The following is a 57429-nucleotide window of genomic DNA, read 5'->3' as shown; positions in this document are numbered from 1 at the left end:
TTGCTGTTGGAGGTTTTCCAGGGCCTGTTGCTCTTCGGACTGCTGGTTTTCAAGCGCATTCATTTCCTCCTGCAGCGCCGACAGATCTGCTTCGGCATCGTCAACTTCGTTGAGCTGCTGAGTCAGCGATGTATTTTCTTCCTCAACGTTTGCCACCTGCTCTTCCAGCGCCGCAACGCGGTCCCGGCTGGTGCCGACATTTGACTGCGCCATGATGGCCCAGATCACTGCGATCGCGGCGATACCCGCAATTCCCTTCACGCGATTATCGCGGAACAGTGTCTTCATATCTGGCTTGCTATTGGTCGGCTTTTGATCGGTTTGCTGCTCGTCTGACATGTCGCCTCTCCCTTTGGTATTCGCTGCGCGTTACGCGTACCGGTGTTGGCTGCGCATTAGGCAGCAGACAGTGATAATTATCAGCCTGCTAGCTACCAGCATACACAGCTTAGAGTATCTATCCACTCTGACGATAAGACACTAGCGTTGATTGTTTAACGCTAGCCGCCTGAACCGGTGGGTGGCGTTGGATGCTTGCCGTGACGAAACCCCTTGGCATCGGTCTGATCCACGTCGAACCATGCCAGCTGTGCATTCAATGACACTACATGACCGACAATCAACAAGGTCGGAGGCTTTATATAGCCTGAATAGAAAGCATCAGGCAGCGCCTGCAAGGTGCCAATATGGGTTTGTTGCTGTTGAGTCGTACCTTGCTCAATCAGCGCCAGCGGCGTATCTCCCGCCATGCCGTGGGTGACCAGCGCTTCGCAGATGACATCCACACTGCCCAGCCCCATATAAAACACCAGTGTCTGGCCCGGGCGTGCCAATGTCTGCCAATCCAGATCACACTCACCGTTTTTGAGATGGCCGGTGACAAAGCGCACCGATTGCGCATGGTCGCGGTGGGTCAGCGGAATACCGGCATAGGCCGCACAACCCGACGCCGCCGTGATACCCGGTATCACCTCAACAGGGACGCCAGCAGCTATCAAGGTTTCAAGCTCTTCCCCTCCACGGCCAAAAATAAACGGGTCGCCTCCCTTGAGTCGAACCACGCGATTCCCTGCCCGGGCCCAGTCCACCAGCGCCTGGTTGATACCCTCCTGGGGAACACTGTGCGACGAGCGAGCCTTGCCCACATAAAACTGCCGAACCGTTGACGGCAGTAGCGCCAGGATCTCATCGCTAACCAGGCGGTCGTGCAACACCACATCGGCATTCTGCAAGCGCTTAAACGCCTTGAGCGTCAGTAACTCAGGATCCCCTGGCCCGGCCCCCACCAAACTGACGCGCCCCTTCATGCAAGCGCCATCCTGTATAGACGTGCTGTGCGACAAAACACACCTCATCGGAATAAAAAGAATATTTTATATGCACAAACGTAATGCTTTTTGCTCACATATGCCATCAGCAACGTTAAACCAACGTATTATATACCTTTTTAGTCTTAATATTTTTTTAGATATAGCAAAAAAATATGTAAATGTATCGAATTGTAGGAAATGGCTTACATTCTAATTACGTTTTTAAGGCTATCCTAGCCGATTGTTTTTGATGGCACCGCTTTCCAATGGTACAGCTTCGGAGATTCACGCATGTCCGTGAATGATATCCCCTTATCGCTCAACGCCGAGCAACTTATCAGTCAGATTCCAGGCGTCGTCTTCCAGTTCTTCCGCCACCACGACGGCCATATGTCCATGCCGTTCATGGAAGGTGCCGGAGTGACGTCAGCGCCGATTGATCGCGACCAACTGGCAGAGGATGCCAATACGGCGCTCGAGACGTTGACCGGCGCGGATTATCCGAAACTGATGTCAGCCATTGAACGCTCAGCCCGGGGAATGCTGCCATTAGCCACTCGGTTCCGCCTTGCGCCACCCGGACATAAAGCTAAGTGGATTGGCGTCAGCGCCACCCCTGAACCCATGCCAAATGGTGTTCGTTGGCATGGCATCATGATGGACATCAGTGACCAGGTCAGCGAAGAACAGCGGCTACGCAAGCTGTGCGACACCGACCCACTGACCAGCCTGCCTAACCGACGCAAACTAATGGTCCACTTGACTAACCTGGCATCGCTAAGCTCGCGGCACGGCACCCCGCTATCCATCATGATGCTCGACATCGACCACTTTAAATATATCAACGACCGTTGGGGGCATCTCCACGGCGATGAAGTCCTCAAACGACTGGCCACCCTGGCTCAATCACTGCTGCGCAGCGAAGACATGATAGCCCGACTGGGGGGGTGAAGAGTTCATGGCCCTCTTGCCGCTAACCCCGGTCAAACAATGCCATCAGTTGGCTGACCGGTTACGCCATCAAATTGCTGAACATGATTTCGGCATGGGCGTCGGGAAGGTCACGCTCAGCATCGGCGTTGCTGAGTATCGCTGTGGTGAACCCATAGCGAGCCTGATCGAGCGCGCGGATCAGGCACTTTATAGTGCCAAAGATGTTGGTCGTGACTGCGTCTGCCTTCTATCCTGAAAGAGCAAGCCATTCATCATCCTTATTTAGGAGGTAGCCAAATGACGTCACTGGCCCAACAACATTGTGAACCCTGCAGCGGCGACGCACGGCCCATGACGCGCAGCGAGTGCGAAAGCCAGCTAAAGACTCTCCCCGAGTGGCGAATTGTCGATCACGATGGCATTATGAAGCTGTCACGCAGCTTCACGTTTCGTGATTTTGTCAATGCGCTGGCGTTCACACAGCGCGTGGGCGAACTGGCCGAACAGGCAGGCCACCATCCTGTGATCACCACCGAGTACGGGAAAACCACGGTCACCTGGTGGAGCCACGCGATTGATGGTCTGCACCAAAATGATTTCATTCTTGCCGCTAGAACCGACGAGGTAGCCGAATAAATGTTTGAGCATATTGAGCGAGTCCCTGGAGACGCCATTCTTGGGCTAATCGAAGCTTTCAAAAAAGACACCAATCCTCAGAAAGTCGACTTAGGCGTTGGCGTTTACCGCGATGCGCACGGCAATACGCCGGTAATGCGTGCGGTTAAAGAGGCCGAGGCTCGCCTGCTCAGCAATGAAACCACCAAGACCTATATTGGTTCCCACGGCGCACCCGCTTACGGCGGTGTTGTGCTACCAATGGTACTGGGTGCCAGCTCGCCGGTGCTGGAAGCCAATCGTGCCAGTGCCACCCAGTCGCCTGGGGGTACTGGGGCACTGCGTTTAGCGGCCGACTTCATTGCCACTCAATTGCCCGACAGGGGCATTTGGGTGAGCGACCCCACCTGGCCCAACCACCACGGTATTTTTACCGCCGCGGGCATTGAGTTGCACAAGTATCCCTATGTCGACCCTGATAACCGTCTCGACTTTGACGGCATGCTGGGAGCGCTGAAGAAGATCCCTGAAGGCGATGTGGTCGTACTTCACGCCTGCTGCCATAACCCAACCGGGTTCGACCTTTCAAAGTCCCAGTGGCAACAAGTGCTCGAGGTGGTTAAAGAGCGCCAGTTACTGCCGCTCATCGACTTTGCCTATCAAGGGTTCGGGGAAGGCCTGGACGAAGATGCCTACGGCGTTCGGCTATTTGCCGAGCAGCTGGACGAGGTCATCATCACCAGCTCCTGCTCGAAAAACTTCGGCATTTACTGTGAGCGGACCGGCTGCTTGATCATGGTGGCTAAAGATGCCGAGCAGATGGAAAACATCCGCTCGCAGGTCGCCATTGTCGCGCGGGAAAACTACTCCAACCCGCCTGCACACGGCGGCGCCATTGTCAGCGAGATTCTTCATGACGCTGAACTTTCCGCCATGTGGCGCGAGGAACTGACCGAAATGCGCGACCGCATCAACACCCTGCGTCGCGATTTCGTCGAAGCCCTGAAACCCTACGGGCTGGATGAGAAGTATGCATGTGTTGCCGAGCAGCGCGGCATGTTCTCCTACACCGGCCTCACGCCGGAACAGGTCGACCGACTGCGCGACGAGTTTGGTATCTATATGGTGCGCTCGGGTCGCGCCAACGTGGCCGGCTTCTCCCAGGAAAACCTGCCCTACCTGGCGAAGGCGATCGCCGCGGTTAACGACTAGACACGCTGGCAAAGCGCGTTCCAATGCCCAGGCCTGCCTGGGCATTTTTGTTTAGCTCTACCATCCCATAAACCAGAGGCATTCATGGCAACGCAACATCACTACCCGTGGTACAAAAAAGAAGACACCGACGCATTCTTCGCTTTGTTCCAGAACAACATTGCGAACTTTGTCATCATTGCCATCACCATGCTTGGCATGGGTTTTCCTGCCTCCATCGTCTATGGACAAGTGCTGCCCGGCGCGGCGGTTGCCGTGATGGTCGGCAATTTCTATTACGCCTGGAGTGCCTCACGGTTAGCCCGCAAAGAGCAGCGCTCGGATGTTACCGCCTTGTCCTACGGCATCTCCACGCCGGTCATGTTTGTGTTTCTGTTCGGCGTTCTACTGCCCGCCAAGGAACTGACGGGAGATGTCACCCTCGCCTGGCAAGTGGCTGTGGCCGCGTGCTTTATCAGCGGAGCCATTGAAGCCGCCATCAGCCTGATCGGCCGCTGGGTGCAATATCATCTCCCACGAGCTGCCATGCTCGGTGCCGTTGCCGGTGTGGCGCTGACCTTTATTGCCGGTGAAATGTTGTTCAAAACGCTGGAAATGCCGGTGATTGGCTTGCTGGTGCTGGCCATCATTATTGTCGGCTTGCTTGCCCGGGTCAGCATGCCCCTGAAAATTCCCACTTCGCTATTCGCGATCATCCTGGGCACAGCGATGGCCTACTTGATTGGCGATGCGGGTGGTGAACGCTTCAGCGACGCCTTTACCCACCTTGGCTTTTACCCACTGCTGCCCAACCTGGCCTGGTGGGAGGGCCTGGGGCTGCTGGCAACCGGAATGCTCGCCATTCTGACCGTGGTGTTGCCGATTACGCTGTATAACGCCATTGAGACCATGAACAACGTCGAGGCCATGGAAGCCGCCGGTGACAAGTACGACGTACGTGAATGCCAGGCGGTCGATGGCGTGGGCACCATGCTGGGCGCACTGTTTGGCGGCGTCTTCCCCACCACGGTGTATATTGCCACCGTTGGGGCGAAGTGGATGGGGGCCGGACGTGGCTATAGCCTGTTAAACGGAGCTGTTTACGCCATCGCCACCATGTTTGGATTAATCGCCATGATTTCGGCGATCATCCCTGTCTCGGTGGTCGCCCCTATTCTGGTCTTTGTGGGCATTTCCATGATCGCCACGGCGTTTCAGTCCAACGACAGCCGTTACTATCCCGCGGTCGCGCTAGCCATGCTGCCCTACTTTGCCAACTACGTGATGACACGCTTTAACCGCGGTGCTGAAGACATCGTCAGCGATATTTCCACCGCCATTGTGGCCACCGGTCAGGGCGCCATGTTCATGGCCATTTTCCTGGGAGCCATGACGGTTTCCGTGATCGATCATCAGTTTCGGCGGGCAGCGATCTTTGCCCTGATCGCGGCAGCGTTCTCGTTTGTTGGTTTGATGCACGCAGCAGAGTTGGGCATCAATGCCGCGCCCAGTTTCAGCATGGGCTATCTGGCGATGGCGCTATTGTTCGGCTACTTTGCATTTCAAGAAAAGCCAACAACCTCTAACCCGCGTTAACCCCCGCCTGCCGATGAGGACGTGACAGAATACGTCTCAGCAGCAGCCAGGCGACTAATCCGGCGAACACATTACCCAAGGCCGCTCCGGCGGCCAATCCCCACCATCCGGCCAGCTGTTCACCCAACCACAGGCAGGGTAAGTAGCACACAAAAAGGCGCGCGGCAGACAGTAGCATCGCACGTAATGGCCACCCTAGCGCATTGCCCGCCGAGACCACCAACATGCAGACACCGAGTGCCGCGTAGCTGGGCAGCAGGAAACGAATCAACAGTACCAGTTCATCCTGTACGTCAGGGTTGCCTGCCAGCGCCATGCCAAGCCAGGGGGCACCCAGCGCCAGCAATATACCCAGGGTTAACTGCCAGACCACCGCAACACCCAGTGCCAGGCGCAGGAGACGATGGATCTGGTCCCAATCACCGGCCCCATAGCAACGCCCCAGCCAGGGCGGCAACGACATCGTCATGGCTAAAATCACCATTAACGACAGCGTTTCCAGCCGACTTGCCAACCCCCAGGCAGCGACTTGACTCTCGCCCAGGCCCGCCACCACCGAAATGGCCAACATGGCGGCCAGGGGGGGCATGAGCTGGCTCACCATGGCCGGTGCGGCGATACCCATGAAAGGTCGCCAAGACTGCCGTCCTTCTTGCCATAGACCTTCTCGCGCGGCCCAGCCGCGTTTCCACAAACGCCCCCCGGTGACCAGTAAACCAATGCCAAAGGCAATCGCCGTCGCCCAGGCGGCACCGGGCAGCCCCCAACCTGGCCACGGCCCCACGCCAAAGATCAGCACGGGATCCAGAGCCAGGTTGATCAGACTGGTGATCACCATCATTTTTCCTGGCAACCGGGTATCGCCATGGGCACGAAAAACGCTGTAAACAAAATAAAGCAGCGCCCCCAGCCAGGCTGCCAGAAGCTGCGGTGGCCAATAGCTGCGCAAATACCCAAAGGTGTTGCTTTCGGCACCTAACAAACTGAATATAGGTATCTGAAAGGCCCACAGCAACATGCCCAGACAAGCAATCACGGCGCCGCCCGCCATCAACACCAGACTGCTCAACCGCTTGGCACGGTCCTTCTCGCCAGCCCCCAGCGCACGAGAAATCAACGCCGCGATGGCGATCCCCATGCCCACCTGAATCCCGATGATCAGAAACGAAAGCGGAAAGGTGAACGATTGGGCCGCCAGCGGGACCGTGCCCAAGCGGGCAATAAAGGCACTATCAACCAGTTGGAACCCAAGTAGCGACAGTACCCCAATCGCCATCGGCCAGGTTTGCCGCCACAGGGTTTTGCCCAATCCTGCCGTTTGCTGAGTGCTAGCCGCCAACACCTATACTCCTGTTGAATAAACGCAAAAAACGCCACCACCCCCGAAGGCGTGGTGGCGCTTTTAGAAGCGCTGAATTACTGGCGAATACCTTCGAAGGTCACATAAAGCTCTAGCTCATGCATCGCTTCGGGGAAATCGCTCATATCAATACCAAAATCGCCCAACGTGATCATGGTGCTGCCTTCAAAGCCAGCACGATAGCCACCCCAGGGGTCCTCGCCTTCACCCATCAGCGTGACGGGCATTTCAATTTCCTGGGTTTGACCGTGAAGGGTCAGATCGCCGGTCACCACACCCTCATTGTCACCGGTCGACTCGAAGCCTGTCGAGGTGAAGGTGGCCGTGGGATACTCGTCTGCGTTGAGGAAATCGCTGCTCAAAATGTGACGGTCACGTTCCCCATGGTTAGTGTTCAGGCTGCTTACCTGGACTTCCATGTCGACGGATGATGCATCGAGATCATCGGCGTCGTAGCTGAACTCACCCGAAAAGTCTTCAAAGCTACCCAGGATGTAGGAATAGCCCAGGTGGCTGATCTTGAACTGTACAAAGGCATGCTGCCCTTCAGTGTCGATGGTGTAGTCAGCAGCCTGGGCCTGGCCAAGCGTGACAAGTCCTGCGGCGGCGACTGCCGTGGTCAGTAAGGTCTTCTTCAACATGCTGCAACTCCTTTCTCGATGAAAAGCACCGTTTTGAAAGGTGCTCCTTGAAGCTATCCCGACAGGGAAAGCCTGATGCGTCAACGCGATGCGGGTTTCAACATACGCCGTAAGGTGTCGTATCGGTCATGAAAGTGGTGCTTGAAGGCCGCCAGTGAATGCCCCGCGGCCAGCAACATCAACCCCCAAGCACTGTACCAATGCAGATCTCCGGCGATCAGCGACTGCTGTGGCAGCCCCTGCACCAACGCAGGCACGACAAACCAGCCAAATACACTGATACCACTCCCATCGGCGGTGGAGATCAAATACCCCGTGGTCATGACCACGAGCAGCGTTACATACAGCATGACGTGGCCCAGGTGCGCCAGCAGAATGGCAAGTCGGCTTCCATGGCCGCGGGGCGTAGGCTGCGACCACCGCCAGACGATACGCGCCAGGGTCGCGGCGAAAAGCAAAATGCCAATCGAGCGGTGTACCCAGGGGCCCAGATTATACCAAGGATCATAATACCCCAATCCGGTCATCCACCAGCCCAGGGCAAAGAGCCCGACAATCGTGATAGCGCTTAGCCAGTGCAGCATAATACTGATGACGCCCCAGCCAGCCTTCGTATTTCCCCACATCGAATAATCCTTTCTTGGACGCCCTCTTTGGGCGTGATGTGAAAGTGATGATAGCGGCAAAATGGATTGTAAACCGCTGAAAAAAGCAGAACACACCATTCGTAAAAAACGTTGGACAGCGCCTTTACACAATCAAGACGGGCTAAAAAAACCGGCCATGGGCCGGTTTCAGATCACTTTCTGGCAGACGACTACCCCGCCAGCAAGGCGTCTAACCCTCTGGCGAGGTCATTTTGAATATCTCGCTGGTTTTCCAGCCCTACGGCAACGCGCACCAGCCCCGGTGAAATACCGGCGGCCGCTCTTTGCTCATCGCTCAAGCGACCATGCGTGGTCGTGGCAGGATGCGTGATGGTCGTTTTGACATCTCCCAGGTTGCCGGTAATCGACAGCATGCGGGTCGCATCGATCACCTGCCAAGCGCCCTCCTGGCCGTAGAGGACCTCGAACCCAAGCACCGCGCCAAAGCCGTCCTGCTGCTGTTTGGCAAGCTCATGCTGCGGATGGTCGACCAAGCCGCTATAGAAGACCTTATTGACCGCTGGATGGGCATCAAGCCACTCGGCAAGGGCTTGTGCCTGTTCACAGTGAGCCTTCATACGCAGCGAGAGCGTTTCCAACCCTTTGGTAAATATCCAGGCGTTGAACGGACTCATGCACGGGCCACAGGTGCGTACGACCCCGAACACCTCTTCCAGCACGTCGTGCTTACCCACCACGGCACCGCCTACCGCACGCCCCTGCCCATCGAGGTACTTGGTTGCAGAGTGAATCACCAGGTCAGCCCCCAGTGCGATGGGCTGCTGAAGTGCCGGCGTTAAGAAGCAGTTATCAATCGCGAGCCAGACATCATGGCGTTTAGCCAACGCTGACAGCGCAGCGATATCGGCTACTTCAGACAGCGGGTTCGACGGCGTTTCAGCAAACAGCAAGCGCGTATTGGGGGTGATCGCCGCTTCCCACGCCGCCAAATCGGAGAGCTCCACATAGCGGGTGGTAATACCCAACTTGGCGAAATATTTATCGAACAGGCTCACCGTTGAACCAAACAATGACCGCGACGCGACGATTTCGTCGCCTGCCGACAGTAGCGCCAGCACCGTTGACAGGATAGCGGACATCCCCGAACTGGTGGCCACGCAGCGTTCGCCGCCCTCCAAGGCCGCTAACCGGCGTTCGAAGGTATGTACGGTCGGGTTGGTAAAGCGGGAATAAACGTTACCGGCCTCGTGACCGCCAAACTTGCGCGCTGCTTCAGCGGCGCTCTCATACACGAAGCTGGACGTGGGAAAAATCGGCTCCGCGTGTTCCTGCTCAAAGGTACGCTCGTGTCCCGCCCGAATCGCTAGCGTTTCCAGCGACCACGCGTCTTGCTGGCTGTCATCTTGCATGGGCTAGTCTCTTGTTCAAACACACCATTTAATCGTCCAGGTCGTCGTCATCCTGATTATGCATATCGACCAGGGCATGGTCACCGGCGCTCTGGTCTTTGGCCAGGTCGTTTCGGCTGGCCTCCAGCACCGCCAGGTAGGCATCGTCAATATCCCCCGTGACGTAGTTGCCGTCGAATACCGAACAGTCAAAGGCTTCCAGTTCGGGATTCACTTCACGGCAGGCATCTTTCAGGTCCTCGATATCCTGATAGAAAATCCGGTCGGCACCTATCAACTCGCCGACTTCTTCTTCCGTACGCCCATGTGCTATCAACTCAGAAGCCGCAGGCATGTCGATGCCGTAAACGTTGGGATAACGCACCGGCGGTGCCGCAGAGGCAAAGTAGACTTTCCGCGCTCCGGCGTCGCGGGCCATCTGGATGATCTGCTTGCAGGTGGTGCCGCGCACAATCGAGTCATCCACGAGCAGCACATTCTTATCTTTAAACTCGATGTCGATGGCATTCAGCTTCTGGCGGACTGATTTCTTGCGCTGGGTCTGCCCCGGCATGATGAAGGTTCGACCGATATAGCGGTTCTTCATGAACCCTTCGCGGTAGGTAACGCCAAGGTGCTGCGCCATTTCCAGCGCCGAGGTACGCGACGTATCGGGAATCGGAATCACCACGTCGATATCATGATCGGGCCATTCATTAAGCACACGGTCACCGAGCTTACGCCCCATCTGCATGCGGGTACCATAGACATAGGCGCCGTCGAGAATCGAATCGGGCCGTGCCAGGTAAACGTGTTCGAAAATACACGAGCGCAGCTGGGGACGGTCGGCACACACCTGGGTATGCACGTTGCCCTGCATATCGACAAAGACCGCTTCACCCGGCGACAGATCCCGCTCCAGCTCGAAGCCACCCACATCCAGGGCAACCGACTCGGAGGCGATCATGACATCCTGGCCGTTTTCTGCCTGGCGTGTACCAAACACCACCGGCCGAATGCCGTGAGGGTCACGAAACGCCACCATGCCAAACCCGTTGATAATCGCGACGGCTGCATAGCCCCCCTGGCAACGACGATGCACCCGACGCACGGCATCAAAGATATCCTCGGCTTCCAGATGCAGGCCCTGCTTGCCCAGTTCATGGGCAAATACATTGAGCAGCACCTCGGAATCCGAGCTGGTATTGATATGGCGAAGGTCCGTCGAAAACAGTTCCTGCTTGAGCTGTTCGGAATTGGTCAGGTTGCCGTTATGGGCAAGGGCGATACCATAAGGGGAATTGACATAAAAAGGCTGCGATTCGGCTTCGCTGGAGGAACCGGCGGTCGGATAACGGACGTGTCCGATACCCAGGTTGCCTTTCAAACGCGCCATGTGCCGCGTATGAAACACATCGCGCACCAGGCCGTTGCTCTTGCGCAGTAAAAAGCGTCCCTCGCTCCAAGTCATCATCCCGGCAGCGTCCTGGCCGCGATGCTGAAGAACGGTCAGGGCATCGTAAATACCCTGATTTACCGCTTGCTTGGCCAGAAGGCCGACGATACCGCACATTCCCGTTACCTCGCTTGATGCTGGCTTAACCTACGTAAGCCGGTACATGTCAGATAAAACTATCAAAGTTCACGCCCCTTGCGTAAATCCGGCAGCGTGATGTCGTTGAGCGTGGACGGCGCTTCGGGAAGTTCGCCGCCCCATTGATCCAGTCGGTTAATCGCGTAGTTGCGCAATTCAATAAACGTGGGGCGTAACGATGCCTGCTGCCACGCCTGAAGCTCTGAAAGTGGCGTCAGCATAATCAGCACGGTCACTACCAGCAGAATGACCCCGCCCCGCGCGATACCAAACGCCGCCCCGGCAAAGCGGTTAAGCAACCCCATGCCGACCCACTCGACCGCGGCATGCACCAACCGGATAACAATGCCACACAGCAGGATGACCGCAAAAATCACTAACGCAAAGGCCAGCACCAAGCGCGCGTCAAAGCTGTCGATGAAACCACTCATCAATTCAGCGACTGGCTCGGCCAGCACCCTGGCGACCATCAGGGCAATGACCCAGGCCGCCAGCCCCAGCGCTTCGCGGACAAAACCGCGCACGAACCCCGCCAGCATCGACAGCGCCAGCACTGCTAAAAAGGCGGCGTCTATCCAGGTAAGTGCCATGGTTAATCCCGCACTCGAACCAGCAGGCCTTGCACATTGGCTCGCTGTTTGACATCGCTCATTGCCGCTTCACCCTCTTCCGAGGTAGTAAAGGGGCCGACATAGACGGTTGTCATGTCATTGTCTCGGTCGCGCTGGTAGACAGCAAAACCTTCGCCGCTCAGCTGTTCACTCAAGCGTCGCGCATTATCAGGGTTGCCGAAGCTGCCAACCTGTACCGCCCATTCGCCGGCTGGATCGGACTGCGGAGCCGACCCTGACTGGTCGTCGGCGGGCCGCTCTTCAGACGTGTCACTCACTGACTGGCTATTTGACGCAATCAGGTCGGCTATCGGATCGCTCTGCTCACTCGCTGGTGACTCGTCAGCGCCACTGGCTGCCTGCGTTTCATCTCCGGCACTATCTTCGGCACTATCATCATTGCTGGTCAGTTGATCCGTATTCGGGCTGGCGGGATCCACGTCAAGCGGCTCGTCCGTTGCCTGAGCGGCCACATCCGGGTCTACCTGCTCGGCGGGGTCGCCTATCGACTCGGGACGCTGTGGGGGGGCCACATCACGGCGCTCGACTTCCACCGGTTGCTCGATGACAAAATTCGGTTGGGGACGCTCTTCACGCGGCGCTGGATCACTCATCAGCCACGGCACGATGATAGCCAACAGCGCAAGCAGGATGACGATACCGCTGATCCGTTCCGTTTTACCGTATTTCATATCCCTCTCCATCAAGCGATGCTACGCCTGTGGCAATGGCTGCGCCGATAGCGCCGCCACCGTGAAAAAAGAGCCAGTCGCCAGCACGCGATCAGCCGGGCCAAGCCGCGTCGCCAGCCATTCCACTCCCGCCATCGGGGATGCCGCGCAATGATGCACGCGTCCGCCCCGGGCTGCAATCCGCTCGGCGAGTTCCGTGGCTTCACGGCCACGCTCACCGTCAAGGCTCACGCACACCCAGTCATCGATACGTGATGATAGCGCGGCGATCACGCCATCGGCATCTTTATCACTTAACATCCCGATGAGCCCCCATTGTGTTGCGCCTGGCGCAACAGGGGGCAGGTGGCGCGCCAGATAATCCGCTGCGTGGGGATTATGGCCCACATCAAGGCACCATTGACCGCGCCACTGCATTCGCCCGGGCACCACCAGATGGGCCAGGGCCGTCTGGGTAGGATATGCCTTTAGCACAGTGCCAGACAGCACCAACGCTTGCAGTGCCGTCGCGGCGTTATCCATGGGTAGGCCTGGGTCGGGCAAGGCTTCCAGCGTCAGCACATCGCCTGCGGCAGTGTGGCCTTGCCAGCGCCAGCAGGCCGACGCTGGGTCAGTTGTATGCTCGAAGTGACGTCCGAGTTGATAAACGGGGGCTGACAGGGCGTCGGCGATGTCCGCCACACTCTCTGGGAGATCGCGACTGCCTAAGACGGCAGGTCGTTGCGAACGGAAGATACCGGCTTTCTCGCGCCCTATCTGGGCAATATCGGTGCCTAGAAATCCGGCGTGGTCCTGGGCAATGGTCGTGACGATCGCCACATCGGCATCGACAATATTGACGGCATCCAGGCGCCCACCAAGCCCTACTTCAAGTACGGCCAGATCAAGCGGCTGCTGGCAAAGGCACCAGAGGGCACACAGCGTCCCGGCTTCGAAGTAGGTCAGACTAACCGCCGGTGCGACTAGCCTTGCCTGCTCGACGGCTTCAAAGCCCGCGACCAGCTGTTCGTCGCTCGCCATGCCGCCATCAAGCTGAACGCGCTCGTTGTAGCGCAGCAGGTGGGGAGACGTATAGGTCCCCACTCGCAGACCATGAGCGCGCGCCACGCTATCGATGATTGCCAGGGTCGAGCCCTTGCCGTTAGTGCCCGCCACGCTTATGACCCGCTTGGCAATGGGGCGTTGCAACAGGCCCATTCGGTCAGCCACCTGACTGACCCGATCCAGACCCAGTTCTATCCCCACCGGGTGGAGGGTTTCCAGATGGTCAAGCCACTGCGCCAGCGTTTTAGGCATTGCGTGAGGAATCGTCGCGCTTGGCAGTGTCCGATTGGCTATTACCGTTAATCGCCTCGATCCACTCGGGGTCTTCCGCCTGCTCGGCCACCTGAGGCTCGTCGACCACCGGCTCAAACACCATGGGCTCTTCTTCGGGCTCAGGATCACTACCGGCCAGCGGCTGGTGGGTCAGCTTGCGAAGGACGCCACCAACGCGCTCGCGCATATCGTGGCGATGCACGATCATGTCTACCGTGCCGTGTTCAAGCAGGAACTCGCTGCGCTGGAAGCCTTCCGGGAGGGTTTCGCGCACGGTTTGCTCAATGACGCGCGGACCGGCAAAACCGATCAGCGCATTGGGTTCGGCAATATTCAGGTCACCAAGCATCGCCAGGGATGCAGAGACGCCCCCAAAGACCGGATCGGTCAGTACCGAGATATACGGAATGCCTTCCTGCTTGAGCTTTTCAAGCGCTGCCGAGGTTTTCGCCATCTGCATCAGCGAGAATAGCGCTTCCTGCATGCGCGCCCCGCCGGAAGCCGCAAAGCAAATCAACGGTACGCGAGATTCAAGTGCCAGCGTAGCGGCGCGCACGAACTTCTCGCCAACCACCGCGCCCATGGAGCCGCCCATAAAGGTAAACTCGAACGCCACGGCCACCACGGGCAAGCCATTCAACTCACCACGCATGGCAACCAGCGCGTCTTTTTCGGCGGTTTCTTTTTGCGCTGCGGTCAAGCGGTCCTTGTACTTCTTGGAATCGCGGAACTTGAGGCGGTCGACCGGCTCAATCTCGGCCGCAATCTCTTCGCGTCCCGTCTTGTCCAGGAACCAATCCAGCCGCTTGCGCGCCGTTAACCGCAGGTGGTGGTTGCACTTCGGGCAAACACTTTGATGCTTCTCTAACTCAGGAAGATAGAGAACGGCTTCGCACTTGGGGCATTTACGCCAGAGACCATCGGGAACGCTAGCGCGACGGTCCTTACGCTGGATACGCCCCATGGAGGGCACAATCTTATCTAACCAGCTCATATCAAAAAGACTTCCGTTGTACGTCAACGCTTGGCAGGACCAAGCTTGATGAATGGGGTCAAACTAATGTTCAGTTAGTGTAGACGATGAAATAACTTATCAGGCATCCATGGCCGAACGCATCTCGCCAAGCACCTGCTTTAACTGGGCGGCAATGGTATCCGGCGCATCGACACTCTCGGCGATGCGGTTGACCAAGGCGCTCCCCACAATCACACCGTCAGCCACCTTGGCGACTTCCGCGGCGGTTGCACCGTCACGAATACCGAAACCCACACACAGCGGCAGGTCGGTCATGCCGCGTAACGGCGTCAGGTGCTCTGCCACGTCGTCGGCATTGAGTGTCGCGGCACCGGTCACCCCCTTGAGTGACACATAGTACAGGTACCCTTCGCCGTGGGCGCATATTGTAGCGGCCCGGGCGTGGGAAGTGGTAGGTGCAACGAGAAAAATCGCCGCCAGGTCGCGCGCTTTCAGAAGCGGGCCAAACACGTCCGCTTCTTCCGGGGGCATATCCACGGTCAATACACCATCTACCCCGACCTCGGCTGCTTTATCGGCAAAGGTGTCGTAACCGATGCGCTCAATGGGGTTGAGATAGCCCATCAACACCACAGGCGTAGTGGTATCGGTCTCGCGGAACTCGGCGACCATGTCGAGCAGGTCGACCAGCCGGGTGCCCTGTTTGAGCGCGCGCTCGCAGGCCTTCTGGATGACCGGGCCGTCTGCCATGGGATCTGAGAAGGGTACGCCCAACTCGATGATATCCGCACCGGCTTCCACCAGGGCATGCATAAAGCCAACGGTGTACCGGGGTGCGGGGTCTCCGGCGGTAATGAAGGGAATCAGGGCCTTGCGGCCCTGCTGTTTTAGTTCACTGAAACGCTGATCAATACGGTTCATGCTTGCCCTTAGAAACTTATGACCTTAGATACTTGTGACCTTAGAACTTGTGACCCTGGAAGCTGCTGGCCCTAAATGTCGATGCCGTCAATCTTGGCCACTGTCATAATGTCTTTGTCACCACGGCCCGACAGGTTAATCACGATATGCTGATCAGGGCGCATGGTGGGCGCCAGCACCTTGGCGTAGGCCAGCGCGTGGGCCGTTTCGAGGGCAGGCATGATGCCTTCCATGTGTGTGAGTTCGCGAAACGCCTCAAGCACGTCATTGTCGTTGGCGGCCACGTAATTTACCCGACCGACGTCTTTCCAGAGGGCATGTTCGGGGCCAACGCCCGGATAATCCAGCCCGGCAGAAATCGAGTGGGTATCCGACACCTGCCCTGCCTCATCCGACATCAGGTAGGTACGGTTACCGTGCAGCACACCGCGCGGTGCGTTGGAAGACAGCGGCGCCGCGTGACGCCCCGTTTCCACCCCGTCACCACCGGCTTCAACGCCATACATGGCCACATCGTCGTCTTCCACGAAGGGATAGAACAGGCCAATGGCGTTGGAGCCACCGCCCACGCAGGCAACCAGCGCATCAGGCAGGCGGCCAATCTGCTCAAGTGACTGGCGGCGTGCCTCACGCCCCACCACGGCGTTGAAATCACGCACCAGTTGGGGATACGGGTGCGGCCCTGCCACGGTACCGATAATATAAAAAGTGTTATCGACGTTGGTGACCCAGTCGCGCAGCGCTTCGTTCATGGCGTCTTTCAGGGTACGGGTACCCGACTCGACCGGAATCACCCGAGCACCCAGCAAACGCATGCGATAGACGTTCAGTTTCTGGCGCTCGACATCTGCAGCCCCCATGTAAACATCGCACTCAAGCCCCAGACGCGCCGCCACCGTGGCGGTTGCCACGCCGTGCTGGCCCGCACCGGTTTCGGCAATGACACGGGGTTTGCCGGTCTTTTTGGCGAGCAGCGCCTGACCAATGGTGTTATTCACCTTGTGAGCGCCGGTGTGATTAAGGTCTTCGCGCTTGAGCCAGATTTGCGCCCCACCGAGGGCCTGTGACCATCGTTCAGCGTGATACAACGGCGATGGCCGCCCCACGAAGTGGGCAAGATCACGGTCAAACTCAGCCTGAAAGTCGGGGTCGTCACGCAGACTCAAGTAGGTCTGCTCCAACTCTTCCAGGGCAAAGCTCAGGGTTTCCGACACGAACCGGCCGCCGTAGGGGCCAAAATGGCCACGGGCATCCGGCATTTGAGTCAACTCACTGAAACGTGTCTTTGAAACGCTTTCAGAAGCACCAGTTGCTGAGACTGTCACAGGGATACCTCACAAGATCGCCAGAACAGGCAAACAATAAATGAATTCACTTTAAAACGCAGCCCGGGAAAAGCCGGGCGGACCCAGGAACTTAACGGGCGTCAGCCAACGCCACTTGACGGACAAAAGACGCCATCCTGGAAGCATCTTTACAGCCGCGCGAGGCTTCGATGCCGCCGGAAACATCCACCGCGTAAGGCCTCACCTGGTGGACGGCCTGCGAGACATTTTCCGGCGTCAATCCCCCTGCGAGGATAACAGGTTTTGCCAGCGTTGCGGGGATTCTCGACCAATCAAACGACTCACCGGTGCCGCCGGGCGTACCAGGTCGGTAGGCGTCAAGCAACAAGGCTTGTGACTGGGCATAACGCTCTGCTTCAAAGGCTAGATCGATCGTGTCGCGCATGCGCAGCGCCTTGATCCAGGGGCGGTCAAAGCCGGCACAGAATTCGGGCGTTTCATCACCGTGAAATTGCAGCAGGTCCAGGTGCGGCAGACATGCCTCGACCCACTCGGCAGACGGGTCGACGAATAGCCCCACACGGCTGACAAACGCCGGGACCTTCGCTGCCAGCCCTGCCAACTGCTCAATATCGACGCTGCGCGAACTCTTCGGCCACATCACAAAGCCCAGGGCATCCACGCCTAGCGCCACCGCCGTATCGATATCGGCCTGGCGGGTAAAGCCGCAGAACTTGATGCGTGTGCGTTGCATGGACTCAGTATTAATCACGGTGTCTCCTGGGGCTTCTTGGCAAAGGTCAGCTTTCGCCGTGCCGCCACGCGAGGGGTCTCGGGGAGTTCGCGCTCGCCGGTCCATTCGCCGGAAAAGGCCAGCAGGTTTGGCCCCAGCGGCTCTTTGGGCAACGCAAACCGCTCGTCATAGATCGAGTCGACAAAGTGCAGCCCACAGGCCGGCGCGGTGACATCGCCCATCTTGCGGTTCTTGAGCGCCAGAAGCCGTTCGATATAGTCCTCGTCCTGGGCGCCGCGACCCACGCTTGCCAGGGCACCGGCAATGTTGCGAATCATGTGGTGCAGGAAGGCATTGCCCTGGATATCGATCATGACAAGGGGGCCAAACCGTTTGACGTCGATAAAGTGCATTTGTCGCCACGGCGTTTTCGACTGACAGCCCGCCGCGCGAAAACTCGAGAAATCATGCTCCCCCACCAGCGCCTGCGCGGCTCTGTGCATGGCGTCGGCATCCAGGGGATCGCGGCACCAGGTGACGTTGTGTCGTTCCAGTACCGGGCGACTTATCTGATTCAGCAACAGGTAACGGTAACGGCGCCCCAGCGCACCCAGCCGCGAATGAAAATCGTCGGATACCGGCTTGACCCAGCGAACCGACACATCACGCGGCAGGTAGGTATTCGCACCAAACACCCAGGCCTTTTCCGAGCGCTGGGCAGGTGGATCCAGGTGGATGATCTGCCGGGTGGCATGCACGCCTGAGTCGGTTCGCCCGCTGGCATGGATCTGCACCGGCGCACCGGCCACTTTGCTCAGCGCGTCTTCCACCGATGCCTGCACCGAGGCGGCGTGCTTGAGTCGCTGAAAACCGCAAAAGCGCGTGCCATCGTATTCGATGCCCATCGCCAGGCGGCCGGTTAACGGTTGTGTCTCATCAAAATGGTAAAACAGCGTCATCGCCTCTTATCAACATTGCCGGGGGAGGAAGGCGCGCTATTATCGCGAGGAGTGGGCGCAAATGCCACCTCTTCAATCTCCCACTCCTGCTCTTGCTCTTGCTCCCGAGTAGCGGCAGACGCAGGCGCCGTCGATGGCGCCGCTGGCTTGCCTTCAAAATCCACGGTGGGCTGCATGGGCGTTTCTTCCCGGGCCGCGCTTTCCGAAGCCAGCGTAGGCGGCTCATAATCGATAATCCACGCCCCCTCATCGCCCGGGACCGTTGTCGACTGGCTGGGTTCAGACATCGGCTCGTTGTTCACCTTGCTAGCCCCCATTGACGAAAGCATGGCCGACACAGCCTCAGGATCGGCGGGCGGCGCCAGCCATAGCGACGGCTTATGCCCGCCAAAGGTGACCTTTAACGCCAAACGCCGCTCGCCCCCCATCTCGACCAGCCCGGCCGCCTGGGTACGGGCCATGGTCGAGCGATCAAAGGGCGTCTCGTCCTTGGTATATTCCCCGTCGGTAGGGTTGGTTGGCGCCTGGCTCGCCGCCTCGCTTGCCGCGGTTGGATCCATCGCTTCTGGCGTCACCGCTGGTGCATCGTCATAAGATGCTGCCGGTGCTACCGAGGGAGACACGCGAGGCTTGCCAGCGGTCGATGGTGCAGGCTCTTGGGGGGCCTTTGCGCCCGCCGTCGACATGGTCGGCGGCGCTTCCCACTGCTGGCGACGGCGACGCATCACCACCCACAATACCACCAGCAGAACCAGCGCGAGCAGCAGCAGCCACCTCTGATAGTCGCTGACACGTTCCATGAAAGACGGCCGTTCGGTTCCCGGCGCCGACGGCGTGGGCACCGCTTGCTGCGCTGCCAGGGTTTGATTCAGCCGATCCACCTCGTCGCGAAGCGCTGAGATTTCCTCGCGCATATCCTCAAGCGCCTGCTGGAACCGCGGGCTGGGCTCAGCTTCACCGGAAGGCGCCGATGATGACGAGGCGGACGGTGATGTCGCATTCGTCGCCGCATTCGTCGCCGCATTGGCTAGCACTCGCGCCGCACTGAGGGCAGTCGCCTCGACGGAGGGGGCTTGCTGCGAGACTGCCTGAACCTCTTGCGCAGGCTCGCTTGCGGCTGGACCGGCGTCAGCGGTCGTGGCGTTATCTGCATCGACCTCGGGCATCGCCACCGGCGCCGGGCCATTTTCATCGCGGCGCTGCCAGGCCGCGTTCATTGCCCGGATGGTTTCGGCGGCCTGATCCGCCGAACGCGCCATCACCCGCGACTCATCGGGTAACGTCAGCCGCTGAGCGGCACGCATTTCGTGGATATTACCCGAGGGAAAGGCGCTGGGGTTGGCTTCAAGCAGCGCCAGCATCATCTGCTGGACGCTGGCCTGTGCGGGCTTGGTGCGCGCCGCAACGCTCCATAGCGTATCGCCGCTGCGTACGTACGCGTCGCCCTGGGCGGTCTCAGGGGTTTGCGGCGCGGCGGGGGCATTGTTCTCGGCGGCAGGTTGAGGGGCTACTGATGCCGCCGGTTGATCGACAGCGCTGTAGTCAGGAGGATCAAACAGCAACGTAATGGCCTGGGACTGCCGGCCATCGGGGGATGCCACGGTCAGCAGCAGGTCCAGCCAAGGCGACGTAATGGGCTGGTTACTGGTCAACATCACCACGGGCTGCCCCTGGCGCTCCTGAATGCTGGCCTGGACGCCCCCCGCCATCGGTGTCCACTCAACCCCCGCGTCGGCAAAGGCATCCTGACCGGCGACGCTGACCTCAATCGCTGACGTCGAATACGCGTCGCCATCCACAAGCGGCAGCATGGCCTGCAACGGGGCCTCTAACCGGGACTGAACCTGGGCAGGCCCCAACTCAAGCGCCCAGCCAATTGACCCCACCATGCTTAGCCAAAGCCCTACGGCCAACGCGCCTAGCTGTTTCATGGATGCCCCTGTTACCAATTTAACTTTTTTATATAACTCACCACTTCATTTTGCGGCAGTTTCATGCTTTTTTACCACAGTGGCGTTTTTACCATAGTACCGTCTTTTTGGGACAAAATCCGCGCGCATAAAAAAACGGGAAGCGTTTGATTCGCTCCCCGTTTTCGTCCGCTTGGGAGGCGGCTTTGGCCTCGGCGGAAACTTACTGCTCGCGCAGGATCATCAACATGCGCTTGAGCGGTTCAGCCGCGCCCCACAGTAGTTGGTCACCAACGCTGAAGGCCGAGAGGTACTCACCGCCCATTTGCAGCTTGCGCAGACGGCCAACCGGCACTTGCAGCGTACCTGTCGCCGCCGCAGGCGTTAAGCCTTCGTTGGTGGCGTCTTTCTCGTTGGGAATCAGCTTGACCCACTCGTTGTGCTTGGCAATGCGGTCTTCGATCTCGTCCAGCGGCACGTCCTGCTTCAGCTTGATGGTGAACGCCTGGCTGTGCGAGCGCATGGCACCGATGCGTACGCAAAGGCCATCGATGGGGATCGGGTTGTTGTCGAGACCCAGAATCTTGTTGGTCTCAACGCTACCCTTCCACTCTTCGCGGCTTTGGCCGTTATCCAGTTTGCTGTCGATCCACGGCAACAGGCTACCGGCCAAGGGCGCACCGAAGTTCTCGGTGGGGAAGTTGCCGCTACGCATGGCCGCCGTCACTTTGCGATCGATATCAAGAATCGCGCTGGAGGTGTCTTTCAGTTCTTCGCCGACGCTATCGTGCAGCGTACCCATCTGGTTGAGCAGCTCGCGCATGTGCTTGGCACCTGAGCCAGACGCTGCCTGATAGGTCATGGACGTCATCCACTCGATCATATCGGCTTCAAACAGACCGCCCAGCCCCATCAGCATCAGGCTCACGGTGCAGTTGCCGCCGACGAAGGTCTTGGCGCCCTTGGCCAGCTGTGCGTCGATCACGCCACGGTTGACCGGGTCCAGCACGATGGTCGCTTCATCTTCCATGCGCAGCGTGCTGGCCGCATCGATCCAGTAGCCTTTCCAGCCTGCACTGCGCAGGTCCTTGTAGACCGGCTTGGTGTAGTCGCCCCCCTGACAGGTGACCACCACATCCAGCGCCTTGAGCGCCTCGATATCAAAGGCGTCTTTCAGCGGAGGGACGTCCACACCGATGTCGGGGCCGGGCTGGCCAACCTGGGAAGTGGTGAAGAACACCGGCTCAATGCCGTTGAAATCACCATCTTCCTGCATGCGCTGCATCAGCACCGAGCCGACCATGCCGCGCCATCCCACGAAACCGACTTTCAACATCTGAAGTCCTCCTGCAAAGAATGAGTACTTGCATTATACACGATTCTTCATGGTGATTTTATAAGCGCAAAACCGAGGGTTTCACTGCTTGGCAAACGCCGCCAGCACCGCATCACCCATGGCGTCGGTACCGATGGTCTGCATACCTTCGGAAGCGATATCCGCGGTGCGCAGGCCGTCATCCAGAACGCTGCCCACGGCGGCTTCGATACGCTCGGCCATGGCATTTTCGCCCAGCGAGTAGCGCAGCATCATGGCCACAGAGAGCATCATCGCCAGCGGGTTGGCAATGTTTTTACCGGCAATGTCCGGTGCACTGCCGTGGCAGGGCTCGTACATGCCCTGCCCGCTTTCATTGAGCGAAGCAGAAGGCAACATACCAATGGACCCCGTGAGCATGGCAGCAGCGTCGGAGAGAATATCGCCGAACATGTTGCCGGTCACCACCACGTCAAACTGCTTGGGCGCACGCACCAGCTGCATGGCGGCGTTATCCACGTACATGTGCGACAGCTCAACGTCCGGGTACTCCGGTGCCAGCCGCTCCATGACCTCACGCCACAGAATCGTCACTTCCAGCACGTTGGCTTTATCCACCGAGCAAAGCTTCTTGCCACGCTTCTGGGCCATTTCAAAGGCCACGCGACCGATACGCTCGATCTCGCTTTCGGAATATACGTAGGTATTAAAGCCTACCCGCTCGCCGTTGCGCTCTTCGATGCCGCGGGGCTGGCCGAAGTAGATGCCGCCGGTCAGCTCGCGGACAATCATGATATCAAGCCCAGCCACGAGTTCCGGTTTCAGGCTCGAGGCGCTGGCAAGCTGGGGGTACAGCATGGCCGGGCGCAGATTGCCGAACAGCCCCAGGTTTTTGCGCAGACCCAGCAGGCCTTTTTCGGGCCGCTTGGATAGATCTTCGATCTTGTCCCACTTGGGGCCACCCACTGCTCCAAGCAGGATGGCGCTTGCGGCCTTGGCTTTATCCAGCGTCTGCTCAGGCAATGGATCGCCGTGGGCATCGTAGGCGGCGCCGCCAACCAGCGCTTCATCTACCTCGATATCCAGCCCGGCGTCCTGGCAGGCTTTCAGCAGGCGCGATGCCTGGGCAGCAATTTCAGGGCCGATACCGTCACCCGGCAGTAATAGAACCTTATGTGTCATGCAACGTCCTTAGCATTTATTCAAGCGGTGACTTACGCAGGCTGGCGGAACAACCAAGGCCGTGCCTGGCGATGGCTTTCCTCAAAGCGTCGAATGGCGTCTTCGTCTTTCAAGGTCAGGCCAATATCATCCAGGCCTTCCAGCAGGCAGTGCTTGCGGAACTCATCGACCTCGAACTCAAGAATTTCGCCGCGATGGGTAATCACGCGCTGATTCTCCAGGTCCACGTCCATGCGGTAGCCTTCTTTCGCTTCCACTTCATCGAACAGGCGATCGATCGTGTCTTCGTCGAGCGTGATGAGCAGGATGCCGTTTTTGAAGGCGTTATTATAGAAAATATCGGCGAAGCTGGGCGCCACCACCACCTTGAAGCCAAAGTCTTCCAGCGCCCAGGGGGCATGCTCGCGGGAGCTGCCGCAACCGAAATTACGCCGCGTCAGCAGTATTTCGGCCCCCTGGTAACGTGGCTTGTTCAACACGAAATCGGGATTCAGCGGCCGCTGCGAGCAATCCTGCCCTGGCTCGCCTTCATCCAGGTAGCGTAGCTCGTCAAACAGATTGACCCCGAAACCGGTCCGCTTGATCGACTTCAAAAACTGCTTCGGGATGATCAGATCGGTGTCCACGTTGGCGCGATCAAGAGGCGCGACGACGCCTTCAAAACGTTCAAACTTTTTCATGACTTAGGCCTCCTGAGCGTGGGTTGCATCGTTCGCGGGCAAGGTGCGCACATCGACAAAGTGGCCGGCAATCGCCGCCGCTGCTGCCATGGCGGGGCTCACCAGGTGAGTGCGACCGCCGTAGCCCTGGCGCCCTTCAAAGTTGCGGTTGGAGGTCGAGGCACAGTGCTCGCCCGCCCCCAGTTTGTCGGCGTTCATCGCCAGGCACATCGAGCAGCCCGGCTCGCGCCATTCAAAGCCCGCCTCGATGAAGATCTTGTCCAGACCTTCCTCTTCCGCCTGGCGCTTCACCAAGCCGGAACCGGGCACCACCATGGCAAGCTTGATGGAGTCGGCGATTTTATTGCCCTTCGCCACCTTGGCGGCTTCGCGCAGATCTTCAATGCGCGCATTGGTGCAGGAGCCGATGAAAATCTTGTCCAGCTTGATATCGGTAATTTTCTGGTTGGCCTGCAGGCCCATGTACTCAAGCGCACGGGTGTGGCTGCGCTGCACGGTTTCATCCGGCGCGGCGTTGGGGTCGGGCACCTGGCCGGAAATACCGGTGACCATTTCAGGGCTGGTGCCCCAGCTCACCTGGGGTTCGATGTCTTCGGCTTTCAGGGTCACCACGTTGTCGAAGACGGCATCCGGGTCGGAAACCAGGTTGCGCCAGTCTGCCACGGCGGCTTCCCACTGCTCGCCGGTCGGCGAGTAGGGGCGGTTGCCGATGTAGTCAATCGTGGTGTCGTCCACGGCAATCATGCCGACTCGCGCACCCGCCTCAATGGCCATGTTGCACACGGTCATGCGGCCTTCCATGGACAGCGACTCGATGGCGCTACCGGCAAACTCGATGGCATAGCCGGTACCGCCCGCCGTGCCAATCTTGCCGATAATCGCCAGCACCACGTCTTTCGCGGTCACGCCCAGGCCCAGCTCGCCTTCAACCCGCACCTGCATATTCTTCATCTTCTGGGTCAGCAGGCACTGGGTCGCCAGTACGTGCTCGACTTCCGAGGTGCCGATGCCGTGGGCCAGCGCACCAAAAGCACCATGGGTGGCGGTGTGAGAATCGCCGCAGACGACGGTCATGCCTGGCAGGGTTGCGCCCTGCTCCGGCCCGACCACATGAACGATGCCCTGGCGCGGGTCGTTGATGCCGAACTCGGTGATGCCGTATTCGACACAGTTGTCGTCGAGGGTCTGCACCTGGATCAACGACACCGGGTCTTTAATGCCGCTATTGCCCTGGGAACGCTCGATCAAGGTGGTCGGCACGTTATGGTCAGTGGTCGCGAGGTTGGTATCCAGGCGCCATGGTTTGCGGTTCGCCAAACGCAGTCCTTCAAAGGCCTGGGGCGAGGTCACTTCGTGGAGCATATGGCGGTCGATATAGATCAACGCGGTGCCGTCATCGCGCTGCTTGACCAGATGCTGATTCCACAATTTGTCGTAAAGCGTTTGACCTGACATGTGCTTCTCCCGGGCTAGGCCCTGCTAGTTCATAGCGGCAGCTTTTTGGCGCTGCTTTTTTAACGTGTGGTAGGAGTGTCACGCGGCTCGAAGATAAAAGCAATTCATGTTATTCATAGTTTAGATTCCAAACTGGAATACAAGACACTTTGCCAAGTGGATACAAGACGCGATGGACACCCAAAGCCTTCAAGCCTTTTTGGCCGTAGCCGACACACAAAGTTTCTCCCGGGCGGCTGAACAGCTTCACCTGACCCAACCGGCGGTGAGCAAACGCATTGCCACCCTTGAGTCTCAGGTAGACGCACGGCTATTTGACCGCATTGGCCGACGCATCGCGTTAACCGAGGCGGGTAGCGTGCTTCTCCCCCAGGCCAGGCAAATTCTGTTCACGGTAGAAGACAGCCGCCGGGCGCTCGCCAACCTGTCCGGCCAGGTGGGTGGGCCGCTAACGCTCGCGACCAGCCATCATATTGGCCTGCACCGTTTGCCGCCGGTATTAAAGCAGTATACCCAGCGCCACCCGGCGGTGGCGCTGGACCTGCACTTTCTTGATTCGGAATTTGCCTATCAGGGCGTGCGCGATGGCTCGCTGGAAATGGGCGTGGTCACCCTGGCGCCCCACCCCGTGGAGCAACTGCATGTCGTGGAGCTCTGGCGTGACCGGCTGTGCTTTGTTTGCGCGACCGACCACCCGCTCGCCGCCCAGCAACGCGTGCTGTCACTCGCCGACCTGTGCCAACACAACTGCGTGATGCCAGGGGCCAGAACCTTTACCGGCTCGCTGATCGCCCAACGGTTTGAACAAGCGGGGCTTGAACTGCCGGTGAGCATGGCGACCAACTACCTGGAAACGCTCAAGATGATGTGCAGCGTCGGGCTCGGCTGGAGCCTGCTGCCCGAAAAGATGATCGACCACGATCTGGTGGAGCTCAAGGTTGCCACCGCCCCGCTCCACCGTCCGCTGGGTTATCTGGTTCACAACAACCGCACGCTCTCCAACGCCGCCAACATGATGATCGAGGCACTGGAAGAGAGCAGAAGCGAATAACCGACCTCAAGGTGCATCAAAGCGGCATTGCCAGACTTGGGTGCCAGGGTTAGGTATTTGCCGCGCAATCCCTCAGTTCAGGGCTAATCGCCAAAATAGGCCTGGTAGTTCACTTTCAGCAACGAACTGTCCTGCCCCATCGACATCAAAAAAATCCTCACCTTGCGGTTACCCTCGACCCAGGTCACGCTGGCTTTTTGCATGATACCTGCCTGGGTGGTTTCGGCATCCGCTTCTTCCCCATATTGCTCGCGCAGGTCGTTCGTCAGCGCCTCCACCAGCCCCAGATTGGTCTCGAAATCTCGCGCGTCGTCCAGCTTGAAGGTGACCTGGGTAAGTTGGCCGTTCATGAAGTAAAACTGCTGAGTGAATATCTCGCCGGCTAGCGCCACATCATCCTTGCGCACTTCTTCTATCGCCGTGGTGGCCAGGCGACCACCATCCTCTACCCGGTAGGCACCATCCACCGCGTGCAACACCTCCTTTACCGTCATCCCGGCGTTGGTCGGCCCCCAAAGCTGCCCTGCAAAAGCAAGGTTGGGCAACAGTAGCAAGAGCATGATGCCCGTGATTAATGTACGCATTAGTGATCCTCCATGAGTTTTGTTGTTGGTATTCTGACTAAACGCCTTTGCAGGCCCCATCGATTGACTGGGTAACAGGGAAGCGCCTCAGGCATCTTCCCGGCGGCAGGGTCAGCTATTGCCTGCTTGTTCACAGCGCTGATCCATGCAAATAGCCGGGTGCTCGTTGCCTGGCTTACCGACGACTCGCGCCGGGACGCCGACGACCGTTGTACGCGGCGGCACATCCTGAAGCACCACGCTGCCTGCTCCCACCTTGGAGCCAGCGCCTATGCGGATATTGCCAAGCACTTTGACCCCCGCCGACAGCAGGACGCCACTCTCAACCTTGGGGTGCCGATCCCCTTCTTCTTTCCCCGTGCCACCTAGCGTTACGCCCTGAAGCATGGACACGTTGTCGCCAACCACCGCCGTCTCACCGATGACGACGCCATTGCCATGGTCGATGAAGATGCCATCACCCAAGACGGCAGCAGGGTTGATATCCACCGCAAACACTTCGGAGACCCGGCTCTGCAGATAGAGCGCCAGAGACCGCCGCCCTTTCATCCAGAACCAGTGGGACACCCGATACGCCTGCAAGGAGTGAAACCCCTTGTGATTCAGAAAAGGATTCGCCAGGCCATGCGCCGCCGGGTCACGGTCAGCGGCCGCCGCCAGGTCATTGCGGATCGCCTTCCTGATGTCGGGGGAATCAGCGAAGGCTTGAGAAATCACCTCCCGGAGGCTCATGGCCGGGAGATCAGGCGAGGAAAGTTTGCCCGCAAGCAGGTAGGACAGCGAATCTTCCAGCTCGCAATGGTTGATCACCGTCGCATGCAGGTAGCTCGCCAGGATCGGCTCTGACCCTGCCAGAGCGCGTACCTCTTCACGCAATGTCTGCCAGGTAGCGTCTTCGATCTGCACGTGATTTAACCTCCTGATGCCTAAAACTGACGTATTTCGGATCCTCGATGGCCTGGCAAGGGCAATAGCGTCGGCCAGCCTTCAAGTTCTTCCCAATGTATCAAAGACGTATTCCTTCGAATGGCTAGGTGAGGCCGTCTTGAACGGCTCAACCATCTGAAAGCAGGCGTGAATGCCTTGCCTTTCGAATACGTACTTCTTATATTTCAGCGCCTAACTGAGCCAGATACTGTTTCATAAAGGCGGTTCTCTTTTCCGCCTCTTCCTTGGCAGATTTCGTGTTCATGGTTTCAGCAATTCTAAGTAGCTTTGTATAGAAGTGATCAACCGAATTAGCACGGTCATTGGGCGCACGAGCTTCACAGAACGGGTCCTCCGGGTCATACAGCCCCACCCCTAAACGGGTGCTCACCTGAAGGCACCTTGCAATCCCGATAGCCCCAAGCGCATCCAGCCTATCGGCGTCTTGTACAATCTGTGCTTCTATCGTTTGAGGATATACATTCGCACTGAAACTATGCGCGACGATCGCATGCCCTATGTCGTCGTGATATTCAGACGGATAATCGATGGCCGCCAGGAAATCCATCGCCTTCTCGGCGGCGATAAAAGAACTCCGCGCCCTGTCGGGGTGATTCTTGGGGAATGAAAAGCAATCATGTAAATACGCGGCCGGCAAAACCACTTCAAGTTTCGCCCCTTCTATTGCACATAACGATTTGGCGGTTTTAACGACTCTCAATACATGATTCACATCATGCGCCGGGTCTTGCTCCATTTCAGCGTTAATGAAGCTGATGAACTGGTGTTCATAATGCTCTACCACGCAACATCCTTATTCGTCATGTACCGTTAATGCCTGCACTTGTTAGGCACGTCGATTACCCGGTGAGAATCGCCGGCTCACATCCGACGTCAAAATTCACGGAATTGGCAATAAAGCAGAACGAATGCGCTTTATCGTGCAGGGATGTCGCAAGCTCCCTGTCGTCAGCCGCCCCGATTCGGATGCGTGGCTTCAGCGTTACGCTCTCGAAATAGCCACTGCCATTGGTCGTCTCGATCATTCGACCCGTGGCGTTGTCTACATACTCCGTTACCGTAATACCAGCGTTGGCGCACAGATGCAGGTACCAAAGCATATGGCATGCCGAGAGCGAGCTTAGCAATAGCTCTTCCGGGTTATAACGGGACGCGTCGCCCAGGAAGGCGGGATCTGCTGACCCGAATATCGTCGGTTTACTGTCGCACGTTATCTCGTGGTCACGCGAGAAGGCGCGATAATGTTTGGTACCTTCGCCTGAATTCCCCGTCCAGACAACGGTAGCGGCATAATCGTGCCGACCTTTTTCTGACATTGATGCTTCCCTCTTTAGAAATGACCCGCCTCGTCGCTTAAACGGAGACGCACCCGTCGATTAGCCTTTATCCACCATACTGGGCGAACACTTCTTTGCCGGTCAGCTGCTTGGTTTTTTCTGCCAACGAATAATAGCGCGGCTTTTGGTCGATGAATATTTGCTCGGTTATTTGCCAATCATCCGAGCCATCAAGCAGCCCCACGGGAAGCGCGTAATGACCATTCTGCTTTAAGCGATAGAAGAGATGAGTGCCACATTGCTGGCAGAAACCACGCTCGGCCCATTCTGAGGAACTAAAGATGGAAATATGCTCGGTACCTTGGAAGTCCACATCACCGGCAAACTCAACCGCAAACATCGGGCCACCACCCCACTTTCGACACATTGAGCAGTGACAAACGCCGACATGGTGGCTATTGGTGGTAACAGTGACGCTGACCAGACCGCACAGGCAGGCCCCCTGACGCTGTGTGTTAGATGCCATCTTGGTCTCCTTCAGTTGTGCTTCCATCAACTCTGATGCCCCCACTGTAGTCTCAATGAGGGAATAAACGCCGCTACTAGCCCGCTGGATCAATGGTCAAGCGTTGAGCCAATGCGTCGTGGAGTGTTTGCCGGGCCGCTTCATCGAATAAAACAAAGCGGATCAGGCGCACTTTGTGCAAGGTGGGCAGTATGGCTTCAAGGGTCGTCGCGCACACCTGTGCGGCTTGGTCCGCCGGATAGCCAAAGGCGCCGGTGGAGAGAGATGGAAAGGCCAGCCGCTCAATGCCGTGCTCGTCAGCAAGTGTCAGCGCATTGCGGTAGCAGTTTGCCAGCAGTTGATCCTCGGGCTTGTCCACGCCATACACCGGGCCCAGACAATGAATCACCCAAGCGTTAGGCAGATCATGACCGCCAGTAAGTACCGCCTGGCCCGGGGCGATAGGCGCCATAGGCCGCCCCTCTTCCGCCAAGCCTGGCCCGGCAGCGCGGTGAAGCGCCCCGGCGACGCCACCACCGGTTCTCAATTGCGCATTAGCCGCATTGACCACGGCATCAACATCGGGCTGTTGGGCAATATCGCCCACCACGCACTGCACGCTGATGCGGTTGTCGCTCATAGTCTCCTCCGTCTGTTGCCACGTATCAGGCAGACTCTAGTGGTGCTGAGCCTTGGTGAGTGCGGCAAATACTGAAAGTGTAGACTGAAAAAGCGCTTTGGTTCATGCATTGCCCTTTATGACCGCACTGGCTTCGCGCATCTCATTAATCGTGGCATCAGCAATATCTCTCCCCGGTATCGGGTGCTTTCATGCCGCGCTAAATGTCGATGACGATGAGAGCAATCGGTTCGTGGATCATATTTTTGTCCTCTAACGGCTGGGCTTTCTGCCGCAGGGGACGTCACCCCCAGGTTGTCGGAAGCCTAACGCCTGGCGTAACGGGCCGGTTTGGAGCGCCAGCGGAGAACCGGTCCCGTTGACGCGATTGTTAAGTGCAGCCGGGCCTCAGTATTACAATTTGAATTACAGCTTGACCCAGCCCATGACTGTATTACATTTTGTCTTACAGGATTAGGTGATACAAAATATAATACAGGAATTATGCTATGTCCCTAACTACGCACATAAAAAACATGATTAACACACCCTCAGATTCTCAATTGCTTTCCATTCGGCTGCCCACAACAACTGTAAACCAGCTCGAAGAGCTAGCCCAAGTTTTGGCCAAAACACGATCTGAACTTATCAGTACCTTTATCGAGGGTGGCTTAGTTGAATTGGAAAAACAGCTAACTGAACTACAAAACAAAACGATAGCTCCGGCAACCGAAGGAGTCGTATCTGATGGTCAACGGTACTTCCTGCTGAACACGAACTACAACAATTTGCCCGAAGACCATTACACGATGCTAGAAAACGGTGAGGCCTCTGCTTTTTACGGGGGTTGGAAGGAAAACATTGCTCATTTAAAAGGAGGTGACATCGTTTTTCTGTACCAAAGTGGAGTCGGAATCGTTGGCTATGGTACAGCAGACAAAGACCTATTGGTGCGCGATCATCAAGGCAATAAAGACGAATGGTATGCACGAAAGCTCAATGACTTTGTGCGCCTGACCCCCCCCCTTAACAGCGAAGGGCTGCAAAGATGCCACCAAGTCGAACTTTAATTTCAGGATGACAATGGTCACTCTCAGCTCAGCTCAAGGCGATGCACTTTTAAAGAAATTCAAGGAGGACTAGCTTCGAACTGCTGCGCTAGCTGTACACATACTTAACGCCAGCCAGCATGTGCGGCTACGGAATGGAGGCGAAGCCGCAATGCAGTAGCCGTCGCTGTGCCTGGCCTTGTTAAAATAATAGCTTTCAGGAATATTTGCTCATTCAGCTTTTTCTGGATCAGGCATCCACTTTTCAGACAATAGCTCAATAATACCCTCAACAAGATCGAGGCAGATATGGTCAGCCTTTGTCAGATAACTGAAATCAGGTCTCAATCGACTCCCAACACTCTCATTACATTTAATCTTAGCTTCAAACAGTTTTCGGTTATATATGTCGTTTACAACCCAATTATTGTGTATTCCAATATCTCTTCGAGCCTTCAGTTCAACGAATGGTATCCACAAATCCACCAGAGAGTCGTAATCAATAGATAGTATATCGCTGAATTTCTTAGCATAATCTAACGGCTTCTCATACATGAGCTTATTTAGAAAAATGTTAGCGGCATGATCAATCAATTCGTCGGTAGAGCCAGCGCTAATTATCTCAGATAACTGAAATGACTGTTTTCCCATTTTGTTAGGGTGAAGCCGCAAGGCCGCAGAAATTGCGCTACCAAAAAAATGCTCGACCTCGGAGATCAAATTAATTAATAGCTGACCTGCGAAATACGTTTCGTAGGAAACCTCAACTTGATTAGCAACGCGATCATCTTCAAAGTCCATGATCGCTTCGGATAGCTCTGGATGACCCATCGCACCCGAATACTGGGCGCTTCGGAGCACTACAACAGCCCGCCTCAGAAGTAAAAGCCCTTGCAAAAATCTTATGTAGGGTGGGACAACAACCGAGCCTGGAGTCCCTTCAAACTGCTCAACCCAGTAGTTCGGCGAGCCTACTTCCTCGTCATCATCTTTATCGTGGCTATTGGGGGTGCTCATGGGACTATTCTCAAGATTTTAACGCCTGCGTAAAGTGCGCGAGGTACGAGCGTCGCATTTGACGCGTTTGTTAAGCATTGCCTGTGACAAGCATCAAAAACCATGCTGCCTCTAAACCAAGAAGAGCTATATAAGGTAGAAACTGTCCTGCATAACGTATTCGTATGTAAGCTGGAAAGTACCAAGGATTAGTATAGCTACTCGTCAAGTGATTTTTCGCAAAAAGATAATCTAACGGCGAATGATTTTCAAATCTCTGCAAGACTGCATCATACTCCTTGACTAAGCCTTCATATGAGCCCTCGCTCTTATCTTCGTTTATGTGGCGATGAACTTTTCTAGCCAAAGAATTCAGTATCATTCCGCACTGGTGCATTCGATCAGCTCTTACCGAAAAGTTGGTCATATTGAGAAGAATAGAGATAACCAGAATTACAATTGCAAGAACTACCTGAATGAAGTTCGTATAGTTTTGGGTAAAACGCGTCTCTAGTCCAAAGGATTGCAAGAGAGGTATAAAAATCAATCCCATCGAGAAGAATGTAATGGTCCATAGCGAAGCATTGTGGTGAGCCCTTAATCGGTCATGAGCAAAAAATCTGCATGCGGCAGTTTTATGTATTCGGTCATACAATTCTTCGAAATGATTTTCCTTCTGCACAACTTCTCCTCGATGCTTAACGCCAGCGCACAACGGCGCCCTTGTAATGGAGGCGCAGCCGCAATGAAAAGGGCGTCCGGCGGCCACCGGCCGCGTATTGATGCGCCTTGTTATAAATTACTCAACGTACTTGTCGTACGCCCGCTCTTCGCAGAGTGCATGCCACACCGCTTGCGGAATTAGCTTGCTCGCCCAACCGTAGTAACCCCACGTTTTAGTGAGATCTTCCTGCCAACAATCGTCGCAAATCAACGAATGATAATGAACGTGGCCGACCATGATATCCAGATAGATCTCGTGGAGACTCTTCGGGTTGTTGCAATAGCATTTGAACTTCTTATCTCGAGTTCTATCGGTGAGAGGACCAACTAGCCTCTGGTAAATGAGGGGATAGTTTTTCTTCAACCGTTGATGAACCGCATCCAAGACATCAATCCTACCTTTCTCGAGGGCATTGTCACGAAGACGTAACAGCTCCTTTTCGGAGTCATATCGCCCTTGGTGGATTCTGGATACGAGGCCCGTCATTGGACTACCTCAATTTATAACAGGTATTAGACGGCGCGTCCTATGATTGGATAAACGCGCCTGCATGTTTACTTACCAAATGTAACCTAACTTTTCGCATGTAACCAATTGATTTTAATTAAATTAATATTAATCAGGCTAAATTTGCAGAATTCCCACGCTTGCGCGTTTTGCCAAGCTCAATAATTCTGTGTGTATATCCACCACCAGGAGATAGACAGCAAATGGATATGCAAAGCAGGTCCCCGAAACTAATGGATCGTGTGAAAGCTGTTATGCGAGTAAAGCGCTACAGCCCACGTACCGGAAAAACATATACGCTAAATGAAGGCACGCTACCGCCCCGGTACGACTGGGATGCGTTAAAGCGCTCCGCCTGCGACCGTCTCACCAATTTTTGTCGCCTATTTCGGATTAAACAGACGTTATAACGTCGACGTTACTCAGTTTTCTTTGGCATTGCAAAGCAGACACTAATTTTTGTTATGGCATTTACCACAGCGAGTTCATGGCGGGTTTTGGCCTTTTCATCGCTCGGCTAGTCTGGCTCCTGCATTGGTGTGGTGCTTGTAGGGGGTGCGTGCCGCAGTGAGTTTCTGGGCATGTTGGTGGATGCCTTTCTTGAATCCATGCATGCGTTAGGTGTTGTGGCCTTATCAATCGCCCGACAAGTCGAGCTCCTACATTGGTGGGGTGCTTTTAGGGGGTTGCGTGGCGCGTTGAATTTCTGTGCATTTTTATGGGTGCCTTTACCGAACCCAGGAATGTTGCGGCCCTTACAGATCGGTTCGGGGCTGGCCTTCCGTTGCAAACCCGATTAGCCTGCTAACTCAACCAGTAAGGGATTGAGATGCAAGAGACGACTTCTCGGCAGCGCTTGGCGGGCGTGCTGATTTTGCTTGGTTTGGTAGTGCAAATAGTGGGGTTTAGCGGCTGGGCGGCTACCACGCAGGCGGTGAGCTATGTGCTGTGGGCGGCGGTATTGTTGCTGTGGCGGGATATTCCCAGGCGTTCGCGCATCCAGGCGGGGGTGTTGATTGGCCTGGGCGCGGGCATGCTGTTGGTGGCGCGGTTTGTTTATAGTGCTGAGGTCGATTGGCCTGCCATGTTGCAGGGCAATGTGTTCGTGGTGGCCATGCTGGTGGGCGTCAGTTTTATTACGCTGATTGGCAAGCAAGGCAGCAAAGGCGCCTCGGGCAGCCGTGTGACCGGCGCGGGTGGCGTGCTTCGCACCTGGTTGGGGGTGCATTTCCTGGGCACGATCTTGAACCTTTCCACCGTGCTGATGGTTGGCGACAAGCTGGCGAGGCGCGGGCCGCTTAAGATGCCGCAATTATTAGCACTGAACCGTGGGCTTTCCAGCGCCGCGCTGTGGTCGCCGTTTTTTGCCTCGATGGGCCTGGTGATCTCGCTGGTGCCCGACGTCGAGTATGCGCACATTGCCCTGGCGGGCTTTCCCCTGGCGATGATGGCGGGGTTGTTCACGACGCTGGAGCTTAGACGGCGATTTGACCTGCGCGAGGTGGATGGCTATTCGCTGGCACCGCGTAGCCTGCTGATGCCGGTGGGCATGGCGGCGCTGGTGATGCTGTTTCACTTCTGGCTGACGCCGTCGCTGACCATTGTCAGCATTATTACCTTCCTGCTGCCAGCCGTCGCCGTGCTGAGCAACCTGCGCGAGGGGCCACGTTTTACCCTGCGGCGAGTCCGCCAGCACACCCTCACTCGCTTGCCTGCCATGCGCGGCGAGGTGTCGCTGTTCCTGGCGGCGGGCTTATTGACGCTGGGGCTTTCCACCCTGGTATCGGCCGCAGCGGGTAGCGACTGGACCCTGTTTACCGACTTTGGCACACCCCAGGCGATGATCAGCTTCGCCGCCATTTCGCTGAGCGCACTGGCCGGGCTGCACCCGATTATCGGCGTGTCGGTATTGGCCTCGATACTCAACCTGGAGGGCGGCGAGCAAACGCTGTTTGCCTTTGTGGCATTGAGCTCGTGGGCGGTGGGCACCAGCGTGGGGCCGCTGTCGGGCATCAACCTGTCCCTTCAGGGCCGCTACGGGGTGAGCGGTTACCGGATGATGACCAACAACCTCCTGTACGCGGCTGTCCTGAGCCTGCTCTCGCTGGGGGCGATCGCAGGCGTCAGTTTGATCGTCGGCTAGCGATGTATCAGGTCTCGACGATTTTGCCGGGAAAACGGTAAAAGTAGCGATGGCCGCACTGGTGGCAAGGCTCCAGCCGCGAGACGCTGTGAAGCATCACCTGGGCGTCGCAGTGCACGCAGGCCATCAGGCCGGGAGCGGCCATCTCGCCTTCGCAGTAATCGGCGCGGGCGGCTTCCAGGTCGTCGTCAAAGCGCTCACGCTCGACGATGCTCCGGTCGGCAATCGAAAGCAGCGACTCCGCCACGCGGCGGGTAAGGTGGTCAAGATCAATGCCTAACCAGCTGGCCACCTGCTTCCCGGTATCCGACATGTAGTGGCGCATGTCTTTCAGGTCACGCTCTACCCAGGCCCGCAGCAAAGCCAGTTCGTCCTTGGTGTACTCTTCCAGCTCCGCTTCAAACTCAACGGCGTCGTCCAGGTCCTTTTGCAGATTTTCCCAGGTCAGCTCGTCAGCGCCGTCCCGCATCCGTTCCAGCAAACGCTCGTAGCCTTCGCGTAGGCGATGGTCGTTGTGTTGTTCACTCATGGTCCCTCTCCTTTTGTCGACGCGCGGTGTGACCTATCATGGCCTAGCCGTTCAAGGATACACCTGCATAGGATACAATCGACGCCACTAATCTGACAGTCGTCATCTAACATTCACTTTGCGCCCAACTTGGGCGATACGCCAAGGCATTAAATAAACCGATGGACGCACAATACAGCCCTCGTGAAATTGAACGCGACGCCCAACAATATTGGGATCAACATCAATGCTTTAAAGCGGTAGAGGACGCGAACCGCGAAAAGTTTTACTGCCTTTCGATGTTCCCCTACCCCAGCGGCAAGCTGCACATGGGCCACGTGCGTAACTACACTATCGGCGACGTGGTGTCCCGCTTCCAGCGCATGCAGGGCAAGAATGTCATGCAGCCCATGGGTTGGGATGCGTTCGGCATGCCGGCGGAAAACGCCGCGATTCAAAACCAGGTGCCGCCCGCCAAGTGGACGTACCAGAACATCGACTACATGCGCAACCAGTTGAAAGCCCTCGGTTTTGCCTACGACTGGAGCCGTGAATTCGCTACCTGCGATACCAGTTATTACCGCTGGGAGCAGTGGTTCTTCACCAAGCTGGTGGAAAAGGGGCTGGTTTACAAGAAGATGTCCACGGTCAACTGGGACCCGGTCGACCAGACCGTTCTGGCCAACGAGCAGGTCATCGAAGGCCGCGGATGGCGTTCCGGCGCGCTGGTCGAGCGCAAGGAAATCCCGCTGTGGTTTTTGAAGATCACTGACTACGCCGATGAGCTGCTGGCGGATCTCGACAACGTCGAGTGGCCCGAGCAGGTCAAGACCATGCAGCGCAACTGGATCGGCAAATCCCAGGGCGTCGAGCTGTCTTTTGACATCAAGGCCCCCGACGGCTCGAGCGGTGAGCCGCTTTCGGTGTACACCACGCGCCCGGACACGCTGTTCGGCGTTACCTATATGGCCGTGGCCGCCGACCACCCGCTGGCCAAACAGGCCGCTGAAGGCAACGCCGAGCTGCAGGCCTTCCGCGAGGAGTGCGCCCGTGGCGGCACCTCGGAAGCCGAAATGGCCACCAAGGAGAAAAAAGGCCTGCCCACGGGCTTCAAGGCCATTCATCCGCTTACCGGCAATGAAGTACCCGTCTTTGTGGCCAACTTCGTGCTGATGGAGTTCGGTACCGGGGCGGTCATGGCCGTACCTGCCCACGACCAGCGCGACTGGGAGTTCGCCACCAAGTACGGCATCGAGATCAATCCGGTGATTGCCGATGAAAACGGCAACACACCCGACCTGTCCCAGGGCGCGTATGCCGAACACGGTATGCTGATCAACTCTGGCGAGTTCAACGGGCTGGGCTTCGAGGACGGCTTTGATGCAATCGCCGCCAAGCTCGCCGAGATGGGCCGCGGCGAGGTCAAGACCAACTACCGCCTGCGCGACTGGGGGGTGGCCCGCCAGCGCTACTGGGGTGCGCCGATTCCGGTCAAATACGGCCCTGAAGGCCAGACCGTGCCGCTTACCGATGACCAGTTGCCGGTCGAACTGCCGATGGAAGTCACCGTCGACGCCTCGGGGTCACCGCTCAAGAAGATGCCCGAGTTTTCCGACCTGGGCGACGGCTGGACCCGGGAGACCGACACCTTCGACACCTTCATGGAGTCTTCGTGGTATTTCGCGCGCTTCTGCTGCGCTGACAACCATGAGGCCATGCTTGATGAGCGGGCCAACTACTGGCTACCGGTCGACCTTTACATCGGCGGGATCGAGCACGCCATCCTGCACCTGCTCTACGCCCGCTTCTTCCATAAGCTGATGCGTGACTTTGGCCTGGTGGATTCCGATGAGCCCTTCCAGCAGCTGCTGACCCAGGGCATGGTGATTGCGGAAACCTACTACCGCACCACCGAGAACGGCGGTAAGGAGTGGTTCAACCCCGCCGATGTCGAGGTCAAGCGCGATGAGAAAGGCCGCCCGCTGAGTGCGGTACTGATGAGCGATGGCCAGCCGGTGGAAATGGGCGGCATCGAGAAGATGTCCAAGTCGAAGAACAACGGCGTTGACCCGCAGTCGATGATCGACAAGTTCGGCGCCGACACCGTTCGCCTGTTCATGATGTTTGCCGCGCCCCCCGAACAGTCACTGGAGTGGTCGGATTCCGGCGTGGAAGGCGCCCACCGCTTCCTGAAGCGCATGTGGCGGCAGGTTCACGAGCACCTTGAAGCCGGTTCGCCGGGCAAACTGGACGTGGCCGCGCTGGATGACGACCAGAAAGCACTGCGCCGCAAGACCCATGAAACCATCAAGAAAGCCAGCGACGACATTGGCCGCCGGACGACCTTCAACACCGCCATTGCCGCGGTGATGGAGCTTTCCAACGCCCTGGCCCGCTTCGATGACGACTCAGCCCAGGGGCTTGCGGTGAGCCGTGAGGCACTGGAAGCCTGCGTATTGCTGCTGGCACCGATCACGCCGCACCTTTGCCATCGCCTGTGGCAGCAATTGGGCCATACGACCCCGGCGATTGAAACGCCCTGGCCTGCCGTCGACGAAGCGGCGCTTACCCGCGATACCATTGAGCTTGTGGTCCAGGTTAACGGCAAATTGCGGGCCCGTATGGAAGCCCCGGCCGGCGCCGACAAAGCTGCCATTGAGCAGTTGGCAATGGAAAACGACAACGTCCAGCGTCACCTGGAAGACAAGACGGTGCGTAAAGTCATCGTGGTGCCGGGCAAGCTGGTCAACATAGTGGTGAGCGGATGAATCGACGGACTTTTTTAGCCACCAGTATGGCCGCCTCGGCGGCCGTGCTCCTCAGCGCCTGCGGTTTTCGGCTGCGCGGTGCGGGTTCCATGCCCAGCCTGCCGCCGCTGGCCCTTGAAGGCGATACCAATAGCGACCTGGCTCTCCAGCTCATCGACCGTTTGGAGCAGCAAGGCACTGCCATCACGGATAGCGGCCAATGGCGCGTGACGCTGGGATCGCCGACGTTGGACGAACGGCGCCTGGGCGGCGAAGTTCGCGGTAGCCGGGACCACGAGCTGACCCTTAACATTACGCTGTCTGTTCAACGCCGCGAGGACAACGCCTACCTGCTCAACGGTGAAACGCTGTCGACCAGTACCCGTATTCGCATCAATGATAATGACCTGCTCAACCGCGAGGACCTGTTCAGCGAAGCCGAGCAAAGCCTCAATCGTGAATTGACGCAGCGCATTATCGAACGTCTCAGCGCCCTGAATAACGCCTCGTGAAAGTCTTTGCCGATCAACTGCCCGCCGCCCTGGCCAAGTCGCTGCCCAAGGTCGTGATTGTGGCCGGCGATGAGCCGCTTCAGCACCGCGATGCCTGCGATGCTGTAAGAGCCGCGGCCCGCCAGGCGGGTATCGAGGAGCGCGAAGTCCTGGATGTCGAGCCCAACTTTGCCTGGGGGCGGCTGCTTGAAGTGGCCAGCAACCTGTCGCTGTTCGCCACCAACAAGCTGCTTGAACTGCGTTTGGGCCAGCACAAGCTGGGGCAGGAAGGTAGTAAGGCGTTGGCCGAATACGCCCAGCACCTGGACAATAACGATGACCTGCTGTTGATCAGTATGGGCAAGCTTGATGCCAAGCAGCAAAAAAGTGCCTGGTTCAAGGCGCTCGATAAGCATGGTCTGTTTGTCCCGGTATGGCCGGTTGATGTCTCGCGTCTGGGTTACTTTCTGCGCGACCGTGCCTCACTTCACGGCTTGCAGATCGACCTGGACGCCGCTCGCCTGCTGGGTGAACGTACCGAAGGCAATCTGCTGGCGGCTGATCAGGCGATGCAGAAACTGGCCCTCATTCACCCCCAGGGTACCCGGCTTAGTGCGGAAAGCATTGCCCAGGGCGTGGAAGACAGCACCCGCTTTGATGTTTTCACCCTGGCCGACGCCTGTTTGAAAGGCGAACCCAGCCGCGTCTCGCGGATTATCACCGGGTTGCGTAGTGAGGGCGTGGAAGCGCCTATCGTCCTCTGGGCGCTAACCCGCGAGCTACGTACGCTGCTGTCGCTGCATCAACACATGGACCAGGGACAGAGCTTTGAGCACGCCTGCAAGGCTCAAAAGCCGATGATTTTCGACAAGCGCCGCCCAGGCTATCAAAAAGCCACTCAGCGGCTACCCATGAAGCGTTTACATAAGCTGCTGTTGATGGCCCAACGACTGGATCTCGCCGTTAAAGGGGCGTCACCGGTGCCGTTATGGCCCGGATTGCACGACCTGGCGATGACCATGGCCGGTGGACGCGGGTTACTGGCTGAATCGGCCTGGACGTACCGCGTTGCCCCCAGCTTTTAGGCCTTTCCGGCCTTCTGCATCCAGGCACCATTGTCCGAATAAGCAATAACCGTGAATTCTCGGTACCAAAGCGTGTACCCCGCTTAAAAAACGACTGAATTCTTCCTATACTCATGTTTCAAGCCGTTTGTGCTTGGCCCATCCCTATAAATATGTCTAAGGATCAAGACGATGAAAAAAATACGTGCCTATCTATCGACGCTGCTTATTGCCGCCCTGGTCATTACCAGCCTGCCCGTTGCGGCGGCACCGGCTTCTTCCTCAACGGACCTTGTCAGCACACAGTCCGTGCTCGCCAACGATAGTGCCCAGGCGGACCGTGAGCGGATCCATCAGCTACTTAACCGCGCCGACATCCAGGACGCACTGGTCAAGCAAGGCGTTGACCTGGACGAGGTGGAAATGCGTGTTGCCGCTTTGAGCGATGCTGAAGCCCAGCAAATGGCCACCCAACTGGAAGAGCTGCCAGCTGGCGCCGGTGTCGTTGGTGCGCTGTTCGCGGTCTTTATTATTCTATTGGTCACTGACATTCTTGGCCTGACCGATGTTTATCCGTTTACGCGCTAATCCATGAAGCCTATCTTCATGAACGCTATGTATTGCTTTCAAAACGCCCGCCTCGCGGGCGTTTTCGTCTTGATGCTGTTACTCACGGCTTGCGCAAGCGCCCCGCAGCTACGCGATAGCACTGAACAGCGCCTGCCCCGCCAAAGCGAGATCAGCGACGTTCCCTTTTACGCCCAGACCGAGTACCAGTGCGGCCCGGCAGCGCTGGCCATGGTACTGAATCACCAGGGGGTCGATACCGACGTCGAGACGCTGATACCCCAGGTATTTATTCCTGACCGCGAAGGTAGCGTCCAGCCGGAAATGATGGCCACTGTGCGTCGCCATGAGCGTCTTGCTTATCCCATTCGCGGCAGCTTTGGCGATCTGTTGGGGCATCTGGCCGCCGGTGACCCGGTCTTGGTCATGCAGAACCTGTCACTCGCGGCGTTTCCCATGTGGCATTACGCGGTGGCAATTGGCTACGACCTGGATGACGATACCCTGATACTGCGCAGTGGCGAAATCGAGCGGCATACCCTGTCTTTCAGTCGCTTTGATGCCACCTGGGCACGAACCGATCGCTGGGGATTTGTAGTGGCAAAGCCTGGCACTCTGCCGGAGGGCATTACCGCACGCAACGCGATCAATGCGATCAGCGCTTACGAGGAAGCACATGGCCCCGAAGCCACACTGGGTAGCTGGCAGGCAATGACAGAGCGTTACCCCAACAATGCGATTGGCCAGTTTGGCCTGGCGAATGCGTATTACGCCAACCAGCAGCCGGACAACGCGCTCAGCGCCTTCCAGGCAGCCACTCAGCGTGATCCGCAAATGGGCGCAGCGTGGCTGAATATCGGGCTACTGCAGTTGCAGAGGGACCAGCCGGAGGCGGCGCGAGAAGCTCTCAGACAGGCGGCGTCCATCGAAGGCAGCTGGCAGGCCCGTGCCCAGGAAGTACTGGAAAATCAGTTGGGCAGGTAACTGAAAACGCCGTGGCTAAGCCACGGCGTCTTGGAGAAATCATCAATCTTGTTTGACGTGAATTAACGACGAGAAGCGTTATAGCCTAGATCGGCGCCACGGCTTTCGTCGCTACGACGACGTGCGCTACCGCGTTTACGGTTCTCTTCCTCGCACACCTTGTCTTTACCGCCGCAGATATCGCAGCCGTCTTTCATGCCGATTTGATTCAAGCCGCCACAGGAACCCGCAATGGGCTTGCGTCCCATGATGACCCCCACGGCCATGACCGTCATCACAAGGGCCATGAATCCGAAAACCAGTAGCCAGATGGCCATAATTACCTCCTCTCACGATGGGGCTTACCAGTAGACAACAACAAGTCCCGTTAGTGCCTGATATTCCACAACGCGAAAATAAAGGGGGCCAGCCAATGGCCAGCCCCGCAATCGCCCTTGGGCATGCTATTAACCGCCGAAATCATCCAGCATGATGTTTTCCGGCTCAACCCCCAGATCAAGCAGTAGCTTGATGCAAGAGGCGTTCATCATGGGCGGCCCACACATGTAGTATTCACAATCTTCAGGCGCGGGGTGGTCCTTCAGATAGTTTTCATACAACACGTTGTGAATGAAGCCCGTCGCTCCTTCCCAGTTATCTTCCGGCAGCGGGTCTGACAACGCCAGGTGCCATTCGAAGTTCGAGAATTCTTCAGCCAGTTGATCGTACTCTTCATTGTAGAAGGTTTCACGCCATGAGCGCGCACCGTACCAGAATGAAATTTTACGATCGGTTTTCAACCGCTTGAGCTGGTCGAAGATATGGCTGCGCATCGGTGCCATACCGGCACCACCGCCGATAAAGATCATTTCGGCGTTGGTATCCTTGGCGAAGAACTCTCCAAACGGCCCCATCACGGTAACCTTGTCACCCGGCTTCAAGCTGAAGACATAGGTGGACATCAAGCCCGGGGGATGGCTGGTGCCGGGAGGCGGCGTCGCGATACGGATGTTGAACTTGAGGATACCCTTCTCATCCGGGTAGTTCGCCATTGAGTATGCACGAATGACTTCCTCGTTGTTCTTGTGGGAAACGTCGAACAAGCTGAACTTTTCCCAGTCACCACGGTATTCCTCTTCGATATCAAAATCAGAGAACTTGATATCGTACGGCGGCGCCACCAACTGCACGTAGCCACCGGCGCGGAAGGCAACTTCTTCGCCTTCCGGCAGCTTCAGGTTCAGCTCTTTGATAAAGGTGGCAACGTTGGGGTTATCGATAACCTCGCATTCCCACTTCTTGACGCCAAACACTTCCTCAGGCACTTCAATCTTCATGTCCTGCTTGACAGGCACCTGACAAGAAAGACGCCAGCCTTCCTTCTTCTCGCGCATGGTGAAGTGCGATTCTTCGGTCGGCAGGATAGAGCCGCCGCCTGTCTCTACACGGCACTTGCACTGGGCGCAGGAACCACCGCCGCCACATGCAGAGGAAAGGAAAATGCCGTTGGCGGCCAGGGTATTCAGTAGTTTGCCACCGGCCTGGGTCGTCAAGGTATGTTCAGGGTCATCGTTGACCTCAATGGTCACGTCCCCACTACTCACAAGCTTGCTTCGCGCTGCCAGAATGATCGCCGTTAAGCTGATAACGATGACCGTAAACATGACAACACCGAGCAAGATGACAGCTGTATCAACCATGTCGGTTTCCTATTGCTGAAGGGTTTTCTTTGCCCCGACGATGCGTATGCACCGTCGGGAAAACCGGCTCCGATTAAAGCTGAATACCTGAGAAGGACATAAAGCCCAACGACATCAGCCCTACGGTGATAAAGGTGATACCCAGGCCCTGCAAGCCCGCCGGTACATCGCTGTACTTGAGCTTTTCACGGATGCCTGCCAGGGCAGCGATCGCCAGCGCCCAGCCAGTACCGGCACCAAAGCCATAGACCACCGACTCACCAAAGTTATAGCTACGCTCGACCATGAACAGTACGCCACCGAGAATGGCGCAGTTCACCGTGATAAGCGGCAGGAAAACCCCCAGCGCGTTATAGAGCGTAGGCACGTACTTATCCAGGAACATTTCCATGATCTGGACGAGTGCTGCAATAACCCCGATATAGCTGAGCAGTCCGAGGAACGAAAGGTCGATGTTTTCAGCACCATTGATGCCGGTCCAGGTCAGTGCACCCTCCTGAAGCAGGAAGGTGTATACCAGGTTGTTGACCGGCACGGTGACGGTCAGTACGACAATAACGGCAATACCCAGGCCGATCGCGGAGGATACCTTTTTCGAGACGGCCAAAAAGGTACACATGCCGAGGAAGAAGGCCAACGCCATGTTTTCAACGAAGACCGACGCAACAAAAAGGCTTAGATAATGTTCCATGTTACACGGCCTCCTTCGGTTGAGTATTTTCCTTCATCTTGAACTCGTTCTCCTCAACCTGCTCAGGATTGAGTGAACGCAGCACCCAGATCAGCAGGCCGATGATGAAGAATGCAGAAGGCGGAAGCAGCAGCAAGCCGTTGCCCACGTACCAGCCACCGTCCTGAACGGTCGGCAGTACGGTGAAGCCAAATACGCTGCCTGAGCCCAGCAGTTCACGGAAGAAGCCAACGACCATCAGTACAAAGCCGTAACCCAGACCGTTACCGATACCGTCAAGGAAGGACATGCCGGGCGTGTTGGACATCGCAAAGCCTTCTGCACGTCCCATGACGATGCAGTTGGTAATGATCAGACCGACGAACACCGACAGCTGTTTGGACATTTCATACGCATAGGCTTTGAGAACCTGATCCACCACGATAACCAGCGAGGCGATGATGGTCATCTGGACAATGATCCGTATTGAAGACGGAATATGATTCCTGATCAACGATACAAACAGGTTTGAAAATGCCGTTACAAAAATAACCGCCAACGCCATTACCAGCGAAACACTCATGCTGGTCGTCACCGCCAGCGCCGAACAGATACCCAATATCTGCAGTGCGATGGGGTTGTTCTTGAAAATCGGCGCTGTTAAAACGCCTTTTGCATTTACGTCCGCCATGATTAGGCCCCCTCAACGTCTTCGAAGTTGGTATCGGTGTCTTCGGCGTCTTCCGGGTCAGTACCGCTACGGAATTTCGCCAAATACGGACCGAAGCCTTCTTCGCTCAACCAGAATTGCAGCATGTTGGTCACGCCGTTACTGGTCAGCGTAGCGCCGGATAGCGCATCAACTTCGTGTTCGTTACTTGCACCGCCTTTGGTCAGGTGGATTTCCGGCGAGAGGTCGCCCTCTTCGTCGTAAATCTCTTTACCTTCCCACTGAGCCTGCCAGCGCGGGTTGTTGACCTCAGCACCCAGGCCAGGCGTTTCACTGTGCTCGTAGTAGGTGATACTGACAATGGTATTGCCGTCACCCTCTACGGAGATGAAGCCACGCATGAGGCCCCAAAGGCCCTGGCCACGAATCGGCAGCACAATCTGCTCCGGATCGTTTTCATCACCAATCAGGTACACAGTAGAGTAATTTTCTACCCGGCTTAGACCCGCAATGTCTTTTTCACCAGACAACGTGCGACCAGTGGCCGGATCCCGAGCGGCTTCAAAGTTATTGAAGGTCTCCGGGTCGAACTCATCGGTGTAATCACCGGATTCCATGTCAACGACACGGGCCGTAATCTGCTCGTTGAATGTTTCTTCAACGTCCATGCCCGGCTCGTAAAGCTTGGCCACGTTAAGGATGTTGGTCTTACGGTCCAGTTCCTGGTTCAACTGCTGGGCGGGGCGTAATGCCACCGCCGCCGTCGAGACAATGACGGAGCACACAATACACAGTGCAAACGCCACTATCAGAACTTTCTTGATGGAGTTATTACCTTGTGCCATTAGGCAGTCTCCTCGGCCGGTACGCCCGTGCGCTTGACGCGACGCTTGATATTGGCCTGGACAAAGAAATGGTCAATCAACGGGGCAAACAGATTGGCAAACAGAATCGCCAGCATGATGCCTTCCGGGAAAGCCGGGTTCACCACGCGGATCAGCACCGTCATCACGCCGATCAAGGCGCCGAACACCAGGCGGCCCTGGTTGGTCATGGAGGCAGACACCGGGTCCGTCGCCATGAACACCATGCCAAAGGCGAAGCCGCCAATCACCAGATGCCAGTACCACGGCATCGCAAACATTGGATTGGTGTCAGACCCCATCAGATTGAACAGCGTGCTGGTGATGACCATGCCCAGCAAGACGCCCAGCATGATTCGCCAACTGGCAATCCCGGTCCATAGCAAGACGGCGGCGCCAATAAAGATCGCCAGGGTGGATACCTCACCTACCGAGCCCGGGACAAAGCCGAGGAAAGCGTCCCACCAGCTGAAGGTGTCGGTCAGCGAGCCCATGCCTTCCTGGAAAGCCAGTGACAGCGCCGTAGCACCTGTGTAGCCGTCGGCTGCTACCCAGACAGAATCGCCGGAAATTTGCGCCGGATAAGCAAAATACAGAAATGCCCGCCCGGTCAGCGCGGGGTTCAGGAAGTTTTTCCCGGTACCCCCGAAAATCTCCTTGCCGATGACCACGCCAAAGGTGATACCCAACGCCACCTGCCAGAGCGGAATTGTCGCCGGCAGGATCAGGGCGAACAGCACGGATGTCACGAAGAAGCCTTCATTGACCTCGTGGCCACGCTTGATGGCAAAGAGCACTTCCCAGAAACCACCGACGGCGAAGGTCACCAGATAGATGGGCAGGAAGTAGGTTGCCCCCAACACGAAGTTGGCCCATAGGCTGCTTGGATCGTGTCCACCTGCCAGGGTCATCATGATGGCTTCGCGCCAGCCGTCCATCGATGCATAGCCTGCCTCGATGGCTGTATTGGCCTGCCAGCCCGCATTCCACATGCCAAAGAACATCGCCGGGAAGGTACACATCCAGACGGTGATCATGATGCGCTTGAGGTCGATGCCATCGCGCACGTGGGCGGTGGTTTTGGCCACGCTGGGGGGTGAGTAGAAAATCGTATCTACGGCTTCATAAAGCGGGTAAAACTTCTCGTACTTACCACCTTTATGGAAGTGCGGCTCGATGTTATCGAGTGTTTGTCGAATACCCATCATCAGGCCTCTTTCTCGATCATGGTGAGATTGTCACGCAGAATGGGACCGTACTCGTATTTGCCGGGGCAAACATAGGTACACAGGGCAAGGTCCTCTTCGTCCAGCTCCAGACACCCCAATTGCATGGCAACCTCAATGTCGCCCACGATCAGCGAACGCAACAGCTGCGTCGGCATAATGTCCAGCGGCATCACGGTTTCATAGACGCCGATTGGCACCATGGCACGCTCGGACCCATTAGTCGATGTTGTGGGGGCGTAGTTGCTCAGGCCCTTAATCTTGGAAAGATAAATACCCAGTACGGAATGGCGGTTAGCGCCTGGCGACAACCAGCCCATGAAAGAGCGCTTGTTGCCCTCTTCAAGCAAACTGATTTGATTGTCGAAACGTCCCAGATAGGTCAGCTTTCCTTCAGCGGCAAAGCCCGAGAAGACTGATCCTGAAATAACGCGGGTGTCTTCCGGTTGGATGACATTCCCGTCCAGGAGTTCCTCAGTGCTGGCTCCCACACGGGTACGCACCAAACGCGGATTCTCGGCACGCGGACCGCCAATCGCGACCACGCGGCTTACATCGAGTTTACCTTCGGCAAACAATTTGCCAAACGCAATGACGTCCTGATAACCAATGTGCCATACCTTTTTATGCAGGGCGACCGGTGACAGGTGATGAATATGCGTCCCTACCAGGCCGGCGGGATGTGGCCCTGCAAAGCTTTCGGTGGTAACACCCTCGACATCATCGCCGGGAACAGAGGCGTTGGCGCCCTTGCACAGAAAAACGTTGCCCTCGGTCAGGCGGGTTAGCACCTTGAGGCCGTCTTCAAATGCTTGTGTGTTCTCGTTGATGATCAACGCCGGATCAGCGCTGAGTGGATGGGTATCCACTGCAGTAACAAAAATATCGGCAGGCGTGCTGTCGATCGCCGGTGTCCGCGAGAAGGGACGCGTGCGTAACGCGGTCCAGAGCCCGGACTCTACCAGCTGGTCAACCACGACCTGACGATCGAGCTGACCTAACGAGGCACGTTCATGAGAAGCAAAGCTCACCGCCTCTTCCTGCTCGTCGACTTTGATCACGACAGATAATAGACGACGCTTTTCGCCACGGTTTATTGCGACCACTTCACCGGAGGCGGGTGCGGTGAAGCGCACGCCATCAATTTTCTTGTCGGTGAAGAGCAGTTGGCCCAGTTTGACCTTATCCCCTTCCTGAACTTCCATTGTCGGCTTCATGCCAACGTAGTCAGTACCCAGGATTGCCACGTGGCGCACAGGACGCGCATCTTCAATACGCTGCTCGGGCGCTCCCGTGATGGGGAGATCCAGGCCTTTTTTGACTTCGATCATAGTCTCGCCCAGTTGATGGATCGGATATACGAAGGTAAGGGGTTCGAATGCTTATTTTCTGCTCAGTGAATTTTTGTTATCTGTTCAGATTGTTACCAGTCAGGCTCAAGTAGCACTTGAACCACCCCGAAAAATCTATCGTATTATAAAGACAACCGGGCCTAATGACTACATCAACTGGGGTCGCCTAAAGTGCTATAGACGCCCTCATTTCAAGATTTTTTATTCCATTCGCCTACAAAAACGCCACCTGATGGTGGCGTTTTTCGATTAATGATTATCAATCAAAGCAGACAGACTAACTGGCTTGCTGGGGTAGCTTGAGAAAGCTGACGTTCGACATCTGCTGAAGAATACGGATCACCTGGCAGCTATAGCCGAATTCGTTGTCGTACCATACATAGACGACGGCATGATGACCGTTGGCAATAGTGGCTTTGGCATCCACAATCCCGGCGTGTCGGTTGCCCACAAAATCGGATGAGACCACTTCCGGAGAATCAACGAAGTCGATTTGTTTCTGATAGGCCGAGTCAATCGACATACGGCGCAGATAGTCGTTAAGCGCATCGACATCCGTTGTCTTGTCGAGCGTCAGGTTCAGGATCGCCATGGACACATTGGGGATGGGCACGCGGATCGCATTACCCGTCAGCTTGCCTTCAAGCTCCGGCAATGCTTTTGCCGCCGCCTTGGCCGCGCCGGTTTCGGTCAACACCATATTGAGGGCGGCACTGCGCCCGCGACGGTCCCCTTTGTGATAGTTATCAATCAGGTTCTGATCGTTGGTGTAGGCATGAACGGTCTCCACGTGGCCATTAACGACACCATATTCGTCGTTGAGCGCCTTGAGCACCGGCACGATGGCATTGGTCGTACACGAGGCCGCCGATACGATACGGTCCTGCTCGGTAATCGACTCATGGTTGATGCCATAGACAATATTCTTGATATCGCCTTTGCCCGGCGCCGTCAGCAGCGTCTTGGACGCGCCTTGGCATGCGACATGTTGACCCAGGCCTGCCTCGTCACGCCATATCCCTGTGTTGTCGACGATCACCGCGTTGTTGATGCCGTAATCCGTATAGTCGATATCGCTTGGGTTATCGGCATAGATGACTTGCACCACGTTACCGTTGACCGTCAGGGTGCGCGCCTCGGCATCAACGGCAATGGTGCCTTCAAAAGGCCCGTGAACCGAATCACGGCGTAACAGACTGGCACGCTTCTCCAGATCCTTCGCGACATCACCACGCCCGCGCACGACGATCGCCCGCAGCTGCAGCAGGTTGCCGCCGCCGGCTTTTTCGATCAGGACACGCGCCAGTAAACGTCCGATACGACCAAACCCGTAAAGCACAACGTCTTTGGGCTCACCCTTGCTGGCACCCGGCTGGTAGCCGTCAACGATCTGGTGCAGCTCCTTGCGCAGGAAGGTCTCGACATCGCCACCACCCTGCCGCTTCAGCATCACGGCCAGCTTGCCGACATCCACGTGGGCAGGCCCAAGGTTCAGCTCGCACAGCGCTTTGACAATCGGGAAGGTATCTTCGACCGACAGCTCAGTCCCTTCGATTTTGCGAACAAAACGATGGTCCTTGAGGATGCGGATGACCGACTGATTGATCAACGAACGCCCATACATGGTCGCCACAACATTGTGCTGACGGTACAGACGGCCAACCAAAGGGATCATCTGCTCCGCCAGAGCTTCGTTGCTTTGCCATTCCTGAAAAACGTTATCGAGCGTTTGCTGACTCACGTGCGGCCTCATTAAGTAATGAATAATTTTCATGGGTATTATCCGTAGCCGTTGAATGGGCCGCAATGCCTGGATAGTCGCAGACGATGTAGGGGGATTACATAAACAGCGGTTTGACTACAAGCGGGCTGCTTCTGCCTGAAAGCCTTGATCGTGTATGATCTAGGTTCCGTTTCAGCGCAGAACGACATCTTTATTATGCCCACGTTTTCTCTACTTGCTCCGCCCCAACCCGAGGGCGCGCGCGATACACTTTATTGGACATCGCCCCCCGGGAGCGCGTCGGCGCTTGCACTGGCACGTCTGGCCGCCAACGCTCCTCTATTGGTGATCACGCCAAATACCGCCAGCGCCCAACGCCTCGAGCAGGATCTGTCGTTTTATAGTGATGTCCCGGTATTGCCCTTCCCTGACTGGGAAACGCTACCCTATGACAGTTTTTCACCCCATCAGGATATCGTCTCCGCGCGCCTGCGCACGCTGCGCCAGCTTCAGGACGGGGTACGCGGACTTGTTCTGGTACCGATCAATACGCTGATGCAGCGCTTACCGCCGGTGGATTACATCGCCGGGCGCGTCCTGACGCTAAATGTCGGCGACAAACTCGATCGTGAGCCGTTTCGCGAAGCACTCTCACGAGCGGGTTACCGGGCCGTGGAAACCGTTTATGAACCGGGCGAATACGCCATGCGCGGGGCCTTGATCGACCTGTTCGCCATGGGGATGGACGCCCCCATCCGGATTGACCTGTTCGACGATGAGATCGATACCCTGCGTCATTTTGACCCGGGCAACCAACGCTCCACCGACAAGCTCGACAGGATCGAATTGCTGCCGGCCCATGAATACTCACTGAGCCGCTCATCGATCGCCTGCTTCCGCGAATTTTTCGAGACCCTGTTTGATGTCGATCCGCGCCAATGCCCGCTGTATAACGATGCGCTCAAAGGCATTCCGTCGCCGGGGCTGGAACACTACCTCCCCCTGTTTTTTGAGGAGACGGCGTCGCTGTTTGACCACTTGACCCAGGATACCCGGGTCGCCATGCTGCCGGGCGTCTATGCGGCGGCCGAACAGCACTGGCAGTCAATCGAAAGCCGCTACGCCAATCTGGGAGTCGACCCTACACGACCGCTGTTGCCGCCACACCGCGCGTTCTTTCCGGTCAGCGATGTATTTGCGGCCATCAAGCAGCGCCCGCGGGTTGAACTGAGTGACGATCCTGAACAGCGCCACGCCCTGGCGCCCGAAGCCAAGTCACTGCCCACGGTGGCGATCGACTCCCGGGCCAAACGGCCGCTGAACGACTTTGCCGATTTCCTCGAGCGCGAGACCGATTCCCGTGTGCTGCTGGTTGCCGAGTCACGCGGACGACGCGAGGCCCTTGAAGACGTACTGGCACCACTGTCGCTGAAACTGCCTCACGTCGATGGGTTTCAGGACTTCCTCGCCGGTGACCAGCGCCTCGCCATTACGGAGGGCCTGATTGACAGCGGGCTCTGGCTGACCGACCCGCCGCTCGCCGTGATCAGCGAGACAGAGCTGTTCGGCGATGTGGTTCGCCAGAGCCGGCGCCGTGAAAAGGCCACCGACGATAATGAATTTGCCGTTCGCCACCTCTCAGAACTGCGCAAAGGCGCGCCGGTGGTCCACCAGGCCCATGGCGTAGGCCGCTACATCGGCCTGGAAGCGCTTGAGGCAGGCGGTCAGGCCAATGAGTTCCTGGCATTGGAGTATGCCGACGGTGCCAAGCTCTATGTGCCGGTGGATAGCCTCCATCTGATCTCGCGCTACAGTGGTGCTGACGATGAGCTGGCCCCATTGCACAAGCTGGGCTCGGATCAGTGGGAAAAAGCTCGCAAGAAAGCCGCCGAGAAAATTCGCGACACCGCCGCTGAACTGCTGGATATCTATGCCCGTCGAGAAGCGCAGCAGGGCGTTGTATATGAAGCACCGAGCGATGAATACGCGCGTTTCGCGGGGAGCTTTCCGTTTGAAGAAACCGCCGACCAACAAGCCGCCATTGAAGCCGTCATCGACGACATGACATCGCCCCAACCCATGGATCGAGTGGTCTGCGGGGACGTGGGCTTCGGCAAGACCGAAGTCGCCATGCGCGCCGCCTTTCTGGCGGTTCAGTCGGGCCGTCAGGTTGTGGTACTGGTTCCCACCACTCTGCTGGCCCGCCAGCATTTTGAGAACTTCCGGGACCGGTTTGCCGACACTGCGGTCAATATCGGCCTCATCTCGCGCTTTACCCATGGCAAGGAGATGAAAAAGACGCTGGACGATATCAAGAACGGCCAGACCGATATCGTGATTGGCACCCACAAGCTTCTCGGCAATAGCGTTGAACTGCCCAAGATGGGCCTGTTGATCATAGACGAGGAGCACCGCTTTGGCGTCGCCCAGAAGGAAAAGCTCAAAACCCTGCGCGCCCAGATCGATATCCTGACATTGACGGCCACGCCCATTCCCCGGACGCTTAACATGGCGATGAGCGGTATTCGCGATCTGTCGATCATCGCGACACCGCCGCCCCGTCGGCTATCGGTCAAAACCTTTGTTCAGCAGCATCAGGACGGTGTTATCAAAGAGGCGCTGTTGCGCGAGATTCTGCGTGGTGGCCAGGTCTACTTTCTGCACAACGAAGTCAAGACCATTGAGAATACGGCCGAGCGTATTCGCTCGTTGATTCCTGAGGCCCGGGTCGCCGTCGCCCATGGCCAGCTCCCGGAGCGAAACCTCGAACGGGTCATGTCCGATTTCTACCACCGCCGCTTCAACGTGCTTGTCTGCTCGACCATCATTGAAACCGGCATCGACGTACCCAGCGCCAATACCATTATCATCGAGCGGGCCGACAAGTTTGGCCTGGCACAACTGCATCAACTGCGCGGACGTGTGGGCCGCAGCCACCACCAGGCGTATGCTTACCTGCTCACCCCGACGCCCAAGGCCATGACCCGGGACGCCGTCAAGCGTCTCGAGGCGATCAGTGCCTCGGATGACCTGGGCGCTGGTTTCACCCTGGCGAGCCACGACATGGAAATCCGCGGCGCGGGGGAACTGCTCGGTGATGAGCAGAGTGGCCAAATGGAAACCATCGGCTATACCCTTTATATGGAAATGCTTGATCGTGCCGTGAAAGCCATTCGTGCCGGCAAGACGCCGAATATCGATGCGCCCTTCGATAGCGGCGTTGAAATCAGCCTTAACCTGCCTGCACTGATTCCCGACGACTACATTCACGACGTCCAGCAGCGGCTCGTCATGTACAAACGCATTGCTAACACCCAAAGCGACGCGGAGCTTAAAGAACTGCAGGTGGAACTGATTGACCGCTTTGGCTTATTGCCAGCACCGCTAAAGCACCTGATACGCCAGACGCGACTACGCCAGCGAGCCGAGCAGCTTGGTATCAAGCGGTTAGAGGCAGGTGAGAAGCGCGGTCGAATCATCTTTGACCAGCATACCCAGGTGGACCCCTACACACTGGTCACGCTTATTCAAAGCTCACCAAAACACTACCGTCTGGACGGTTCGGATACGTTACGTTTTGAACTCGATATGGAAAAAATCGACCAGCGGTTTGAACATATCGAGTCACTGTTAGCCACACTCAATCAAAAAGTGGCGGCGGCCTGACGGTTGCGGCAAACTGAACCTGTTGTCATCGCCTGCGTGCGATGTATTCACTGATTAGGATTACTCATGAACATTCGTCATACTTTTCTTCGCTGGGGCCCTACCAGCCTTGCGGTTCTGCTAACGGCAAGCCTTTCAGCCCCGGTGATGGCTCAGTCTGCCGACGGCGAGCAGGCAAGTCAGAACACGCCCGAACTGAGCGACATCGCCATTGAAAGCGCAGAACTCGTTTCGCAGAAGTCGCCAAACGACCTGCCACGCGGGGAATTCCGCATTCCCGATGAAGGCGACATTATTGGCGAACGCTATACCATCACGATCGACAATCCGAAAGACACACTTATCGATGTGGCCCGGCGACACAACATTGGCTATGAAGAAATTCGCATGGCCAATCCTGATGTCAGCATATGGGTGCCTGGCGAAGGCACCGAAGTCGTTATTCCATCCCGCTACATATTGCCACCGGTAGAACGCGAAGGCATCGTGATCAATCTGTCCGAGTTGCGGCTTTACTACTACCCCGCTGACAAGCCGGGTATCGTTGAGACCTACCCGGTCAGCGTAGGCCGCGAGGAATTCGCGACACCCGTTGGCAAGACCAAGACCACGATCAAGGTTAAGGACCCGGCCTGGTCACCCCCCGCCTCCATGCGACGCGAAGCCGCCGCACGCGGCGAACCAGCTCCTTCAATCGTGCCACCCGGCCCTGACAACCCGCTAGGCGAACACGCAATCCTGCTGGGGCTGCCCAGCTACCTGATCCACGGCACAAACCGCCCTGACGGGGTCGGCATGCGTGTCAGTCGCGGCTGCATCCGCATGTACCCCGAGGATATCGAGTCACTTTACGAGCGTGTACCCAGCGGCACCCCGGTTAATTTGATTGACGCCCCTTTCAAGGCCGGCTGGGCTTCTGATGGCACCCTGTTTGTTCAGTCTTACCCGCAGCTCGAAGAAAATATGGACGACTTTGAACCGCTGCTTGAAGCTCTCAAACGCATTTCGGAGCTAACGGAAGACAACATCCAGGTAGACTATGCTCAGGTTCGCAGCGCAGTTGAATCGCCCAACGGTCGTTTCGTCGCCCTGTATGGTCCGCAAGCGCCTGCCCCAGAGCCTGAGGAGCCTGCTGAAGAAAACAAGCCCGACCCTCTGGAGCAAGGCATCTTCAAGCAGATTGAGCTAAGCGACAGCGGCCGGGCTGATGACGAGGTATAACGGTCAAGGCCCAACGACTGGCCACAAAAAAACCCCGCCGAGGCGGGGTTTTTTTATGCCTAATGGCTGCGAAGAACTTAACCTTCGCAACCGTTAGTCATATTACTTCTGCATAGAGCGCTCGAACATGCGCTCCATTTCTGCACGGTTCTGCTCAGACATCTGCAGGGCAGCTTGCGCGTCGCGCTGAGCTTGGTTTGCAGTGTTCAGAGCTTGAGAAGCCATGCTACGTGCTTCAGCGGCGTCAGCTTGTGCTGATTCAGCTGTCATGCGTACTTCTTCCAGCGCGCCAGTAGAGGCACAACCGGCCAGGATGGCCAGTGAAGCAGCAGCAGCAGACATCTTCAGAGTCGTCTTGAAAGTCATAGTGTTCTCCTTGAATCTTCCTTGGGTACAACGTTAAGGGTATGACAAACATAAGCTTACGAGATGAGCCTAAATTTGTCTACCTGCGGTGCAGGTTCTTGACCGTGACTTGTGCCGCGAAGCACGTAAGTCAAACGCTGTTTTATTACAATCTACAACGGTTGTCTATAGCCACGTGTTTAAAACCTCGAACTTCCTTCTACGACACCAGCTTAGCGGATCACTACGCGAGTGCCAACCTTGACAAGCTCGGCCAGGCGTTCGATTTGCGAATTAGTCACTGCCACGCAGCCCTGGGTCCAATTATAACGTTCATGAATATCGGGATCCGCCTCGCCTAACCCATGAATGCCAATGGCCCCGCCGAGCACGGTATTCTGGGGCGGCTGGCGGTGGCGGCGATAATAATCAAAATAGGCGTCGTAATCCGCTTGGGAATAAATACCCTGCTGTAGCGCCATCCGCGCGTGAGCGGGGGTCGGATAATCGACCCCCATGAAAATATGCCACTTGCTGTCGTGATTGAAGCGGTTAACCCGGAACTCGCCCAGAGGCGTAGTGTTGTCACCCCGCAGCCGCTGAGTTCTGGCACCACCACGGCCAAGTGAGACAGGCTTAAACTCCTCTACCACCGAGTATCCGCGAAACACGGTCAACGTTGATGCTTCATCATCAATCAGCACCCATTGTTCATAGGGCTCCCGGGGGGATGCGGCACGCTCAAGCTGATTGGCAACCAGGTCGGGGTAGACTTCGGACGACAAGGTGACGCTGGCCGCTGCACTGGCAGCTACTGGCCAACCAAGGGCTAAGGCCAGAAAACGGCGACGGGTTACCGGCTTCATTCAGTACTCTCATCAAGATGGTGGTAACGAGGATACAACACTAAACGCCCTGCAACTCTTCAATGCCGGCTACGATGCGACGGAGTTCGGCATTGTGGCCTTCCGCCAGGGCGTTAAAAAATTCGGCTTCGGGTTCAATCACAGCCCGATCAACCCGGTGGCGGTACAGCGCCTCAAGGGTGCGATGCGCTTCGACGGCCGATTCCATTACCGACTCAATGGAGTTGCCAACGGGCTTATCGGCCAGTTGCTCCAGTTGCGGCGGCTGCGGAAAGTCATTGGGATCATCAAACCATGTATCCAGCACGTCGCGCTTTTCATGTGACTCATCGAAGATAGCGCGCAAGCCTGCCTGCATGCGCGTTTCATGGTCCGCCAGATAATTGAGCACCATCTGCAGTCTTTCGCTCTCGGCAGCACCAGCCTTGGCGCGGTACTGTTCCGATAAACGCCCATGGTAGGCCTCGACCCAGACAATCAAATCTTTTACTTGGTTGTAGCGCATTGTTTCTCCCTTCCTACATCGCGGCTTCATAGAGCAACGCGGTCTAGTTAACTTCCCATTACCACTCTCAGTACCACTCTCAGTACTACGCTCATTACCACTCTGCTCATTACCACTCTTGACTGGTTTCGCGCAGCGCGGCGACTTCTCGCTTGGCCGACTCGAGATGGTCCCGAAGTTGCTCGCGCAAGCTGGCTTGATCGCCAACCGCAATCATTCCGGGCTGGGAAGCTCGGCGCTTGGCCACGCCTTCACTGCTATGCAGTTTATCCAGCTGTACTACCAGCCAGTTTAGCCAAGAATCCGGATGGTGGGCCAAGTCACGCAGGCGCTGAAGCTCTGCCATCGCCGGCCCTTCCTCAGACAACAGATAGCGCCAATCGTGCTGGGCCAAACGAGCGTGCTCTGTCACTTCGCGCAGCAATGACGTCAGCGCCAGCTCAAACAGTGCAAGCGCCCCCTCTTCCTGTGCCATACCTTGCGCAACGGCATGCTCGTTATCATCGGTAGTTGAAGTCGCCAGTAGTTCAGCCTGGTAGAGCAACTGATTGGTGCGCGCACGATCACTCATTTTTTACGCTTGTCCTCCACGTGCCATTTACCGCC

Annotated in this window: 57 protein-coding genes (2 of these 57 running past the window's edge); 15 read left to right on the top strand and 42 right to left on the bottom strand. The window is 57.0% G+C overall.

Going from position 1 to position 57429, the window contains the following annotated elements; translation table 11 throughout:
* Positions 1-339 carry the 5' portion of a coiled-coil domain-containing protein gene (locus QC816_RS15835; RefSeq protein ID WP_085919328.1) on the bottom strand. 780 nt of this gene lie to the left of the window's left edge, so 339 of the gene's 1119 nt are visible here — the first part of the coding sequence; it begins with the start codon at positions 337-339; the stop codon falls past the left edge of the window.
* A 161-nt stretch (positions 340-500) separates the two neighbouring features.
* A complete protein-coding gene (gene cobA, locus QC816_RS15830) occupies positions 501-1307 on the bottom strand; it encodes a uroporphyrinogen-III C-methyltransferase (protein WP_199285246.1) in 807 nt (268 codons plus the stop codon).
* Positions 1308-1601: 294 nt separating this feature from the next.
* On the opposite strand from cobA, the gene QC816_RS15825 reads away from it, so the two are divergent.
* The 5 genes from QC816_RS15825 (at position 1602) to QC816_RS15805 (ending at position 5645) form a co-directional block, all read left to right on the top strand.
* Positions 1602-2261, top strand: coding sequence for a GGDEF domain-containing protein (locus QC816_RS15825; protein WP_309783308.1), 660 nt, complete (start codon positions 1602-1604; stop codon positions 2259-2261).
* 7 nt (positions 2262-2268) lie between these two features.
* Positions 2269-2499, top strand: a complete 231-nt coding sequence (locus QC816_RS15820; RefSeq protein ID WP_309783306.1) for a diguanylate cyclase domain-containing protein — start codon at positions 2269-2271, stop codon at positions 2497-2499.
* A gap of 41 nt (positions 2500-2540) precedes the next feature.
* A complete protein-coding gene (locus QC816_RS15815) occupies positions 2541-2879 on the top strand; it encodes a 4a-hydroxytetrahydrobiopterin dehydratase (RefSeq protein WP_085919325.1) in 339 nt (112 codons plus the stop codon).
* Positions 2880-4070, top strand: a complete 1191-nt coding sequence (locus tag QC816_RS15810; RefSeq protein ID WP_085919324.1) for an amino acid aminotransferase — start codon at positions 2880-2882, stop codon at positions 4068-4070.
* An 84-nt stretch (positions 4071-4154) separates the two neighbouring features.
* A complete protein-coding gene (locus QC816_RS15805) occupies positions 4155-5645 on the top strand; it encodes a SulP family inorganic anion transporter (RefSeq protein WP_264826250.1) in 1491 nt (496 codons plus the stop codon).
* Here the strand turns inward: QC816_RS15805 and QC816_RS15800 are convergent.
* From QC816_RS15800 to leuC, 18 genes are all read right to left on the bottom strand, one after another.
* A complete protein-coding gene (locus tag QC816_RS15800; protein WP_085919386.1) occupies positions 5632-6921 on the bottom strand; it encodes an MATE family efflux transporter in 1290 nt (429 codons plus the stop codon). The two genes, QC816_RS15805 and QC816_RS15800, sit on opposite strands and share 14 nt — an antisense overlap.
* A 140-nt stretch (positions 6922-7061) precedes the next feature.
* Positions 7062-7646 (bottom strand): YceI family protein, encoded by a 585-nt coding sequence (locus tag QC816_RS15795; RefSeq protein WP_085919322.1) that lies wholly within the window; start codon positions 7644-7646, stop codon positions 7062-7064.
* A gap of 80 nt (positions 7647-7726) precedes the next feature.
* Entirely contained in the window at positions 7727-8272 is a 546-nt protein-coding gene (locus QC816_RS15790) for a cytochrome b (RefSeq protein WP_264826248.1), read from the bottom strand.
* A gap of 191 nt (positions 8273-8463) precedes the next feature.
* Positions 8464-9663, bottom strand: a complete 1200-nt coding sequence (locus QC816_RS15785) for an O-succinylhomoserine sulfhydrylase (RefSeq protein ID WP_309783299.1) — start codon at positions 9661-9663, stop codon at positions 8464-8466.
* 28 nt (positions 9664-9691) lie between these two features.
* Positions 9692-11215 (bottom strand): amidophosphoribosyltransferase, encoded by a 1524-nt coding sequence (gene purF, locus QC816_RS15780; protein WP_066315288.1) that lies wholly within the window; start codon positions 11213-11215, stop codon positions 9692-9694.
* 62 nt (positions 11216-11277) lie between these two features.
* A complete protein-coding gene (locus QC816_RS15775; RefSeq protein WP_085919320.1) occupies positions 11278-11826 on the bottom strand; it encodes a CvpA family protein in 549 nt (182 codons plus the stop codon).
* Between the two features lie 2 nt (positions 11827-11828).
* A complete protein-coding gene (locus QC816_RS15770; RefSeq protein WP_309783292.1) occupies positions 11829-12539 on the bottom strand; it encodes an SPOR domain-containing protein in 711 nt (236 codons plus the stop codon).
* Positions 12540-12560: 21 nt separating this feature from the next.
* Complete coding sequence (folC, locus tag QC816_RS15765) at positions 12561-13835, bottom strand: bifunctional tetrahydrofolate synthase/dihydrofolate synthase (protein ID WP_085919318.1); 1275 nt, start codon at positions 13833-13835, stop codon at positions 12561-12563.
* Positions 13828-14850: an acetyl-CoA carboxylase, carboxyltransferase subunit beta gene (accD, locus tag QC816_RS15760; RefSeq protein ID WP_066315276.1), complete on the bottom strand. Its 1023-nt coding sequence runs from the start codon at positions 14848-14850 to the stop codon at positions 13828-13830. The genes folC and accD overlap by 8 nt, the downstream gene beginning before the upstream one ends.
* Positions 14851-14949: 99 nt before the next feature.
* Entirely contained in the window at positions 14950-15753 is an 804-nt protein-coding gene (gene trpA / locus QC816_RS15755; protein ID WP_199285240.1) for a tryptophan synthase subunit alpha, read from the bottom strand.
* Positions 15754-15824: 71 nt separating this feature from the next.
* The gene (gene trpB, locus QC816_RS15750; RefSeq protein ID WP_199285239.1) at positions 15825-17012 is read right to left on the bottom strand and encodes a tryptophan synthase subunit beta; all 1188 of its coding nucleotides are present in this window, start codon (positions 17010-17012) and stop codon (positions 15825-15827) included.
* Positions 17013-17169: 157 nt separating this feature from the next.
* Positions 17170-17793: a phosphoribosylanthranilate isomerase gene (locus tag QC816_RS15745; protein ID WP_264826273.1), complete on the bottom strand. Its 624-nt coding sequence runs from the start codon at positions 17791-17793 to the stop codon at positions 17170-17172.
* 14 nt (positions 17794-17807) lie between these two features.
* Positions 17808-18731, bottom strand: a complete 924-nt coding sequence (gene truA, locus QC816_RS15740) for a tRNA pseudouridine(38-40) synthase TruA (RefSeq protein ID WP_199285238.1) — start codon at positions 18729-18731, stop codon at positions 17808-17810.
* Positions 18728-20662: a type IV pilus assembly protein FimV gene (locus QC816_RS15735; RefSeq protein ID WP_309783287.1), complete on the bottom strand. Its 1935-nt coding sequence runs from the start codon at positions 20660-20662 to the stop codon at positions 18728-18730. Before QC816_RS15735 ends, truA begins: the two co-directional genes overlap by 4 nt.
* Before the next feature lie 202 nt (positions 20663-20864).
* The gene (gene asd, locus QC816_RS15730) at positions 20865-21977 is read right to left on the bottom strand and encodes an aspartate-semialdehyde dehydrogenase (RefSeq protein ID WP_085919314.1); all 1113 of its coding nucleotides are present in this window, start codon (positions 21975-21977) and stop codon (positions 20865-20867) included.
* Positions 21978-22058: 81 nt separating this feature from the next.
* Positions 22059-23138, bottom strand: coding sequence for a 3-isopropylmalate dehydrogenase (gene leuB / locus QC816_RS15725; RefSeq protein ID WP_085919313.1), 1080 nt, complete (start codon positions 23136-23138; stop codon positions 22059-22061).
* 32 nt (positions 23139-23170) lie between these two features.
* Positions 23171-23818 (bottom strand): 3-isopropylmalate dehydratase small subunit, encoded by a 648-nt coding sequence (gene leuD / locus QC816_RS15720; protein WP_066315245.1) that lies wholly within the window; start codon positions 23816-23818, stop codon positions 23171-23173.
* A gap of 3 nt (positions 23819-23821) precedes the next feature.
* A complete protein-coding gene (leuC, locus tag QC816_RS15715; protein WP_085919311.1) occupies positions 23822-25273 on the bottom strand; it encodes a 3-isopropylmalate dehydratase large subunit in 1452 nt (483 codons plus the stop codon).
* 172 nt (positions 25274-25445) lie between these two features.
* Here leuC and QC816_RS15710 point away from each other — a divergent pair, with 172 nt between their 5' ends.
* Positions 25446-26324 carry a LysR family transcriptional regulator gene (locus QC816_RS15710; RefSeq protein ID WP_085919310.1) on the top strand — a complete coding sequence of 293 codons (879 nt, stop codon included), beginning with the start codon at positions 25446-25448 and terminating at the stop codon, positions 26322-26324.
* An 83-nt stretch (positions 26325-26407) separates the two neighbouring features.
* On the opposite strand, the gene QC816_RS15705 is transcribed toward QC816_RS15710, so the two are convergent.
* The 6 genes from QC816_RS15705 to QC816_RS15680 form a co-directional block, all read right to left on the bottom strand.
* Entirely contained in the window at positions 26408-26908 is a 501-nt protein-coding gene (locus QC816_RS15705) for a hypothetical protein (protein ID WP_309783283.1), read from the bottom strand.
* A gap of 111 nt (positions 26909-27019) precedes the next feature.
* Complete coding sequence (gene cysE, locus QC816_RS15700; RefSeq protein ID WP_085919308.1) at positions 27020-27814, bottom strand: serine O-acetyltransferase; 795 nt, start codon at positions 27812-27814, stop codon at positions 27020-27022.
* A 199-nt stretch (positions 27815-28013) separates the two neighbouring features.
* Positions 28014-28640: an HD domain-containing protein gene (locus tag QC816_RS15695; protein WP_309783281.1), complete on the bottom strand. Its 627-nt coding sequence runs from the start codon at positions 28638-28640 to the stop codon at positions 28014-28016.
* 55 nt (positions 28641-28695) lie between these two features.
* Entirely contained in the window at positions 28696-29172 is a 477-nt protein-coding gene (locus QC816_RS15690) for an OsmC family protein (RefSeq protein WP_309783279.1), read from the bottom strand.
* A gap of 67 nt (positions 29173-29239) precedes the next feature.
* Positions 29240-29659, bottom strand: coding sequence for a GFA family protein (locus QC816_RS15685; protein WP_309783278.1), 420 nt, complete (start codon positions 29657-29659; stop codon positions 29240-29242).
* A 76-nt stretch (positions 29660-29735) separates the two neighbouring features.
* Complete coding sequence (locus QC816_RS15680) at positions 29736-30278, bottom strand: macro domain-containing protein (protein WP_309783277.1); 543 nt, start codon at positions 30276-30278, stop codon at positions 29736-29738.
* Between the two features lie 488 nt (positions 30279-30766).
* On the opposite strand from QC816_RS15680, the gene QC816_RS15675 reads away from it, so the two are divergent.
* A complete protein-coding gene (locus tag QC816_RS15675; protein WP_309783275.1) occupies positions 30767-31327 on the top strand; it encodes a CopG family ribbon-helix-helix protein in 561 nt (186 codons plus the stop codon).
* A 210-nt stretch (positions 31328-31537) separates the two neighbouring features.
* Here the strand turns inward: QC816_RS15675 and QC816_RS15670 are convergent, their stop codons facing one another.
* Both QC816_RS15670 and QC816_RS15665 read right to left on the bottom strand, forming a co-directional pair.
* Positions 31538-32323 carry a hypothetical protein gene (locus QC816_RS15670; RefSeq protein ID WP_309783272.1) on the bottom strand — a complete coding sequence of 262 codons (786 nt, stop codon included), beginning with the start codon at positions 32321-32323 and terminating at the stop codon, positions 31538-31540.
* A 70-nt stretch (positions 32324-32393) separates the two neighbouring features.
* The gene (locus tag QC816_RS15665) at positions 32394-32984 is read right to left on the bottom strand and encodes an SLATT domain-containing protein (RefSeq protein ID WP_309783270.1); all 591 of its coding nucleotides are present in this window, start codon (positions 32982-32984) and stop codon (positions 32394-32396) included.
* A gap of 1378 nt (positions 32985-34362) precedes the next feature.
* On the opposite strand from QC816_RS15665, the gene QC816_RS15660 reads away from it, so the two are divergent.
* The gene (locus QC816_RS15660) at positions 34363-35676 is read left to right on the top strand and encodes a hypothetical protein (protein ID WP_309783268.1); all 1314 of its coding nucleotides are present in this window, start codon (positions 34363-34365) and stop codon (positions 35674-35676) included.
* A 7-nt stretch (positions 35677-35683) separates the two neighbouring features.
* Here QC816_RS15660 and QC816_RS15655 read toward each other — a convergent pair whose 3' ends face one another.
* Entirely contained in the window at positions 35684-36205 is a 522-nt protein-coding gene (locus QC816_RS15655) for a zinc ribbon-containing protein (protein ID WP_085919299.1), read from the bottom strand.
* A gap of 161 nt (positions 36206-36366) precedes the next feature.
* On the opposite strand from QC816_RS15655, the gene leuS reads away from it, so the two are divergent.
* The 5 genes from leuS (at position 36367) to QC816_RS15630 (ending at position 42037) form a co-directional block, all read left to right on the top strand.
* Entirely contained in the window at positions 36367-38952 is a 2586-nt protein-coding gene (leuS, locus tag QC816_RS15650) for a leucine--tRNA ligase (RefSeq protein ID WP_309783266.1), read from the top strand.
* Positions 38949-39443 (top strand): LPS-assembly lipoprotein LptE, encoded by a 495-nt coding sequence (locus QC816_RS15645; RefSeq protein ID WP_199285220.1) that lies wholly within the window; start codon positions 38949-38951, stop codon positions 39441-39443. The genes leuS and QC816_RS15645 overlap by 4 nt, the downstream gene beginning before the upstream one ends.
* Positions 39440-40507: a DNA polymerase III subunit delta gene (gene holA, locus QC816_RS15640; protein ID WP_085919296.1), complete on the top strand. Its 1068-nt coding sequence runs from the start codon at positions 39440-39442 to the stop codon at positions 40505-40507. The genes QC816_RS15645 and holA overlap by 4 nt, the downstream gene beginning before the upstream one ends.
* Positions 40508-40678: 171 nt before the next feature.
* Positions 40679-41074: a PA2779 family protein gene (locus QC816_RS15635; RefSeq protein ID WP_085919295.1), complete on the top strand. Its 396-nt coding sequence runs from the start codon at positions 40679-40681 to the stop codon at positions 41072-41074.
* An 18-nt stretch (positions 41075-41092) separates the two neighbouring features.
* Positions 41093-42037, top strand: coding sequence for a PA2778 family cysteine peptidase (locus tag QC816_RS15630; protein ID WP_309783263.1), 945 nt, complete (start codon positions 41093-41095; stop codon positions 42035-42037).
* A gap of 62 nt (positions 42038-42099) precedes the next feature.
* Here the strand turns inward: QC816_RS15630 and nqrM are convergent, their stop codons facing one another.
* The 8 genes from nqrM to QC816_RS15590 form a co-directional block, all read right to left on the bottom strand.
* Positions 42100-42354, bottom strand: coding sequence for a (Na+)-NQR maturation NqrM (gene nqrM / locus QC816_RS15625; protein WP_066315197.1), 255 nt, complete (start codon positions 42352-42354; stop codon positions 42100-42102).
* A 129-nt stretch (positions 42355-42483) separates the two neighbouring features.
* A complete protein-coding gene (nqrF, locus tag QC816_RS15620; RefSeq protein ID WP_085919293.1) occupies positions 42484-43716 on the bottom strand; it encodes an NADH:ubiquinone reductase (Na(+)-transporting) subunit F in 1233 nt (410 codons plus the stop codon).
* A gap of 73 nt (positions 43717-43789) precedes the next feature.
* Positions 43790-44407 (bottom strand): NADH:ubiquinone reductase (Na(+)-transporting) subunit E, encoded by a 618-nt coding sequence (gene nqrE / locus QC816_RS15615; protein ID WP_085919292.1) that lies wholly within the window; start codon positions 44405-44407, stop codon positions 43790-43792.
* 1 nt (position 44408) lies between these two features.
* Positions 44409-45077, bottom strand: a complete 669-nt coding sequence (locus QC816_RS15610) for an NADH:ubiquinone reductase (Na(+)-transporting) subunit D (RefSeq protein ID WP_085919291.1) — start codon at positions 45075-45077, stop codon at positions 44409-44411.
* 2 nt (positions 45078-45079) lie between these two features.
* Positions 45080-45901 carry a Na(+)-translocating NADH-quinone reductase subunit C gene (locus QC816_RS15605; RefSeq protein WP_085919290.1) on the bottom strand — a complete coding sequence of 274 codons (822 nt, stop codon included), beginning with the start codon at positions 45899-45901 and terminating at the stop codon, positions 45080-45082.
* A complete protein-coding gene (locus tag QC816_RS15600; protein ID WP_085919289.1) occupies positions 45901-47127 on the bottom strand; it encodes an NADH:ubiquinone reductase (Na(+)-transporting) subunit B in 1227 nt (408 codons plus the stop codon). The genes QC816_RS15605 and QC816_RS15600 overlap by 1 nt, the downstream gene beginning before the upstream one ends.
* A complete protein-coding gene (locus QC816_RS15595; RefSeq protein WP_264826223.1) occupies positions 47127-48476 on the bottom strand; it encodes a Na(+)-translocating NADH-quinone reductase subunit A in 1350 nt (449 codons plus the stop codon). The genes QC816_RS15600 and QC816_RS15595 overlap by 1 nt, the downstream gene beginning before the upstream one ends.
* 298 nt (positions 48477-48774) lie before the next feature.
* Entirely contained in the window at positions 48775-50238 is a 1464-nt protein-coding gene (locus tag QC816_RS15590; RefSeq protein WP_085919287.1) for a glyceraldehyde-3-phosphate dehydrogenase, read from the bottom strand.
* A gap of 198 nt (positions 50239-50436) precedes the next feature.
* On the opposite strand from QC816_RS15590, the gene mfd reads away from it, so the two are divergent.
* Complete coding sequence (mfd, locus tag QC816_RS15585; RefSeq protein WP_268902180.1) at positions 50437-53886, top strand: transcription-repair coupling factor; 3450 nt, start codon at positions 50437-50439, stop codon at positions 53884-53886.
* A gap of 66 nt (positions 53887-53952) precedes the next feature.
* Complete coding sequence (locus tag QC816_RS15580) at positions 53953-55107, top strand: L,D-transpeptidase family protein (protein WP_085919285.1); 1155 nt, start codon at positions 53953-53955, stop codon at positions 55105-55107.
* Between the two features lie 102 nt (positions 55108-55209).
* Here QC816_RS15580 and QC816_RS15575 read toward each other — a convergent pair whose 3' ends face one another.
* The 5 genes from QC816_RS15575 to topA all read right to left on the bottom strand — a co-directional run.
* The gene (locus QC816_RS15575; RefSeq protein ID WP_085919284.1) at positions 55210-55473 is read right to left on the bottom strand and encodes an Lpp/OprI family alanine-zipper lipoprotein; all 264 of its coding nucleotides are present in this window, start codon (positions 55471-55473) and stop codon (positions 55210-55212) included.
* Between the two features lie 212 nt (positions 55474-55685).
* Positions 55686-56318: a L,D-transpeptidase family protein gene (locus QC816_RS15570; protein ID WP_264826219.1), complete on the bottom strand. Its 633-nt coding sequence runs from the start codon at positions 56316-56318 to the stop codon at positions 55686-55688.
* 40 nt (positions 56319-56358) lie between these two features.
* A complete protein-coding gene (locus tag QC816_RS15565) occupies positions 56359-56823 on the bottom strand; it encodes a 2-hydroxyacyl-CoA dehydratase (RefSeq protein WP_309783257.1) in 465 nt (154 codons plus the stop codon).
* Between the two features lie 109 nt (positions 56824-56932).
* Entirely contained in the window at positions 56933-57394 is a 462-nt protein-coding gene (locus QC816_RS15560; protein WP_085919281.1) for a DUF6586 family protein, read from the bottom strand.
* Positions 57391-57429, bottom strand: partial view of a type I DNA topoisomerase gene (gene topA / locus QC816_RS15555; RefSeq protein ID WP_085919280.1) — the 3' portion only. It continues 2592 nt past the right edge of the window; 39 of the gene's 2631 nt are visible here — the last part of the coding sequence; its start codon lies off the right edge, out of view; its stop codon occupies positions 57391-57393. The genes QC816_RS15560 and topA overlap by 4 nt, the downstream gene beginning before the upstream one ends.

This window comes from Vreelandella janggokensis (genome assembly GCF_031451615.1).
Lineage (GTDB): Bacteria > Pseudomonadota > Gammaproteobacteria > Pseudomonadales > Halomonadaceae > Vreelandella > Vreelandella janggokensis.
This window is presented reverse-complemented; position numbering and strand designations above follow the sequence as displayed.

Excerpts from the sequence above, each read along its gene's own strand:
- cobA (WP_199285246.1), bottom strand. The coding sequence starts at position 1,307 with ATGAAGGGGCGCGTCAGTTTGGTGGGGGCCGGGCCAGGGGATCCTGAG.
- QC816_RS15825 (WP_309783308.1), top strand. The coding sequence starts at position 1,602 with ATGTCCGTGAATGATATCCCCTTATCGCTCAACGCCGAGCAACTTATC.
- QC816_RS15820 (WP_309783306.1), top strand. The coding sequence starts at position 2,269 with ATGGCCCTCTTGCCGCTAACCCCGGTCAAACAATGCCATCAGTTGGCT.
- QC816_RS15815 (WP_085919325.1), top strand. The coding sequence starts at position 2,541 with ATGACGTCACTGGCCCAACAACATTGTGAACCCTGCAGCGGCGACGCA.
- QC816_RS15810 (WP_085919324.1), top strand. The coding sequence starts at position 2,880 with ATGTTTGAGCATATTGAGCGAGTCCCTGGAGACGCCATTCTTGGGCTA.
- QC816_RS15805 (WP_264826250.1), top strand. The coding sequence starts at position 4,155 with ATGGCAACGCAACATCACTACCCGTGGTACAAAAAAGAAGACACCGAC.
- QC816_RS15800 (WP_085919386.1), bottom strand. The coding sequence starts at position 6,921 with ATGGCGATTGGGGTACTGTCGCTACTTGGGTTCCAACTGGTTGATAGT.
- QC816_RS15795 (WP_085919322.1), bottom strand. The coding sequence starts at position 7,646 with ATGTTGAAGAAGACCTTACTGACCACGGCAGTCGCCGCCGCAGGACTT.
- QC816_RS15790 (WP_264826248.1), bottom strand. The coding sequence starts at position 8,272 with ATGTGGGGAAATACGAAGGCTGGCTGGGGCGTCATCAGTATTATGCTG.
- QC816_RS15785 (WP_309783299.1), bottom strand. The coding sequence starts at position 9,663 with ATGCAAGATGACAGCCAGCAAGACGCGTGGTCGCTGGAAACGCTAGCG.
- purF (WP_066315288.1), bottom strand. The coding sequence starts at position 11,215 with ATGTGCGGTATCGTCGGCCTTCTGGCCAAGCAAGCGGTAAATCAGGGT.
- QC816_RS15775 (WP_085919320.1), bottom strand. The coding sequence starts at position 11,826 with ATGGCACTTACCTGGATAGACGCCGCCTTTTTAGCAGTGCTGGCGCTG.
- QC816_RS15770 (WP_309783292.1), bottom strand. The coding sequence starts at position 12,539 with ATGAAATACGGTAAAACGGAACGGATCAGCGGTATCGTCATCCTGCTT.
- folC (WP_085919318.1), bottom strand. The coding sequence starts at position 13,835 with ATGCCTAAAACGCTGGCGCAGTGGCTTGACCATCTGGAAACCCTCCAC.
- accD (WP_066315276.1), bottom strand. The coding sequence starts at position 14,850 with ATGAGCTGGTTAGATAAGATTGTGCCCTCCATGGGGCGTATCCAGCGT.
- trpA (WP_199285240.1), bottom strand. The coding sequence starts at position 15,753 with ATGAACCGTATTGATCAGCGTTTCAGTGAACTAAAACAGCAGGGCCGC.
- trpB (WP_199285239.1), bottom strand. The coding sequence starts at position 17,012 with ATGCCGGATGCCCGTGGCCATTTTGGCCCCTACGGCGGCCGGTTCGTG.
- QC816_RS15745 (WP_264826273.1), bottom strand. The coding sequence starts at position 17,793 with ATGCAACGCACACGCATCAAGTTCTGCGGCTTTACCCGCCAGGCCGAT.
- truA (WP_199285238.1), bottom strand. The coding sequence starts at position 18,731 with ATGACGCTGTTTTACCATTTTGATGAGACACAACCGTTAACCGGCCGC.
- QC816_RS15735 (WP_309783287.1), bottom strand. The coding sequence starts at position 20,662 with ATGAAACAGCTAGGCGCGTTGGCCGTAGGGCTTTGGCTAAGCATGGTG.
- asd (WP_085919314.1), bottom strand. The coding sequence starts at position 21,977 with ATGTTGAAAGTCGGTTTCGTGGGATGGCGCGGCATGGTCGGCTCGGTG.
- leuB (WP_085919313.1), bottom strand. The coding sequence starts at position 23,138 with ATGACACATAAGGTTCTATTACTGCCGGGTGACGGTATCGGCCCTGAA.
- leuD (WP_066315245.1), bottom strand. The coding sequence starts at position 23,818 with ATGAAAAAGTTTGAACGTTTTGAAGGCGTCGTCGCGCCTCTTGATCGC.
- leuC (WP_085919311.1), bottom strand. The coding sequence starts at position 25,273 with ATGTCAGGTCAAACGCTTTACGACAAATTGTGGAATCAGCATCTGGTC.
- QC816_RS15710 (WP_085919310.1), top strand. The coding sequence starts at position 25,446 with ATGGACACCCAAAGCCTTCAAGCCTTTTTGGCCGTAGCCGACACACAA.
- QC816_RS15705 (WP_309783283.1), bottom strand. The coding sequence starts at position 26,908 with ATGCGTACATTAATCACGGGCATCATGCTCTTGCTACTGTTGCCCAAC.
- QC816_RS15690 (WP_309783279.1), bottom strand. The coding sequence starts at position 29,172 with ATGTCAGAAAAAGGTCGGCACGATTATGCCGCTACCGTTGTCTGGACG.
- QC816_RS15685 (WP_309783278.1), bottom strand. The coding sequence starts at position 29,659 with ATGGCATCTAACACACAGCGTCAGGGGGCCTGCCTGTGCGGTCTGGTC.
- QC816_RS15680 (WP_309783277.1), bottom strand. The coding sequence starts at position 30,278 with ATGAGCGACAACCGCATCAGCGTGCAGTGCGTGGTGGGCGATATTGCC.
- QC816_RS15675 (WP_309783275.1), top strand. The coding sequence starts at position 30,767 with ATGTCCCTAACTACGCACATAAAAAACATGATTAACACACCCTCAGAT.
- QC816_RS15670 (WP_309783272.1), bottom strand. The coding sequence starts at position 32,323 with ATGAGCACCCCCAATAGCCACGATAAAGATGATGACGAGGAAGTAGGC.
- QC816_RS15660 (WP_309783268.1), top strand. The coding sequence starts at position 34,363 with ATGCAAGAGACGACTTCTCGGCAGCGCTTGGCGGGCGTGCTGATTTTG.
- QC816_RS15655 (WP_085919299.1), bottom strand. The coding sequence starts at position 36,205 with ATGAGTGAACAACACAACGACCATCGCCTACGCGAAGGCTACGAGCGT.
- leuS (WP_309783266.1), top strand. The coding sequence starts at position 36,367 with ATGGACGCACAATACAGCCCTCGTGAAATTGAACGCGACGCCCAACAA.
- QC816_RS15645 (WP_199285220.1), top strand. The coding sequence starts at position 38,949 with ATGAATCGACGGACTTTTTTAGCCACCAGTATGGCCGCCTCGGCGGCC.
- QC816_RS15635 (WP_085919295.1), top strand. The coding sequence starts at position 40,679 with ATGAAAAAAATACGTGCCTATCTATCGACGCTGCTTATTGCCGCCCTG.
- QC816_RS15630 (WP_309783263.1), top strand. The coding sequence starts at position 41,093 with ATGAACGCTATGTATTGCTTTCAAAACGCCCGCCTCGCGGGCGTTTTC.
- nqrM (WP_066315197.1), bottom strand. The coding sequence starts at position 42,354 with ATGGCCATCTGGCTACTGGTTTTCGGATTCATGGCCCTTGTGATGACG.
- nqrF (WP_085919293.1), bottom strand. The coding sequence starts at position 43,716 with ATGGTTGATACAGCTGTCATCTTGCTCGGTGTTGTCATGTTTACGGTC.
- nqrE (WP_085919292.1), bottom strand. The coding sequence starts at position 44,407 with ATGGAACATTATCTAAGCCTTTTTGTTGCGTCGGTCTTCGTTGAAAAC.
- QC816_RS15610 (WP_085919291.1), bottom strand. The coding sequence starts at position 45,077 with ATGGCGGACGTAAATGCAAAAGGCGTTTTAACAGCGCCGATTTTCAAG.
- QC816_RS15605 (WP_085919290.1), bottom strand. The coding sequence starts at position 45,901 with ATGGCACAAGGTAATAACTCCATCAAGAAAGTTCTGATAGTGGCGTTT.
- QC816_RS15600 (WP_085919289.1), bottom strand. The coding sequence starts at position 47,127 with ATGATGGGTATTCGACAAACACTCGATAACATCGAGCCGCACTTCCAT.
- QC816_RS15595 (WP_264826223.1), bottom strand. The coding sequence starts at position 48,476 with ATGATCGAAGTCAAAAAAGGCCTGGATCTCCCCATCACGGGAGCGCCC.
- mfd (WP_268902180.1), top strand. The coding sequence starts at position 50,437 with ATGCCCACGTTTTCTCTACTTGCTCCGCCCCAACCCGAGGGCGCGCGC.
- QC816_RS15580 (WP_085919285.1), top strand. The coding sequence starts at position 53,953 with ATGAACATTCGTCATACTTTTCTTCGCTGGGGCCCTACCAGCCTTGCG.
- QC816_RS15575 (WP_085919284.1), bottom strand. The coding sequence starts at position 55,473 with ATGACTTTCAAGACGACTCTGAAGATGTCTGCTGCTGCTGCTTCACTG.
- QC816_RS15570 (WP_264826219.1), bottom strand. The coding sequence starts at position 56,318 with ATGAAGCCGGTAACCCGTCGCCGTTTTCTGGCCTTAGCCCTTGGTTGG.
- QC816_RS15565 (WP_309783257.1), bottom strand. The coding sequence starts at position 56,823 with ATGCGCTACAACCAAGTAAAAGATTTGATTGTCTGGGTCGAGGCCTAC.
- QC816_RS15560 (WP_085919281.1), bottom strand. The coding sequence starts at position 57,394 with ATGAGTGATCGTGCGCGCACCAATCAGTTGCTCTACCAGGCTGAACTA.